The 57671-nt window shown below is 66.3% G+C and carries 48 protein-coding genes and 1 riboswitch (2 of these 49 running past the window's edge); of the genes, 37 read left to right on the plus strand and 11 right to left on the minus strand.

The window, feature by feature from the left end:
* Positions 1-2347, minus strand: the 5' portion of a protein-coding gene (aceE, locus tag IB255_RS17010; RefSeq protein ID WP_081515467.1) for a pyruvate dehydrogenase (acetyl-transferring), homodimeric type. 302 nt of this gene lie to the left of the window's left edge; 2347 of the gene's 2649 nt are visible here — the first part of the coding sequence; its start codon is at positions 2345-2347; its stop codon lies off the left edge, out of view.
* Positions 2348-2591: 244 nt separating this feature from the next.
* On the opposite strand from aceE, the gene glnE reads away from it, so the two are divergent.
* The 15 genes from glnE to IB255_RS17085 all read left to right on the plus strand — a co-directional run bounded on the left by glnE (position 2592) and on the right by IB255_RS17085 (position 20194).
* Positions 2592-5537: a bifunctional [glutamate--ammonia ligase]-adenylyl-L-tyrosine phosphorylase/[glutamate--ammonia-ligase] adenylyltransferase gene (glnE, locus tag IB255_RS17015; RefSeq protein WP_192210595.1), complete on the plus strand. Its 2946-nt coding sequence runs from the start codon at positions 2592-2594 to the stop codon at positions 5535-5537.
* A 275-nt stretch (positions 5538-5812) separates the two neighbouring features.
* Positions 5813-6856 carry a lipopolysaccharide heptosyltransferase II gene (gene waaF / locus IB255_RS17020; protein WP_192210596.1) on the plus strand — a complete coding sequence of 348 codons (1044 nt, stop codon included), beginning with the start codon at positions 5813-5815 and terminating at the stop codon, positions 6854-6856.
* Positions 6853-7926, plus strand: a complete 1074-nt coding sequence (gene waaC / locus IB255_RS17025; RefSeq protein ID WP_192210597.1) for a lipopolysaccharide heptosyltransferase I — start codon at positions 6853-6855, stop codon at positions 7924-7926. Before waaF ends, waaC begins: the two co-directional genes overlap by 4 nt.
* Complete coding sequence (locus IB255_RS17030; RefSeq protein WP_081515471.1) at positions 7923-9044, plus strand: glycosyltransferase family 4 protein; 1122 nt, start codon at positions 7923-7925, stop codon at positions 9042-9044. Before waaC ends, IB255_RS17030 begins: the two co-directional genes overlap by 4 nt.
* On the plus strand, positions 9041-9847 hold the full coding sequence (gene rfaP / locus IB255_RS17035) for a lipopolysaccharide core heptose(I) kinase RfaP (protein ID WP_081515472.1): 807 nt from the start codon (positions 9041-9043) through the stop codon (positions 9845-9847). Before IB255_RS17030 ends, rfaP begins: the two co-directional genes overlap by 4 nt.
* The gene (locus tag IB255_RS17040) at positions 9847-10581 is read left to right on the plus strand and encodes a lipopolysaccharide kinase InaA family protein (RefSeq protein ID WP_081515473.1); all 735 of its coding nucleotides are present in this window, start codon (positions 9847-9849) and stop codon (positions 10579-10581) included. The genes rfaP and IB255_RS17040 overlap by 1 nt, the downstream gene beginning before the upstream one ends.
* Positions 10578-11333 (plus strand): lipopolysaccharide kinase InaA family protein, encoded by a 756-nt coding sequence (locus IB255_RS17045; RefSeq protein WP_081515474.1) that lies wholly within the window; start codon positions 10578-10580, stop codon positions 11331-11333. Before IB255_RS17040 ends, IB255_RS17045 begins: the two co-directional genes overlap by 4 nt.
* The gene (locus IB255_RS17050; protein WP_081515475.1) at positions 11330-12817 is read left to right on the plus strand and encodes a lipopolysaccharide kinase InaA family protein; all 1488 of its coding nucleotides are present in this window, start codon (positions 11330-11332) and stop codon (positions 12815-12817) included. The genes IB255_RS17045 and IB255_RS17050 overlap by 4 nt, the downstream gene beginning before the upstream one ends.
* A 5-nt stretch (positions 12818-12822) precedes the next feature.
* Positions 12823-14580, plus strand: a complete 1758-nt coding sequence (locus IB255_RS17055; RefSeq protein WP_081515476.1) for a carbamoyltransferase — start codon at positions 12823-12825, stop codon at positions 14578-14580.
* Positions 14564-15697, plus strand: coding sequence for a glycosyltransferase (locus IB255_RS17060; protein ID WP_081515477.1), 1134 nt, complete (start codon positions 14564-14566; stop codon positions 15695-15697). Before IB255_RS17055 ends, IB255_RS17060 begins: the two co-directional genes overlap by 17 nt.
* An 85-nt stretch (positions 15698-15782) precedes the next feature.
* Complete coding sequence (locus IB255_RS17065; RefSeq protein WP_139791448.1) at positions 15783-16679, plus strand: lipopolysaccharide core biosynthesis protein; 897 nt, start codon at positions 15783-15785, stop codon at positions 16677-16679.
* 33 nt (positions 16680-16712) lie between these two features.
* Complete coding sequence (locus IB255_RS17070; RefSeq protein ID WP_081515479.1) at positions 16713-16961, plus strand: hypothetical protein; 249 nt, start codon at positions 16713-16715, stop codon at positions 16959-16961.
* A 142-nt stretch (positions 16962-17103) separates the two neighbouring features.
* Positions 17104-18060: a glycosyltransferase gene (locus IB255_RS17075; protein WP_081515480.1), complete on the plus strand. Its 957-nt coding sequence runs from the start codon at positions 17104-17106 to the stop codon at positions 18058-18060.
* A gap of 35 nt (positions 18061-18095) precedes the next feature.
* On the plus strand, positions 18096-18962 hold the full coding sequence (locus IB255_RS17080) for a glycosyltransferase family 2 protein (protein ID WP_081515481.1): 867 nt from the start codon (positions 18096-18098) through the stop codon (positions 18960-18962).
* A 146-nt stretch (positions 18963-19108) separates the two neighbouring features.
* On the plus strand, positions 19109-20194 hold the full coding sequence (locus IB255_RS17085) for an O-antigen ligase family protein (RefSeq protein WP_225594880.1): 1086 nt from the start codon (positions 19109-19111) through the stop codon (positions 20192-20194).
* On the opposite strand, the gene IB255_RS17090 is transcribed toward IB255_RS17085, so the two are convergent.
* Positions 20178-20828, minus strand: a complete 651-nt coding sequence (locus IB255_RS17090; protein WP_081515483.1) for a lipopolysaccharide kinase InaA family protein — start codon at positions 20826-20828, stop codon at positions 20178-20180. The genes IB255_RS17085 and IB255_RS17090 overlap by 17 nt on opposite strands.
* Positions 20829-20928: 100 nt before the next feature.
* On the opposite strand from IB255_RS17090, the gene msbA reads away from it, so the two are divergent.
* From msbA to IB255_RS17120, 6 genes are all read left to right on the plus strand, one after another.
* Positions 20929-22761, plus strand: coding sequence for a lipid A export permease/ATP-binding protein MsbA (msbA, locus tag IB255_RS17095; protein ID WP_081515484.1), 1833 nt, complete (start codon positions 20929-20931; stop codon positions 22759-22761).
* 22 nt (positions 22762-22783) lie between these two features.
* Positions 22784-23680 carry a GNAT family N-acetyltransferase gene (locus tag IB255_RS17100; protein ID WP_081515485.1) on the plus strand — a complete coding sequence of 299 codons (897 nt, stop codon included), beginning with the start codon at positions 22784-22786 and terminating at the stop codon, positions 23678-23680.
* 38 nt (positions 23681-23718) lie between these two features.
* Positions 23719-25131, plus strand: a complete 1413-nt coding sequence (locus IB255_RS17105) for a PIG-L deacetylase family protein (protein WP_081515486.1) — start codon at positions 23719-23721, stop codon at positions 25129-25131.
* Between the two features lie 87 nt (positions 25132-25218).
* A complete protein-coding gene (gene hldE / locus IB255_RS17110) occupies positions 25219-26643 on the plus strand; it encodes a bifunctional D-glycero-beta-D-manno-heptose-7-phosphate kinase/D-glycero-beta-D-manno-heptose 1-phosphate adenylyltransferase HldE (RefSeq protein ID WP_081515487.1) in 1425 nt (474 codons plus the stop codon).
* Positions 26644-26841: 198 nt separating this feature from the next.
* Entirely contained in the window at positions 26842-28125 is a 1284-nt protein-coding gene (locus tag IB255_RS17115; RefSeq protein WP_081515488.1) for an acyl-CoA dehydrogenase family protein, read from the plus strand.
* Positions 28126-28135: 10 nt separating this feature from the next.
* Positions 28136-29341, plus strand: coding sequence for an acyl-CoA dehydrogenase family protein (locus IB255_RS17120; protein ID WP_081515489.1), 1206 nt, complete (start codon positions 28136-28138; stop codon positions 29339-29341).
* Between the two features lie 279 nt (positions 29342-29620).
* Here IB255_RS17120 and IB255_RS17125 read toward each other — a convergent pair whose 3' ends face one another.
* The 4 genes from IB255_RS17125 to IB255_RS17140 form a co-directional block, all read right to left on the minus strand.
* Positions 29621-30532: a metal ABC transporter ATPase gene (locus tag IB255_RS17125; RefSeq protein ID WP_081515490.1), complete on the minus strand. Its 912-nt coding sequence runs from the start codon at positions 30530-30532 to the stop codon at positions 29621-29623.
* Positions 30533-30873: 341 nt separating this feature from the next.
* Positions 30874-31677 carry an aldo/keto reductase gene (locus tag IB255_RS17130; protein ID WP_081515491.1) on the minus strand — a complete coding sequence of 268 codons (804 nt, stop codon included), beginning with the start codon at positions 31675-31677 and terminating at the stop codon, positions 30874-30876.
* Positions 31674-32849, minus strand: a complete 1176-nt coding sequence (locus IB255_RS17135) for an NAD(P)/FAD-dependent oxidoreductase (RefSeq protein ID WP_081515492.1) — start codon at positions 32847-32849, stop codon at positions 31674-31676. Before IB255_RS17135 ends, IB255_RS17130 begins: the two co-directional genes overlap by 4 nt.
* A gap of 185 nt (positions 32850-33034) precedes the next feature.
* On the minus strand, positions 33035-33367 hold the full coding sequence (locus tag IB255_RS17140; protein WP_081515493.1) for a DMT family transporter: 333 nt from the start codon (positions 33365-33367) through the stop codon (positions 33035-33037).
* A gap of 135 nt (positions 33368-33502) precedes the next feature.
* Here IB255_RS17140 and IB255_RS17145 point away from each other — a divergent pair, with 135 nt between their 5' ends.
* Together IB255_RS17145 and waaA are read left to right on the plus strand one after the other, a co-directional pair.
* The gene (locus IB255_RS17145) at positions 33503-34387 is read left to right on the plus strand and encodes a LysR family transcriptional regulator (protein ID WP_081515494.1); all 885 of its coding nucleotides are present in this window, start codon (positions 33503-33505) and stop codon (positions 34385-34387) included.
* Between the two features lie 127 nt (positions 34388-34514).
* Entirely contained in the window at positions 34515-35786 is a 1272-nt protein-coding gene (waaA, locus tag IB255_RS17150) for a lipid IV(A) 3-deoxy-D-manno-octulosonic acid transferase (protein ID WP_192210612.1), read from the plus strand.
* 332 nt (positions 35787-36118) lie between these two features.
* Here the strand turns inward: waaA and IB255_RS17155 are convergent, their stop codons facing one another.
* The 3 genes from IB255_RS17155 to IB255_RS17165 all read right to left on the minus strand — a co-directional run bounded on the left by IB255_RS17155 (position 36119) and on the right by IB255_RS17165 (position 39204).
* A complete protein-coding gene (locus tag IB255_RS17155; protein ID WP_081515496.1) occupies positions 36119-36712 on the minus strand; it encodes a helix-turn-helix domain-containing protein in 594 nt (197 codons plus the stop codon).
* Positions 36713-36820: 108 nt separating this feature from the next.
* Positions 36821-38770 carry an FAD-dependent oxidoreductase gene (locus tag IB255_RS17160; RefSeq protein WP_081515497.1) on the minus strand — a complete coding sequence of 650 codons (1950 nt, stop codon included), beginning with the start codon at positions 38768-38770 and terminating at the stop codon, positions 36821-36823.
* Between the two features lie 83 nt (positions 38771-38853).
* The gene (locus tag IB255_RS17165; protein ID WP_081515498.1) at positions 38854-39204 is read right to left on the minus strand and encodes a cupin domain-containing protein; all 351 of its coding nucleotides are present in this window, start codon (positions 39202-39204) and stop codon (positions 38854-38856) included.
* 349 nt (positions 39205-39553) lie between these two features.
* Here IB255_RS17165 and IB255_RS17170 point away from each other — a divergent pair, with 349 nt between their 5' ends.
* Positions 39554-40627, plus strand: a complete 1074-nt coding sequence (locus tag IB255_RS17170; RefSeq protein ID WP_081515499.1) for an ABC transporter substrate-binding protein — start codon at positions 39554-39556, stop codon at positions 40625-40627.
* Between the two features lie 65 nt (positions 40628-40692).
* Positions 40693-41487: a class II aldolase/adducin family protein gene (locus IB255_RS17175; RefSeq protein WP_081515500.1), complete on the plus strand. Its 795-nt coding sequence runs from the start codon at positions 40693-40695 to the stop codon at positions 41485-41487.
* A gap of 97 nt (positions 41488-41584) precedes the next feature.
* On the opposite strand, the gene IB255_RS17180 is transcribed toward IB255_RS17175, so the two are convergent.
* Positions 41585-43039, minus strand: coding sequence for a TolC family outer membrane protein (locus IB255_RS17180; protein ID WP_081515501.1), 1455 nt, complete (start codon positions 43037-43039; stop codon positions 41585-41587).
* A 172-nt stretch (positions 43040-43211) separates the two neighbouring features.
* A riboswitch (TPP riboswitch) is annotated at positions 43212-43319 on the plus strand.
* A gap of 113 nt (positions 43320-43432) precedes the next feature.
* Here IB255_RS17180 and thiC point away from each other — a divergent pair.
* A complete protein-coding gene (gene thiC, locus IB255_RS17185) occupies positions 43433-45313 on the plus strand; it encodes a phosphomethylpyrimidine synthase ThiC (RefSeq protein WP_081515502.1) in 1881 nt (626 codons plus the stop codon).
* A gap of 89 nt (positions 45314-45402) precedes the next feature.
* Positions 45403-46689, plus strand: coding sequence for a putative hydroxymethylpyrimidine transporter CytX (gene cytX, locus IB255_RS17190; RefSeq protein ID WP_081515503.1), 1287 nt, complete (start codon positions 45403-45405; stop codon positions 46687-46689).
* Between the two features lie 155 nt (positions 46690-46844).
* Here cytX and IB255_RS17195 read toward each other — a convergent pair whose 3' ends face one another.
* On the minus strand, positions 46845-47597 hold the full coding sequence (locus IB255_RS17195; protein WP_081515504.1) for an RsiV family protein: 753 nt from the start codon (positions 47595-47597) through the stop codon (positions 46845-46847).
* Between the two features lie 228 nt (positions 47598-47825).
* Between IB255_RS17195 and IB255_RS17200 the strand changes: the two genes are divergently transcribed.
* The 10 genes from IB255_RS17200 to IB255_RS17245 all read left to right on the plus strand — a co-directional run.
* Positions 47826-48443: an NUDIX domain-containing protein gene (locus IB255_RS17200; protein ID WP_017520423.1), complete on the plus strand. Its 618-nt coding sequence runs from the start codon at positions 47826-47828 to the stop codon at positions 48441-48443.
* The gene (locus tag IB255_RS17205) at positions 48434-48892 is read left to right on the plus strand and encodes a DUF1249 domain-containing protein (protein ID WP_045216166.1); all 459 of its coding nucleotides are present in this window, start codon (positions 48434-48436) and stop codon (positions 48890-48892) included. The genes IB255_RS17200 and IB255_RS17205 overlap by 10 nt, the downstream gene beginning before the upstream one ends.
* A 169-nt stretch (positions 48893-49061) precedes the next feature.
* On the plus strand, positions 49062-49871 hold the full coding sequence (gene cpdA, locus IB255_RS17210) for a 3',5'-cyclic-AMP phosphodiesterase (RefSeq protein ID WP_081515506.1): 810 nt from the start codon (positions 49062-49064) through the stop codon (positions 49869-49871).
* Between the two features lie 75 nt (positions 49872-49946).
* The gene (locus IB255_RS17215) at positions 49947-50576 is read left to right on the plus strand and encodes a YqiA/YcfP family alpha/beta fold hydrolase (RefSeq protein ID WP_081515507.1); all 630 of its coding nucleotides are present in this window, start codon (positions 49947-49949) and stop codon (positions 50574-50576) included.
* Positions 50577-50587: 11 nt separating this feature from the next.
* Positions 50588-52483, plus strand: coding sequence for a DNA topoisomerase IV subunit B (gene parE, locus IB255_RS17220; RefSeq protein ID WP_081515508.1), 1896 nt, complete (start codon positions 50588-50590; stop codon positions 52481-52483).
* Positions 52483-53535: an esterase-like activity of phytase family protein gene (locus tag IB255_RS17225; RefSeq protein WP_081515509.1), complete on the plus strand. Its 1053-nt coding sequence runs from the start codon at positions 52483-52485 to the stop codon at positions 53533-53535. The genes parE and IB255_RS17225 overlap by 1 nt, the downstream gene beginning before the upstream one ends.
* Complete coding sequence (locus IB255_RS17230; protein ID WP_081515510.1) at positions 53532-54056, plus strand: TIGR02281 family clan AA aspartic protease; 525 nt, start codon at positions 53532-53534, stop codon at positions 54054-54056. The genes IB255_RS17225 and IB255_RS17230 overlap by 4 nt, the downstream gene beginning before the upstream one ends.
* A 7-nt stretch (positions 54057-54063) precedes the next feature.
* Positions 54064-56328 (plus strand): DNA topoisomerase IV subunit A, encoded by a 2265-nt coding sequence (parC, locus tag IB255_RS17235; RefSeq protein WP_081515511.1) that lies wholly within the window; start codon positions 54064-54066, stop codon positions 56326-56328.
* Between the two features lie 151 nt (positions 56329-56479).
* Positions 56480-57202, plus strand: a complete 723-nt coding sequence (locus IB255_RS17240; protein WP_081515787.1) for a membrane integrity-associated transporter subunit PqiC — start codon at positions 56480-56482, stop codon at positions 57200-57202.
* Positions 57203-57447: 245 nt separating this feature from the next.
* Positions 57448-57671, plus strand: the 5' portion of a protein-coding gene (locus tag IB255_RS17245; protein ID WP_081515512.1) for an ArnT family glycosyltransferase. The gene runs 1333 nt beyond the window's last position; the window shows 224 of its 1557 coding nt (coding positions 1-224); it begins with the start codon at positions 57448-57450; the stop codon falls past the right edge of the window.

Here is a 57671-nt window from a genome sequence, read left to right on the forward strand (position 1 = left end):
CGACGTAGCTCTGCTTGGGCTTCTGACCCGGGTGCAGGCGGTTCCAGCGCTCGACAGCCAGGCCGTCGCGGCGCAGTTCGTTGAAGCTCGGTACCGACCAGACATCGGCGCCGATGCCGAAGTCTTCGCGCAGGATCTTCGCGGCGGCTTCGACTTCGCGCAGGATGGTGCCCGAGCCCAGCAGCTGCACGTGATGCGCGGCGTCCTTCTTGTCCTCATCGAGCAGGTACATGCCCTTGATGATGCCTTCCTCTGCGCCCTTGGGCATGGCCGGCTGGACGTAGTTCTCGTTCATCACGGTGATGTAATAGAAGATGTCCTGCTGCTCTTCGATCATCTGGCGCGAGCCTTCGCGGATGATCACCGCCAGCTCGTACGCGTAGGTCGGATCGTAGGTGCGGCAGTTCGGGATGGTCGCCGCCAGCAGGTGGCTGTGACCGTCTTCGTGCTGCAGGCCTTCACCGTTGAGGGTGGTACGGCCGGCGGTGCCGCCGATCAGGAAGCCGTGCGCGCGGCTGTCGCCAGCGGCCCAGGCCAGGTCGCCGATACGCTGGAAACCGAACATCGAGTAGAAGATGTAGAACGGCAGCATCGGCTGATTGTGCGTGGAGTACGAGGTACCCGCGGCGATCCAGCTGGACATGGCGCCGGCTTCGTTGATGCCTTCCTCGAGGATCTGACCTTTCTTGTCCTCGCGGTAGAACATCACCTGGTCCTTATCCACCGGCTCGTACAGCTGGCCGACGGAAGAGTAGATACCCAGCTGGCGGAACATGCCTTCCATACCGAAGGTACGGGCTTCGTCCGGCACGATCGGGACGATGCGCGGGCCGAGTTCCTTGTCCTTGACCAGCTGCGAGATGATCCGCACGAAGGCCATGGTGGTGGAGATTTCGCGGTCGCCCGAGCCGTCGAGCATGGCCTTGAGGGTTTCCAGCGGGGGAACCGGGACCTGGAAGCTCTTCTCGCGGCGAACCGGCATCACGCCGCCCAGCGCGGCACGGCGGGAGGCCAGGTACTTGGCCTCGGCGCTGCCTTCCTCGGGGCGGTAGAACGGCAGGTTTTCCAGGTCGGCATCCTTGATCGGGATGTCGAACTTGTCGCGGAACGACTTCAGGGACTCGACGTCGACCTTCTTGACGTTGTGCGCGATGTTCTTCGCTTCGCCCGAACCGGTACCGTAGCCCTTGATGGTCTTGGCCAGGATGACGGTCGGCTGGCCCTTGTGGTTGACCGCCTGGTGGTAGGCCGCATAGACCTTGTAGGGGTCGTGGCCGCCACGGTTGAGTTTCCAGACTTCCTCGTCGGAGAGGTCCTTGACCATCTCCAGCAGCTCCGGACGCGCACCGAAGAAGTGCTCACGCACGTAGGCGCCGTCTTTGGCCTTGTAGTTCTGGTACTCGCCGTCGATGACCTCGTCCATGCGCTGCTGCAGCAGGCCGGCGGTGTCCTTGGCGAACAGCGGGTCCCAGAAGCGACCCCAGACCACCTTGTTGACGTTCCACTCGGCGCCACGGAACACGCCTTCGAGTTCCTGGATGATCTTGCCGTTGCCGCGAACCGGGCCGTCGAGGCGCTGCAGGTTGCAGTTGATGACGAAGATCAGGTTGTCCAGCTTCTCGCGGCCAGCCAGGGAGATCGCGCCCAGGGATTCGGGCTCGTCGCACTCGCCATCGCCCATGAAGCACCAGACCTTCTGCTTGCCGGCGGGGATGAAGCCGCGGCTTTCCAGGTACTTCATGAAGCGCGCCTGGTAGATCGCCTGGATCGGGCCCAGACCCATGGAAACGGTCGGGAACTGCCAGAAGTCCGGCATCAGCCAGGGGTGCGGGTAGGAAGACAGGCCGTTGCCGTCCACTTCCTGGCGGAAGTTGTTCAGCTGGTCTTCGCTGATGCGGCCTTCGAGGAAGGCGCGGGCGTAGACGCCGGGGGAGGCGTGGCCCTGGAAGAACACCAGGTCGCCGCCGTGTTCGTCGGTCGGGGCCTGGAAGAAGTAGTTGAAGCCAACGTCATACAGGGTCGCCGAGGAGGCGAAGGAGGAGATGTGACCACCCAGATCCGGGTCGGCCTTGTTGGCCTTCATCACCATCGCCAGGGCGTTCCAGCGCACCAGAGAGCGGATGCGGCGTTCCATGAACAGGTCGCCGGGCATGCGGGCTTCGTGGGTGACCGGGATGCTGTTGCGGTACGGCGTGGTGATCGCGTAGGGCAGTTGGGTGCCGGACCGGCTGGCCAGCTCGCCCATACGGGTCATCAGGTAATGGGCGCGGTCTTCACCTTCACGGTCCAGGACCGATTCCAGGGCGTCCAGCCATTCCTGGGTTTCGACGGGATCGAGGTCTTGCATGGCTTGCTCCAGGGCGGAAAGGCTTCCAGAATCGGAAGCCAGTAGATCGTTGCCGACAGCTGCGCCAACCTCGTGGGCGACGCGGCGAATTCTTGGAAGTGCTCCGGGGGTACGCCCGGCGGGTTGTAGTTTTACTACAAATCGCCAGCGGATACATCCCTCCCCCTGAAAAAGTTAGTAGTAAAACTACAGGGGCGCGAAAAGACAGGAATGCCGGCGCCTCGCCGACCACTCAGGATAGACCATGAGCCTGCCGTCCCTGGCCGCTTTGCCGGCTACTCTCAAGCCTCTCGCCGAGCGCGCTGAGCAGAATTTCCGCACCGCCATCGCCGCGCTTTCCGCCGAGCAGATCGCCAGTTTCGACAGCTGGTCCGACGAGCGGCATGCCGATTTCGCCCGCGTCACCGCCGGCAGCGATTTCGTCGCCGAGCAGGTCCAGCGCGATCCTGCCTTTCTATTGGCGCTGGCCGCGACCGGCGAGCTGGAGCGTGCCCTGCAGCCCGGCGAGATGGGCGCGCAGCTGGAAGCGCTGCTGGCCGACTGTGCCGATGAGGACGAGCTGGGCCGCCGCCTGCGCCGCTTCCGTCGGCGCCAGCAGATGCGCATCATCTGGCGCGACCTGACCCGCCGCAGCGACCTGGCCGGCACCTGTCGCGACCTGTCGGACCTCGCCGACGCCAGCATCGACCAGTCCCTGGCGTGGCTCTACCAGCGCCACTGCCAGCAGTTCGGCGTGCCCATCGGCAACCGTTCGGGCCTGCCGCAGAAGATGATCGTGCTGGGCATGGGCAAGCTGGGCGCGGGCGAGCTGAACCTGTCCTCCGACATCGACCTGATCTTCGGCTACCCCGAGGGCGGCGAGACCCAGGGCGCCAAGCGCGCGCTGGATAACCAGGAGTTCTTCACCCGCCTGGGGCAGAAGCTGATCAAGTCGCTGGATGCCATCACTGTCGAAGGCTTCGCCTTCCGCGTCGACATGCGCCTGCGACCCTACGGCTCCAGCGGCCCGCTGGTGCACAGCTTCGCCGCGCTGGAGCAGTACTACCAGGACCAGGGGCGCGACTGGGAACGCTACGCGATGATCAAGGCCCGCGTCGTCGGCGGCGATCAGGAGGCCGGCCAGCGCCTGCTGGAGTTGCTGCGTCCGTTCGTCTACCGGCGCTACCTGGACTTCTCCGCCATCGAGGCGCTGCGCACCATGAAGCAGCTGATCCAGCAGGAAGTCCGGCGCAAGGGCATGAGCGAGAACATCAAGCTGGGCGCCGGCGGCATCCGCGAAGTGGAGTTCATCGCCCAGGCCTTCCAGCTGATCCATGGCGGCCGTGACCTCAGCCTGCAGCAGCGACCGCTGCTGCGCGTGCTGGCGATCCTTGAAGGGCAGGGCTACCTGCCGCCGCAGGTGGTCAGCGAGCTGCGCGAGGGCTACGAGTTCCTGCGCTACGCCGAGCACGCCCTGCAAGCCATCGCCGACCGCCAGACGCAGATGCTGCCGGAAGACGAATTCGAGCGTATCCGCGTTGCCTTCATCATGGGCTTCGCCAACTGGTCGGCGTTCCACCAGGCCACCAACCAGTGGCGCGAGCGCATCGACTGGCATTTCCGCCAGGTCATCGCCGACCCGGATGAAGATGAAGAAGGCCAGGTGGATACCACCATTGGCGGCGAGTGGATTCCGCTGTGGGAAGAGGCGGTGGATGAAGAGTCCGCCTGCCGGCAGTTCGCCGACGCCGGGTTCGCCCAGTCGGCGGCGGCCTGGAAGCGCCTGACCGACCTGCGCAATGGTCCGCAGGTGCGCGCCATGCAGCGCCTGGGCCGTGAGCGGCTGGATGCCTTCATGCCGCGCCTGCTGAACATGATCGCCGAGCGCGGCCCGGCGGACGTGTTGCTGGAGCGCGTATTGCCGTTGATCGAGGCGGTGGCGCGGCGCTCGGCTTACCTGGTGCTGCTCACCGAGAACCCCGGTGCACTGGAGCGTCTGCTGACGCTCTGCGCGGCCAGCCCGATGGTGGCCGAGCAGATCGCCCGCTTCCCGATCCTGCTCGACGAGCTATTGAATGAAGGGCGGCTGTTCCGTCCGCCGCAGGCTGCCGAGCTGGGCGCGGAGCTGCGCGAGCGGCTGATGCGCATTCCCGAGGATGACCTTGAGCAGCAGATGGAAACCCTGCGCCACTTCAAGCTGGCCCACGCCCTGCGCGTGGTGGCTTCGGAAATCGCCGGGACCCTGCCGCTGATGAAGGTCAGCGACTACCTGACCTGGCTGGCCGAAGCCATCCTCGAGCAGGTGCTGAGCCTGACCTGGGACCAACTGGTGCAGCGCCACGGCCGGCCCACCCGCGTGGACGGCACGCCCTGCGACCCGGACTTCATCATCATCGGCTACGGAAAGTCCGGCGGCCTGGAGCTGGGCCACGGCTCGGACCTGGACCTGGTGTTCATCCACGACGGCGACCCGCAGAGCGAGACCGACGGCGCCAAGCCCATCGACGGGGCGCAGTTCTATACGCGCCTGGGGCAGAAGATCATCCACTTCCTCACCGCGCAGACGCCCTCAGGCATGCTCTACGAAGTGGACATGCGCCTGCGCCCGAGCGGCGCTTCCGGCCTGCTGGTCAGCTCGCTGCGCGCCTTCGAGGCCTACCAGTTGGGCGAGGCCTGGACCTGGGAACACCAGGCGCTGGTGCGCGCCCGTGTGCTGGCCGGCTGCAAGCGGGTAGCCGTGGCGTTCGAAGCGATCCGCGCGAAAGTGCTGGGCCAGCAGCGCGACCTGGCCGAGCTGCGCAAGGAAGTCAGCGAGATGCGCGCGAAGATGCGCGACAACCTCGGCACCCCGAGCACGGCCGCCGGCACCGCGACGAATGCCTTCGAGGCCGCGGCCCCGTTCGATCTCAAGCAGGATGCCGGTGGTATCGTCGATATCGAATTTATGGTGCAATACGCGGCCCTGGCCTGGTCGTGGCAACACCCGGAGCTGGTGGAGTTCACCGACAATATCCGCATTCTGGAAGCCCTGGAGCGGGTCGGGTTGATGTCCGGCGAGGATGTCCTGAAGCTGCAGGATGCCTACAAGGCCTACCGGGCGGCGGCGCACCGATTGTCCCTGCAGAAGCAGCCGGGCGTGGTGAGCGGCGATCACTTCCATGCGGAACGTCGCATGGTGATGCAGATGTGGAAGGCCTTCGAGCTGACCTGATTCGCTGCGATTTCCCATGAAACAGATAGCATCCGGCGAGATGATGCTCGCCGGAACGGATCGCGCTGTCAGTGCTGGGCTGGCAGCAGGAACAAGGCGCGTAATGCCATTGCGCCAGGTCACAGGGAGTGACGAAAACCGCCCGGCCCGAAGAGTGGCTGGGCTAGACTGCCGGCATTCGCTGCTCGGCACCCGACCGTAGAGGCCCGCGCCTTGCGGCTGGATGAATGGAGTACGGGGAGGCGAGAGCCTCCCCGCTTGTTTTCGGAAAAGGCATGAGAATTCTGATCGTAGGCCCCTCCTGGGTGGGCGACATGGTGATGGCGCAGACGCTCTTCCAGTGTCTGAAGCGGCAGCATCCGGACTGCGTGATCGACGTGCTGGCGCCCGACTGGAGCCGGCCGATCCTCGAGCGCATGCCCGAAGTGCGCCAGGCCCTGAGCTTCCCGCTTGGCCACGGCGTGCTGGATATCGCCTCGCGCCGGCGCATCGGCAAGACCCTCAAGGGTCAGTACGACCAGGCGATCCTCCTGCCCAACTCGCTCAAGTCGGCGCTGGTGCCGTATTTCGCCGGCATCCCCAAGCGCACTGGCTGGAAGGGCGAGATGCGCTACGGCCTGCTCAACGACATCCGCGCGCTGGATAAAGAGCGCTACCCGCTGATGATCGATCGCTTCATGGCCCTGGCCTATGCGCCCGGCGCCGAGCTGCCGCAACCTTATCCGCAGCCGCGCCTGTCCATCGACCCGCAGAGCCGCGAGGCCGCGCTGGCCAAGTTCGGCCTGAGCCTGGATCGCCCGGTGCTGGCGCTGTGCCCCGGTGCCGAGTTCGGCGAGGCCAAGCGCTGGCCGGCCGAGTACTACGCCAAGGTCGCCGAGGTGAAGATTCGCGCCGGCTGGCAGGTGTGGATCTTCGGCTCGAAGAACGACCATCCTGGCGGCGAAGACATTCGCATGCGCCTGATTCCCGGCCTGCGCGAAGAGTCGGTGAATCTGGCCGGCGAGACCGCCCTGGCCGAGGCCATCGACCTGATGTCCTGCGCTGGCGCCGTGGTCACCAACGATTCCGGCCTGATGCACGTGGCGGCCGCGCTGAACCGCCCGCTGGTGGCGGTCTACGGCTCCACGTCGCCGCAGTTCACCCCGCCGCTGGCCGATGCCGTGGAGATCGTCCGCCTCGGCCTGGAATGCAGCCCCTGCTTCGATCGCGTGTGCCGTTTCGGCCACTACAACTGCCTGCGCGAGCTGAAGCCGCGCCCGGTGATCGAAGCGCTGGACCGACTGGTCGCCGACCCGGTGGATGTGGAAAGCGCTGAATGAGGGTCCTGTTGATCAAGACCTCGTCCCTGGGCGACGTCATCCACACCCTGCCGGCGTTGACCGACGCTGCCCGCGCCATTCCCGGCATCCAGTTCGACTGGGTGGTGGAGGAGGGCTTCGCCGAGATTCCCGCCTGGCATCCCGCCGTGGCCCAGGTGATCCCGGTGGCGATCCGCCGCTGGCGCAAGAACCTCTGGCAGACGCTCAGGAGTGGCGAATGGGGTCGCTTCAAGCGCCGCCTGAAGGAAGTCGACTACGACCTGGTGATCGACGCCCAGGGCCTGCTGAAAAGCGCCTGGCTGACCCGCTACGCGCGCCGCCGCACGCCGGTCGCGGGGTTGGACAAGGAGTCGGCCCGCGAGCCGGCCGCCAGCCGCTTCTATAACCGTACCTACCCCGTTGCCTGGGGCCAGCACGCCGTCGAACGCGTGCGCGAGTTGTTCGCCCAGGCGCTGGACTACCCGCTGCCCACTGGCACCGGCGATTACGGCCTGGACCGCAATCGCCTGCTGGATTCGGTGGAGACCGAGCCCTACCTAGTATTCCTCCACGGCACCACCTGGGTGACCAAGCACTGGCCCGAGGTCTACTGGCGCGAACTGGCCCAGCGCATGGGCGAGCGCGGCTGGCAAGTCCGCCTGCCGTGGGGCAACGACGCCGAGCGGCAACGCGCCGAACGGCTCGCCGAAGGCTTGGAAAACGCCTCGGTACTCCCCAAGTTAAGCCTCGCGGGCATGGCCAAGGTCCTGGCCGGCGCTTCCGCCTGCGTGGCGGTCGACACCGGGCTCGGACACCTGGCCGCCGCCCTGGACGTGCCGACGCTGTCGCTGTTCGGCCCGACCAACCCCGGTCTGACCGGCGCCTACGGGCGCTCGCAGGTGCACCTGGCCGCCGACTGGCCCTCGTGCGCGCCCTGCCTGCAGAAGACCTGCACCTACCAGCCGACGGCCGAAGACAAGCGCCAGTTCGACCTGCGGCATGAACAGCCTCTGTGCTTCACGCGCCTGAATCCCCAGCGCGTGGCGAACCAGCTGGAGGCACTGCTGCTGGCCCCGGAGACGCTTCGATGACCCTGGCTTTCGTTCTCTACAAATACTTCCCGTTCGGCGGGCTGCAGCGCGATTTCATGCGCATCGCCCTGGAATGCCAGCAGCGCGGCCATTCGATCCGCGTCTACACGCCGATCTGGGAAGGCGAAGTGCCGCCAGGCTTCGACGTGCGCGTGGCGCCGGTGAAGTCGCTGTTCAACCATCGCCGCAACGAGAAATTCAGCGCCTGGCTGGCCGCTGACCTCGCGCGTTCGCCGGTGGACCGGGTGATCGGCTTCAACAAGATGCCGGGCCTGGATGTCTACTACGCCGCCGACGGCTGCTTCGAAGACAAGGCGCAGACCCTGCGCAACTCCTTCTACCGTCGCTGGGGTCGCTACAAGCACTTCGCCGACTACGAGCGCGCGGTGTTCGCGCCGGAATCGAAGACCGAGATCCTGATGATCTCCGAGGTCCAGCAGCCGCTGTTCATCAAGCATTACCGCACCCCCGAGGCACGCTTCCACCTGCTGCCGCCGGGCATCGCCCAGGACCGTCGCGCACCGGCCAATGCCGGGGAAATCCGCGCGGAGTTCCGCCGCGAGTTCAAGCTGGGCGACGACGACCTGCTGCTGGTGCAGATCGGCTCCGGCTTCAAGACCAAGGGCCTGGACCGCAGCCTCAAGGCGCTGGCCGCGCTGCCGCGTTCGCTGCGCAAGCGCACCCGCCTGATCGCCATCGGCCAGGACGATCCCAAGCCGTTCCTGCTGCAGGTGAAGGCGCTGGGCCTATCGGACAATGTGCAGATTCTCAAGGGGCGCAGCGACATTCCGCGCTTCCTGCTCGGCGCCGACCTGCTGATCCACCCAGCCTACAACGAGAACACCGGCACCGTGCTGCTGGAGGCGCTGGTTGCGGGACTGCCGGTGCTGGTCACCGACGTCTGCGGCTATGCGCACTACATCGACGAGGCGAAAGCCGGCCGTGTGGTGCCGTCGCCGTTCGAGCAGGACCGTTTGAACACGATGCTTCAGCAGATGCTGGAGGACGATGCAGCGCGGGCGGAGTGGGGGCGCAACGGCCTGGCCTTCGCCGACAGCGCCGATCTCTACAGCATGCCGCAGCACGCCGCCGACCTGATCCTGCGGGAGCGCGCATGAAGCTCGAACTGCACGAGCCATTCAAGCGCCTGTGGGCCGGCAAGGACCCGTTCGCCGAAGTCGAGCGCCTGCAGGGCAAGGTCTACCGCGAGCTGGAAGGCCGCCGCACGCTGCGCACCGAAGTCGAAGGTCGCGGCTATTTCGTGAAGATCCACCGCGGCATCGGCTGGGGCGAGATCGTCAAGAACCTGTTCAGTGCCAAGCTTCCGGTGCTCGGTGCGGGCCAGGAGCAGCGCGCGCTGGAGCGCCTGCACCAGGCCGGCGTGGCGACCATGACCTCGGTGGCCTATGGCGAGCGCGGCGGTAATCCGGCCGCGCAGCATTCCTTCATCATCACCGAGGAACTGGCGCCGACCACCGACCTGGAAGTGCTCTCGCTGGACTGGCTGCAGACACCGCCCGAGCCGCGCCTGAAGCGCGCGCTGATCGCCGAAGTGGCGAAGATGGTCGGCACCATGCACCGCGCCGGGGTCAATCATCGCGACTGCTACATCTGCCATTTCCTGCTGCATACCGACCGCCCGATCAGCGCCGATGACCTGCGCCTGTCGGTGATCGACCTGCACCGCGCCCAGACCCGGGCCGCCACCCCGCGCCGCTGGCGCGACAAGGACCTGGCGGCGCTGTACTTCTCCGCGCTGGACATCGGCCTTACGCGCCGTGACAAATTGCGCTTCCTGCGCGGTTACTTCCTGCGCCCGCTGCGTGACATCCTCCGCGAGGAAGCTGCGCTGCTGGCGTGGATGGAGCGCAAGGCGGCCAAGCTCTACGACCGCAAACAACGATACGGAGACCTGCTCTGATGGCCGGCTGGGTACTCGAAGCCGACTACCAGCATCTCGCCGCCGATTTCGGCAGCCTGGATGCCGTGTTCGCCCTCGAAGGCGAGCGCATCACCAAGGATGCGATGTCCGACGTCGTGCGCATCGAGCGCGACGGCGTGCGCTACTACGTTAAGCGCTACCGCAAGCCGGGCAAGGGCTTTCGCCGCTACCTGCCGCGCCCGCGGGTGAAGGCCGAGTGGCAGAACCTCAAGCAGTTCGCCAAGTGGGGCATACCGACCGCGAAGGTGGTGGCCTACGGCCTGGAGCGCGTCAACGGCGCCTTTGCCCGTGGCGCGATCATCACCCGCGAGCTGGTCGGCACCGAAGACCTGCACGCCCTGGCCAAGCAGGACGATCCGCGTCTGAAGGATCGCGCCTGGGTCGAGCACGTCATGCGCCAGTTGGCCGGCTACACGCGGACCATGCACGACCACCACTTCACCCACAACGACCTGAAGTGGCGCAACATCCTGGTGGACGGCGAGGGTACGGTGTACTTCATCGACTGCCCGATCGGTGATTTCTGGGTCAGCTTCATGCTGCGCTACCGCATCACCAAGGACCTGGCCACCCTCGACAAGGTCGCCAAGTACCACCTCTCCTACACGCAGCGCCTGCAGTTCTACCTGCTGTACCGTCGCCGCGAGCGACTGAACGCGTCGGACAAGAAGCGTGTCCGGCAGATCGTCCATTTCTTCGAGGGACGCGAGTGAAGGATTTCATTGCCGAGGGCGACCAGGCCCTGCTGGAAAACAACGCCCTGGCCGATTTCGACGCCCTCTGGGCCCTGCAGCTGGAAGCCGTGGACGAGCCCAACACCGAGCGTGGCGGCTGGAGCAGCGTGTACCGCCTGGAGCTGGACGGCACCGCCTACTACCTCAAGCGCCAGAGCAACCACCTGACCCGCAGCCTGAAGCGTCCACTCGGCGAGCCGACCTTCAGTCGCGAGTTCCGCAACATCCAGCGCTACCACCAGCTCGGCATTCCGTCGATGCAGGCGGCCTTCTTCGGCGCGCGGCAGGTCGGCGGCGAGCGCCGGGCGATCCTGATGACCCGCGCCCTGGACGGCTGGCGTGACCTCGACAGCCTGCTGCAGGGCTGGTCGAACCTGCCCGCCGAGCGCCGCCAGGCCATCCTGCGCGCGTGCGGCATGCTCGCCCGTCGCCTGCACGAGGCCGGGCAGATGCATGGCTGCTTCTATCCCAAGCACATCTTCCTGCGCGAAACCGACGACGCCTTCGAGGCGACCCTGATCGACCTGGAGAAGACCCGCCCGCTGTGGTTCGGCCAGCGCGACCGCGTGCGCGACCTGGAGCCGCTGCTGCGCCGCGCGCCGGACTGGAACGAAACCGACGTGCGCAACCTGCTGGCGGCCTACCTGGGCACCGCTTCCGGCGGCCCGGAGGTCGACGACTGGTATCGCCGCCTGGGTGCGCGCCGCAAGAAGAAGGAAAACCGCGCATGAGGCTGTCTGCCCTGCGCGATGCCGGCCGCGCTCCGGCGCTGCCCCTGCGCATCGAGCTGGAAGACGGCGCCGGCCCGGCCGAGCTGCGTCTGGACAGTCTGCTGCGCGTTCTGCCCGGCCAGCGCTACGTCGGTGCGGCCAATTGGCGCGGCCGCCCGGTGCTGGCCAAGCTGCTGGTTGGCGGTCGTGCGGCAAAGCAGTTCCAGCGCGAACGCGACGGTGTGCGACTGCTCGCCGAACAGGGCCTGACCACGCCGCAGCTGCTGGCCGACGGCCTGAAGGACGGCGAGGGTGGCTGGCTGCTCTTCGAGTTCCTCGACGACGCCGAGAGCCTCTGGGATGCCTGGCGCGCCGTGGAGGGCGAGCCGCTGCTCTCCGACGGCCAGGCCGCTGTCATCGCCGAGGCGCTGACGGCCATCGCCCGGATGCACGCCAAGGGCCTGTGGCAGGAAGACCTGCACCTGGACAACCTGCTGCGCCGCGCCGGCCAGCTGTACCTGATCGACGGCGCCGGCATCCGTGCGGAAACCGCCGGTCAGCCGCTGTCGCGCAAGCACGTGCTGGAAAACCTCGGGGTGTTCTTCGCTCAGTTGCCAGCGAGCCTCGATCCGTATCTGGAAGAACTGCTGATCCACTACCTGCTGGCCAACGGCGAGCACGCACTGCCGCTGGAGGCCCTGCAGAAGGAAATCGCCAGGGTTCGACGCTGGCGGGTCGGCGACCTGATGAAGAAGATCGCTCGCGACTGCAGCCTGTTCAGCGTGTTCAAGGGCCCGTTCGGCCTGCGCGCGGTGCGCCGTGAGGAAGAGGAGGGCCTGCAGCCACTGCTGGCCGATCCGGATTCCTACATAAATCGCGGACACCTCTACAAGACCGGCGGCGCCGCGACTGTCGCCCGCGTGGAGCTGAATGGCCGGCCTCTGGTGGTCAAGCGCTACAACATCAAGAACCTGCTGCACTGGTTCAAGCGCTTCTGGCGCCCCAGTCGCGCCTGGGCTTCCTGGCGCGAAGGCAACCGCCTGGACTTCCTCGGCATCGCCACGCCCAAGCCGCTGGCGGTGATCGAGCGGCGCTGGCTGTGGCTGCGCGGCCCGGCCTTCCTGATTACCGATTACCTGGCGGGTCAGGATATAATCGCCCGTTTCAAACCCTACCTGGACCATCCGGAGGGGGGCGGCCTGCCGCCGGAATCGGATCTTGTGGCCCTGGACAGACTGTTCGCGGCGCTGGTGCGCGAGCGCATCAGCCACGGCGACCTGAAAGGGCACAACCTGTTCTGGCAGGAGCAGGGCGAAGGCGGGCAGTGGTCGTTGATCGACCTGGATGCCATGCAGCGCCACTCGCGAGAAGCGAGCTTCGCCCGCGCCTATGCCCGCGACCGTGCGCGCTTCCTGCGCAACTGGCCAGAGGGCAGCGCACTGCACCGGCTGCTCGACGAACGTTTACCGCGGGTGCCTGGCACCCGCCCAGATGAAAGAGGCTAGACCCTGTGGCATTGACCATCCTCGGCCTGTCCGGCGCCGTAAGCCATGACCCTTCCGCCGCCCTGTACATCGACGGCAAGCTGGTCGCGGCCGTCGAAGAAGAGCGCTTCGTCCGCGACAAGCACGCGAAGAACCGCATGCCCTACGAGTCGGCCAAGTTCTGCCTGGAGCAGGCCGGGATCAAGCCGTCGGACGTTGACGTGGTGGCCATTCCCTTTGCCCCCATCAGCATCTTCGACAAGGCCCGCTGGCACTACGCCAAGCGCTACGCCTACGCTCCGGACCGCGCGCTGGACGCCATCCTGCTCGGCAACCGCCGCTACAAGCGCTACTACAAGCGCATCGAGTGGTGCCTGCAGCAGTTGGGCTTCGACCTGAAGAAGACCAAGATCCAGCCGGTCGAGCACCACCTGGCCCACGCCTCCAGCGCCTACCACTGCTCGGGCTTCAAGGAGAAGACGGCGATCCTCGGGATCGACGGCAAGGGCGAGTACGCCACCACCTTCTTCGGCTACGGTGAGAACGGCAAGATCCACAAGATCAAGGAGTTCTACGATCCGGACTCCCTGGGCGGCCTGTACGGGGCGCTGACCGAGTACCTCGGCTTCGACATGCTCGACGGCGAGTTCAAGGTCATGGGCATGGCGCCTTACGGCGATGCCAGCAAGTACGATTTCTCCCGTCTGGCCAAGTTCGAGAACGGCGAGCTGATCATCAACACCGAGTACGCCAACGTCATCGGCTTCCGTCGCTACAAGGAAAAGGGCAAGGGCTACTACTTCTCGCCCAAGCTGATCGAGTGGCTCGGTCCGAAGCGTGAAGGCGACATCGCCGACGATCCGTATATCCACTACGCCGCCAGCATCCAGGCCCTGTTCGAGAAGCTGTCGCTGGAGATGATGGATTACTACCTGGGCGACATCATCCGCGAGACCGGCAAGATCGCCTTCGCCGGCGGCTGCGCGCTGAACGTCAAGCTCAACCAGAAGATCATCGCTCGCCCCGAGGTCAAGGAGCTGTACGTGCAGCCCGCGGCCAGCGACGCCGGCACCGCTGTTGGCGCCGCCGCGTACGTGTCCTGGGAACGTGGCGTGCCGGTCGAGAAGATGGAACACGTCTACCTCGGCCCGGAATACAGCAACGAAGACGTCATCGCCGCCTGCGCCCGCCACGAGGCCAAGCCGACCTGGCGCAAGATCGACAACCTGTCCGAGCTGATCGCCAAGGTGCTGGTGGACGGCAACCCGGTGGCCTGGTTCCAGGGGCGCCTGGAGTTCGGTCCGCGCGCACTCGGTGGCCGCTCGATCATCGGCTGCCCGAGCGTTCCCGGCGTGGCTGACCGCATCAACGCGCAGATCAAGTTCCGCGAGCGCTGGAGGCCCTTCTGCCCGTCGATGCTCGATACCGTCGGCCCGCAGATGTTCAAGATCGACCATCCGGCGCCTTTCATGACCTTCACCTTCGAGGTCAACGAAGAGTGGAAGACCCGCGTGCCGGAAGTCGTCCATGAAGACGGTACCTCCCGCGCCCAGGTGCTCAAGCGCGAATTCAACCCGCGCTACTACGACATGATGAAGGAGCTGGAGCGGCTCACCGGCAACGGCGTGGCGCTCAACACCTCGCTGAACCGCCGTGGCGAGCCGATGGTCTGCTCGCCGACCGATGCCCTGAACATGTTCTTCGGCTCGGACCTGCAGTACCTGATCATGCAGGACATCCTGGTGGTCAAGGATGGCGCGGAGCCCTATGACTCGCTCGGCTGAACCGCGCGTCCTGCAGTTCTGCCACGGCTATGACGGGCCGTTCCTCGACTGTGCCCGTCAGTACGCCAGCCTGTTCGCCGGCACCGGTTACCGGGTCACCACGGTGTTCCTCACCGGGGCGCCCGATCCGGAAGTCTTGGCCGGTTGCGCCAGCGACGAGGTGCTTTTCCTCGACTACAGCTCGCGGGACATCCGCGGGCTGAAGCTCAAGGCAATCCGCGACCTGCGCGAGATCGCGCGTTCCCGCGACTTCCGCTTCTGCATCGCGCACCGTTTCAAGCCGACCTGGATCGCCATGCTCGGCACCAGGCTGCCGATCATCGGTGTGCACCATGGCTTCGGTGACTTCCAGCGCCTGGGGCGCAAGCTGTTCGCGCGCTTCTTCGCCGAACGCCTGAGCCTGCTGGGCGTTTCCAACGCGGTGCGCGACGAAATCCGTGCCTGCCTGCCGGCCTGGCCGCAGGATCGCATCGAGACGCTGTACAACCGGGTCGACGTCGACGCCCTCAGGGACCAGCAGGTCGAGCGCTATCCGGCCCGCCAGCACCTGGGGCTGGCGGACAACGCCTGGGTGGTCGGCAACGTCGGTCGCCTGCATCCGGACAAGGACCAGGCCACCCTGCTGCGCGGCTTCGCCCGCGCTCTGCCGCGTCTGCCGCACAACAGCCTGCTGGCGATCCTCGGCAAGGGGCGGCTGGAGGAGGACCTCAAGGACCTCGCGCGCGAACTGGGCATCGCCGACCGCGTGCTGTTCCTCGGCCAGGTCCCGGACGCCAGGCGCTACTTCAAGGCCTTCGACGTATTCGCCCTGACTTCCGACCACGAGCCATTCGGCATGGTCCTGCTGGAAGCGATGGTGGCGGGTGTGCCGCTGATCTCGACTTCTGGCGGTGGTGCCGGGGAAATCGTCGAGGGGTTGGGCATTCTCTTCCCGCTGGGCGACGATGCCGCGCTGGCCGAAGGGCTGCGCCATCTGTCGGTGCTGGACCGCGAGCAGCGGGTGATGTGCGCGCAGCAGATGGAGCAGCGTCTGCAGACGCGCTTCTGCGATGAGGCGGTGCGCCGGGAGTTCTGGAGTCTGCCGCTGGTGAAGGCGTTACTCGCCCCATCCCGCTGACGGCCCTGCGTTTCTCCCTTCATTTTTACTGGCCTGGACGCTGGATGCGCCCTTGGGCGATTCATTGACGAGCGCGCGATTGCAAATGCTGGAACTCAAACAGGAAGGTGGTCGACGCTGGCTGGGTGATGGGAGCATGCAGCTTCCCCTGGCCGAGTTCGGGGAGTGCCGTGGGCGATACCAGGGGAGTGTGTTCCTGCTCGCTTCCGGACCTTCCGCCGGGGAGTTCCCGCTGGCGCGCTATGCGGACTGGCCGGTCATCGCGATGAACGGCTCCATCGTTCGCTGCGTCGACCAGAAGATCACGCCGTTCTTCTATATCTGTGATGACCCCGGGTTCGTGCGTGATCGCCCTGACCTTGCCTGTCTCGGCGCGCGCAGCGCCACGCACCTGGCAATGAGCCTGAACTGCTTCCAGGCGCTGCATCGTCATGACCCGACCTTGCTGCCGGGCAGGGCGAATGTCTTTCTGCTGGAGAGGGTCAACCGCCGGCATGGCATGGCGGTGCTGTCGGATCGTTCCTATGCCTGGTCCGTCCGCCGTGATCCCGACCTGATCTGCGGGTTCTCCCTGTTGCGCAGGAAGACCAATCGGATCGGCTTCAGTCGCAACATGAGCAAGGGCTATTTCGGTGGGCGCACCATCCCCTACGCCGCGACGCAACTGGCCTGTCACCTGGGCTTCAGCCAGGTGTTCATCATCGGGATGGACCTGAACAAGAGTATCGGGCGCTTCTACGAAACAGGGACGGCTGCTCTGCCCAGCAGCCTCGACGAAGATTTCGAGGATTACATCCTGCCCAGCTTCCGGATCGTCGCCGAGAAGGTTTCGCCGCGTTTCCCGCTGAGGCTGTTCAATCTGTCGCCAGACAGTCGGTTGCCGGCCAGTGTGGTGCCAAAGGTCGAACCTACCCAACTCGATGCATTGCTCGAAGCAGAAATGGCAGCGACGGGTGGCAAACACCTGCGAGTGAGCTCGTGATGGCTCTGCCGCAACATCCGGCAGAGCTCCACGGTGGGTATCAAGACATTGGGGCTGTCGCGTTATTCGCTGGTGATCGGTGACGATTTGAGCCTTGGTGCGCACAGCTGCAACATCGCCGATGAACTCGAGATTGGCAGTGGTGTCACCATTGGGGCGATGCCGTTGGTCATCAAGGACCTCCCCGCGGGTTGCACCTATTACAACGTCCGTCAGAGCCAACTCCTGCTTCTGCATCCTGAGACGGCCATCGTCTTGACCGGGTTGTTCAGCGTCCCCTAATCTTCGCGGCGCATTGTCCTTGTCGCCGCTTTCCTTGTGGAGGGTGACGGGGCGGGGCGCATGGAAGCTGGGCGATTGCCGTATCCGGCCCAGGATGCACGTTAATTCGATTGCCCGCACTCTGCGATGCAAAAGGTGAGTCTTGAAAGTTCTGTTCCTGGTCCAGAAAGAACAACGCGCCATCCTCGATCGCCTGTACGACGGAATCGCCGAGCATTGCGAGTGTGACCTGCGCTGGCTGTCCAGTGACAAGCAGGCCAACCTGCGCCGTTACTTCCGTGAGCACGTGGATGTGTCGAAGTACGATCGCATCCTGTTCTTCCTGCGCTTCAAGAAGGAAATGCGCCAGGCAGCCTTCATCCGCAGCGTGCCCAACCTGGTCATTCTCGAGCACGACGCCTACCAGAACTATATTTCCTGCAAGTACACCGGGAAGTTCAGCGCGCATTATCGTCGCCTGCCCTGGGCGCGGGTGATCAGCTCGGGCTACATGGTCAGCGAGCGCCTGCGCCAGGAAGGCTTCGATGCGGTCTTCGTGCCCAAGGGCTATGACCAGAACCTGCTGCATGACCTGGGGCGGGGGCGGGATATCGAACTGGCCTTCGTCGGCAGCACCGGTAGCGTGGCCTACAGCGGCCGCAAGGCACTGCTGGATGAACTGGGACAGGTGGAAAACCTGCTGGTGACCAAGACCAACTCCGGCGAGGACTACCTGAATACGCTCAACCGTATCCGCTTCTTCGTCAGTGCCGATGTCGGCATGGGCGAGTACATGATCAAGAATTTCGAGGCCATGGCCTGCGGCTGCGTGCTGCTGGCCTATGACCAGGGTGAGGCGGAGAATCGCGCACTGGGGTTGCAGGACATGCACAACGTGGTGCTGTACCGCGATGTCACCCAACTGCGCAGCAAACTGCAGCAGTTGCGGGATGACCCGCAGCGCGCGTCCCGCATTGCCGAGGCCGGCCGAATGCTGGCCGTGGAAGGTTTCGGGTTCAGCCAGATCGGGGCACGGATTGTCCAGGCCATGGCTGTCCCGCTGCGTGAGAGGCCGCAGCCCGGTATGCTGGAGCGCTGGCGACTGGCTTTGGGGTTCTGACCTGTGGCCACTATCTGCCGGTTATTGAGGTGTCTGTGGAAAACCCGCTGATTTCCGTGCTGGTGCCTTGCTATAACCGCGAGCGTTATATCGAAGAGACACTGCTGAGCATTCTTGGGCAGGACTATCCCAACTTCGAGTTGATCGTGGTGGATGACGGGTCCCAGGATCGCAGTGCGGAGAAGATCCAGGCGCTCCAGCAGGAGCATGGCTTCCAGTTCTACCGCCAGGCCAATCAGGGCGTCAGTGCCGCGCTCAACATGGCGTTGAGCCATGCGCGGGGCGAACTGGTGGCCACGCCGGACTCCGACGACATCATGATGCCGGGGCGCCTGAGCCGGCAGGCGAACTACCTGCGTGAGCACCCTGAGGTCGGTTGCCTGGGGGGGCGTGCCGTCTACATCGACGCTGACGGCAAGCACCTGAAGGGCGGGCCTGGCAACGCCGTGCGCCAGTACAGCTTCGATGAGCTGCTGGGGCAGGCCATCGCCATCGGTGCAACGGTTGCCATGTATCGGCGCGAAGCCATGGATCGGGCCGGCGGCTACGATCCGCAGATTCGCATCCAGGACTTCCAGATGACTCTGAAGATCGCCCACCTGGGCTACAGGGTCGAGGTCCTGCCCGAGGTGGTCAGTGGCTATCGTCGCCATGAGGGCAATCTGTCGAGGACGGCCTTCAAGAGCCAGCTCGACTACGACCGCATGGCGGTCGCTCCTTACTGGGACCACCCGGCCTACCCGGCCGCTATCACCTGCATTTTCAACAAGGCGCTCAAGCAGTCCGTCGTCTGCGAAAAAGGCTACGCGTGGTCGCTGTTGCTGCAGCTTCCGCCGTGGCGCTGGAACCGCATCACCCTGCGGCGGATTCGCCATCTGCTGTTCAAGTTCGCGCGGGAATAAGACGTTTGCCGATGAAAGAAGTTATAGCTCCTGTCTGGAAGGCCTGGTGCCCTGCCGTGACTCCCACTGGCGTGATACAGCGCCGGGGAAGCCGGATAGCCGAGGCGATGCTGGGGTTCGGGGTGCTGTGGAGTATCGCGGGTGTGATGCTGACACCCAGCATGAAGTTCTATTTCCAGATGGTTGCGCTGTTCATCTACCTGCCGTCGCTATGGCTGTGCATCGCCCGCCGGCAGGAACTCGGCCATCTGTTACGGGCTCATCGGGAGTTGTGGCTGCTGCTGGCCCTGTTCGGCTGGGCAGTGCTTTCGCTGTTGTGGTCCAAGACGGGCAAGCCGGCGGGCAACCTCAAGAGTATTTCGCTGTTCATGCTGTTCATCTTCGGTTGGGTGCTCTGGGCTCGCGCGGACGAGCGTCGGCTGCGCCTGACGATGCTATCGCTGGCTCTGGTGATCGGCGTCTACAGCGTGGCCGCGCTGCTGTTTGCCCCAGCCTTCGGGATGGGGCGCCTGAGTGGGTTTGGCGGCTTTCTGGACAACCCCAATGCGACGGCCTACTCGATCGCCTTCGTCACGGTGCTGTGCGTGCCGTTGCTGCCGCGCCGTGGCTGGTGGCAGCTGCCTTGGGTGCTCCTGCTGGCTGCCTCGCTGGTCTACGTGGTGCTCTGCGGAAGTCGTGGGGCATTGCTGGCGCTGATGGTCACCGCCATTTTCAGCCTGGTCCTGGTGCCTGGGCGGATCGCAAAACTGCTGCCGCTGCTGCTGTTGGTGGGCGGGGCGGCGCTGGTCATCGTTGAGCCGGGGCTGATGGAGCGTGGCGATGCCGAGCGCTTCGAGCTGCTGCGCAATGCCTGGCCGCAGATCCAGCAGCATTTCTGGCTCGGAGTTGGGCTGGGCGCCGATTATTCGGTGACCAGCGGGAATTCCGTGTACGAGAACGGGGCGCATAACTTCCCTGTGCACACGGCGATCCAGTACGGCGTGCCAGCCTTGCTGGCGTTCCTGGTGCTGTGGGGCACGATTGGCTACAACGCCTGGCGAAGCCGCTCGCGGGCGCTGGGCCTGTCGGTGATGCTGCTGTGGGTGTTCTCCAGCGTCGCCATGCAGTTCGATGTGTTCAGCCTGTGGGAGCGCACGCGCGCAATGTGGCTGATGCCCTGGGTGGTGATCCTGCTGGGGCTCAGCCTGGAGCGCTGGCCTCAGGTGCGGCCGGCGGTCATGGAGCCGAACTGAGGAACTGTCTCAGCTCGGCCAGCGGCCAGCGTACCGGGCTGTGGGAAAGGTAGGCTTGTGAAAGGCTGTCGGTATTGCCGGCCAGCAGCCACTGGCGATCCTGGGTATAGCGCAGCATGTGGGCGAAGTTGCGTTTGCGCTGCTGGCGCGACAGTGCCCGGCGCTGCTTCTTCATGTCCGCGAGGTCGATCAGGCCCAGGGTGCCTTCGGGGGTCTTCACCACGTTGCCCAGGTGCAGTGAGCGGAAGTACACGCCCTGGTCATGCAGCCCGGCGATCAGTTCGCCCAGTTGCGCCGCCAGTTGCGTGTCCGCCTCGCCGGCTTCGATCACCTGGCGCAGCGTGTCGCCCGGCAGGGGGCGGTAGTGCACCGCGTCGCGGGCGATATCGGCAATGCGGTACACCGCGATGATCTGCGGGCAGGGCACCGCCAGGCGCTGCAGCGTCTGGGTGTTGTCGGCGAAACGCTGCGCATAGGGATAGAGCGCCGCCGAGGAAATCAGCCGCTTGCGTCGGAACAGTTTCAGGAAGTTGCCATCGGCCAGGCGCAGGACCTTGTCGCCATGCTTGTCGGCTTCCAGCACCTGGGCGCCGGCGCGCAGCGCTTCGTAGGCGGAGAGAGCGAGGTCTTGCATAACGGGTCCCTGAATCGATAGCCGGCTATAGTAGCCCAGCCGCCGGGCAAACGAGAGCGCTGTGTTATAATCGCCGACCTTTTAAGCGTGCGATTCCTACATGTCCGGTAAAGAACCCCAGGCTCCTTCGAGCCTGAAGATCTACTTCCGACTGCTGTCCTATGTGCGTCCGTACATCGGGATGTTCCTGCTCAGCATCATCGGCTTCCTGATCTTCGCCGCGACCCAGCCGATGCTGGCGGGCATCCTCAAGTATTTCGTCGATGGCTTGGCCCATCCGGATGCCAAGCTGTTCCCCAACTCCTCCGTGGCCTGGCTCCGTGACCTGTCGCTGCTCTACGCAGTGCCGCTGCTGGTGGTGCTGATCGCCGTCTGGCAAGGCGTCGGCTCCTTCCTTGGCAACTACTTCATCGCCAAGGTTTCCCTGGGGTTGGTGCAGGACCTGCGTATCGCGTTGTTCAACAACCTGCTGACCCTGCCCAACCGCTATTTCGACAGCAACAACTCCGGCCACCTGATCTCGCGCATCACCTTCAACGTGACCATGGTCACTGGCGCCGCCACCGACGCCATCAAGGTGGTGATCCGCGAAGGCATGACCGTGGTTTTCCTGTTCCTCTCGCTGCTGTGGATGAACTGGAAACTGACCCTGGTGATGCTGGCGATCCTGCCGATCATCGCGGTGATGGTGACGACCGCCAGCCGCAAGTTCCGCAAGCAGAGCAAGAAGATCCAGGTCGCCATGGGCGATGTGACCCATGTGTCGTCCGAGACCATCCAGGGCTATCGCGTGGTTCGCAGCTTCGGCGGCGAGCCCTATGAGCGCGCACGCTTCCGCCACGTGACCAACGAGAACACCAGCAAGAACCTGCGCATGAACAAGACCTCGGCGATCTACACGCCGATGCTGCAACTGGTGATCTACAGCGCCATGGCGGTGCTGCTGTACCTCGTGCTGCTGCTGCGTGGCGATGCCACCGTAGGCGACCTGGTGGCCTACATCTCCATGGCCGGCCTGCTGCCCAAGCCGATCCGCCAGCTGTCCGAAGTCAGCTCGACCATCCAGAAGGGCGTGGCCGGCGCGGAAAGCATCTTCGAGCAGCTCGACGAGCAGCCCGAGGTGGACAACGGCACAGTCGAGCGTGAACGCGTACAGGGCCGCCTCGAAGTGAAGAACCTCAGCTTCACCTACCCGGGCACCCAGAAGACGGTCCTCAACGATCTGAACTTCAGCGTCGAGCCAGGCCAGATGGTGGCGCTGGTCGGCCGCTCCGGCAGCGGCAAGTCGACCCTGGCCAACCTGATCCCGCGCTTCTACGACCACAGCGACGGGCAGATCCTGCTCGACGGTACCGATGTCGAAGACTACAAACTGAGCAACCTGCGCCGGCACATCGCGCTGGTGACCCAGCAGGTCAACCTCTTCAACGACAGCGTGCTCAACAACATCGCCTACGGCGACCTCGCCAGCAAACCGCGCGAGGCCGTTGAGAAGGCTGCCGACGACGCCTTCGCCCGCGAGTTCATCGACCGCCTGCCCGAAGGTTTCGAGACCGAGGTCGGCGAGAACGGCGTGATGCTTTCCGGTGGCCAGCGCCAGCGCCTGGCGATTGCCCGCGCGCTGCTCAAGGACGCTCCGGTGCTGATCCTCGACGAGGCCACCTCGGCGCTGGACACCGAGTCCGAGCGGCACATCCAGGCCGCCCTGGAGAAGGTCATGGAAGGCCGCACCACCCTGGTCATCGCCCACCGCCTGAGCACCATCGAGGCGGCGGACCTGATCCTGGTGATGGACCAGGGCCACATCGTCGAGCGTGGCACCCACGACCAGCTGATCGCCCAGAACGGCTACTACGCCCGCCTGCACGCCCGCCAGTTCGCCGACGACCCGGTCGGTGGCAGCGAAGAAGCGCCCGTCGAGCAGCCGGTATGATGCAGGTGCGGAATCCCCTGGCATGCTGAACCGTCTGCGAGTCTTCCGCGAACGCGGCTGGACGCCCATCGCGGCGGCCGACTATGCCGCCGCCTGGCAGCGCTTCGGCGGCAGCGTCGCCACCCATCCGGATGTGGTTGAGCGTCTCGCCCATCTGGCCGGCATTCCGGTGCGTTACCTGGGCTGGTTCGAGGGCGATGAACTGCGCGCCGCCGTGCCAACCTGGGGGCGCAACCTGGCGTTGTCCAAGGATGTGCTCAAGCGCGAGGGCAAGAAGGCGCTGTTCGACCTGGGCAACGCCGAGATCATCCTGCCCATCGCCGAAGGTGCGCGCATCGAGCTGCGCCATCAGGTGCGCTACCTCTCCGAGCTCAACCGCGAGCAGGTCAGCGACGCCCGCGAGCAGCCCGAGCAACTGGCGATGAACCGCGCGCCGGCCGACTTCTCGAAGAAATTCCGCTACAACCAGCGCCGCGAACAGCGCCTGCTGGAAGAGGCGGGCGGCGTGCTGCAGCCGATGAGCGAGCTGAGCTCCGAGGAGCAGGCGAGCATCTATGCCGACCTGTTCCAGCGTCGCTGGGAGTTCGAAGTGCCGGGCAAGGCACGGCTGGCCGAAGTCTTCGGCCTGATGCGCGACTTCATGCGGGGTTCGCTGGTGCGCCTGGACGGCGAGCCGGTGGCGATCCAGATTCTCTACCGGGTCGAAGCGCCCAAATGGGTCAGCGTCGAGTACATCAACGGCGGCGTCGCTCCGGAGAACCGCGAGTTCAGCCCCGGTAGCGTGCTCAGCTTCGTCAATACGCAAGAGGCCTGGGCCGAGGCCGAGGCGCTGGGCAAGCCGCTGCGCTATTCCTTCGGCCGCGCCGACCGCGAGTACAAGGACCGCTGGTGCCACCGCGTGCCGGTGTTCCAGGTCTGACGCCCCGCCCGCGACAGCGGGCTTGATGGAGAGTCGCCATGAGCGCCCGCAAGCAGCACCTGCTCAAACAGCACCGCCGCAAGAAGCGCGCGGTCCTGCTCGTCGCCCTGCTGGCGCTGATCCTGCTGGGCATCTTCGCGCCCTGGTGGAGCGTGCCGCTGGCCGTGTTGCTCGGCTGGGTCGCCCATGAAGCGTGGTTCGCCGATCACCTGTTCTATTCGCCGCGCGACGACTACCGCTACGACTTCCCCGAGGGCTCCATCGCCCTGCCGGTATCCCTCGGCCCGCACGGCCTGCACGTCGCCACCGGTGCGCTGCCGGCGGGCGAGGAGACGCTGGTGCTGGAGATCGAGGTCAAAGCCTCGCTGCTCGGCCGCTGGCTCGACCCGCAGGTGCTGATCGAAGGCGTCGAGCCCGATCGCCAGGACTTCGAGCGTGGCGTCAGCGGCAAGCGCTACATCAACCTCTCCGGCCAGGGCGAAGCACTGCGTTCCGGGCATCTGCGCATCCGCAGCCGCCATTGCCGACTGGCGCAGCAGGGCGTGCTGCACGCCTTCGACAATCCGGACTACGCCCGGCAGCGCCTGCTGATCATCGCGCCCCACGCGGACGATGCCGAGCTGGCCGCCTTCGGCCAGTACAGCCGTTGCCCGGAAGCCTGGATCGTCACCCTGACGCAAGGCGAGATCGAGGCTGAACACTACCAGCGTCTCGGGCTGGGCAAGGTCGAGGCTGCCCGGCTCAAGGGCCGCCTGCGCACCTGGGACAGCATTGCCGCACCGCTCTGGGGTGGCGTGCCGGCCGAGCGCTGCGTGCAACTGGGCTACTACTGCCTGCAATTGCCGGCCATGGCCGCCGAGCCGAGCCAGGCGTTCGGCTCGCGGGAGTCCGGCGAGATCGACATCCGCAGCGTGCGCGGCTTCAACCCCTTCGCGTTGCCGGGTGACAGCGACGGCGCACCGACCTGGCTCAACCTGGTGGCCGACCTAACCGCGCTGATCGAGCACATCCGCCCGGAAGTGATCCTCACCGCGCACCCGGAACTGGACCCCCACGCCGACCACGTTCACGCCACCTGGGCGACGCTGGAGGCGAATTCGCGCAGCAGCTGGAAACCGCAGACGCTGCTGCTCTACGCCAACCACCTGCACGACAACGACCGCTGGCCCATGGGCCCGGCCGACGGTGGCATTGCCCTGCCGCCTTGTATCGAGGCATTGCCGGCCGACCCGCTGTGGAGCCCGGTGCTGGACGCCGCGACCCGCATCGACAAGGCCCAGGCCCTGGCCCTGCAGCACGACCTGCAGACTCCGCTCACTGGCAAGAAACGCCTGCGCCGGCTGATCCAGCGCGTGCTCGCCGGCCGTCGGTGGCCGGCCACTGGCGACGACGAGTTCTTCCGCAAGGCGGTGCGTCGCCACGAGCTGTTCTGGGTTCGCAAAGTCCCCTAGGCATTGCCGTGACCGCCCGGTGTTCGGCGCAAGTCGTACTGGGCGGCTATGGTATTATCCGCGGCGATTTCGACCTGCGGAGTTCCCATGAAATTGACCATGCCCCGATTCGATCAGGCCCCCGTGCTGGTGGTAGGCGACGTGATGCTCGACCGCTACTGGCACGGCGCGACCTCGCGCATCTCGCCCGAGGCGCCGGTGCCCGTGGTGCGGGTCGAGCAGCATGAGGACCGCCCCGGCGGCGCCGCCAACGTCGCGCTGAACCTTGCCGCCCTCGGTGCCCCGGCTTTCCTGGTCGGCGTCACCGGCGTCGACGAAGCGGCCGACAGCCTGAGCGACAGCCTGCAGGCAGTGGGCGTGACCACCCGCTTCCAGCGCATCGCCGGCCAGCCGACCATCGTCAAGCTGCGGGTCATGAGCCGCCACCAGCAACTGCTGCGCGTGGACTTCGAGGAAGCCTTCCGTACCGACGCCGTGGCCCTGTCCGCCGACGTCGAGGCGCTGCTGGACCAGGTTCGCGTGCTGGTGCTCTCCGACTACGGCAAGGGTGCGCTGAAGAACCACCAGCAACTGATCCAGGCTGCCCGCCAGCGCGGCATCCCGGTGCTGGCCGATCCCAAGGGCAAGGATTTCGCCATCTACCGTGGCGCCAGCCTGATCACTCCGAACCTCTCCGAATTCGAAGCCATCGTCGGTCGCTGCACGGATGAGGCCGATCTGGTCGCCAAGGGTCAGAAACTGATGACCGAGCTGGAGCTCGGCGCGCTGCTGGTCACCCGCGGCGAACACGGCATGACCCTGCTGCGCCCGGGCCACAGCGCCCTGCACCTGCCGGCCCGTGCCCGCGAAGTATTCGACGTCACTGGCGCCGGCGACACGGTGATTTCCACGCTGGCCGGCGCCATCGCCGCCGGTGAAGACCTGCCGCAGGCCGTGGCCCTGGCCAACCTCGCGGCCGGTATCGTCGTCGGCAAGCTCGGCACCGCCGCCATCAGCGCCCCGGAACTGCGCCGCGCCGTGCAGCGCGAGCAGGGCTCCGAGCGTGGCGTACTGAGCCTCGAGCAACTGCTGCTGGCCATCGAGGACGCCCGCGCCCATGGCGAGAAGATCGTCTTCACCAATGGCTGCTTCGACATCCTCCATGCCGGCCACGTGACCTACCTGGAGCAGGCGCGCGCGCAGGGCGACCGCCTGATCGTTGCCACCAACGACGACGCCTCGGTGACCCGCCTGAAAGGCCCGGGCCGCCCGATCAACAGCGTCGACCGTCGCATGGCCGTGCTTGCGGGCCTCGGCGCCGTAGATTGGGTTGTCAGCTTTGCCGAGGACACCCCCGAGCGCCTGCTCACCGAAGTCCGCCCGGACGTGCTGGTGAAGGGCGGCGACTACGGCGTCGAGCAGGTGGTCGGTGCCGACATCGTCAAGGCCTACGGCGGCGAAGTGCGCGTGCTGGGTCTGGTGGAGAACAGCTCCACCACCGCCATCGTCGAGAAGATTCGCCACCAGGGCTGATCTCCTTCACGACTGCGTGGGGCGCCGGCCTTGCCGGCGTTCGCGGGCATGGCCCGCTCCTACAGGTGTGCACCAACCGGTCGTCAGGCCGGTTTTTCTTTGACCGCTCTGCCAGTCACCGGCGGCAAAGCGGTCATGGTCCCTGCGGCATTTTGCAGCGCATGATCGGGGCATCCACCCTCCGCGGAGCGAGATGCCATGACCACCGACGTGCAGGGCCGCGCCCTGGCCGTGCTGAACCGTGTCGCCCAGGCCGACTGGCCGGACCGACTGAAGCTGCGCAAGCCCTTCGAAAGACTCCTCTACAGCGGTAGCCGCACCGGTTTCCGGCTGGCCAGCGAGCGTGCCGCCAAACAGCCCAAGACCCCACGCAAGGTTGACCCGGACGGGCTGTTCGACCTGTCCCTGTCCGACGAGCAGCAGATGCTTGTGGAGATGCTCGAAGGCTTCGCCGCCGAAGTGCTGCGCCCGGCCGCCCATGAGGCCGACGCCAAGGCCAGCCTGAGCCTGGAGTTGCTTGCCCAGGCGCAGGAACTGGGCCTGACCCATTACGGCGTCAGCGAGGTGCACGGCGGCATGGCCGGCGAGCGCACCGTGGTGACCAACGCGCTGATCGCCGAGTCCCTTGCCCGTGGCGACCTGAGCCTGGCTGCTGCGCTGCTGGTGCCGCTGTCGGCGGCCAACTGCATTCGCCGCTGGGCTTCGCCGCAACAACAGGCGCGCTGGCTGCCGGCGTTCGTTGGCGAAGAGGCCGCGCCGCTGATCGCCATCGCGGTGAACGAACCGCAGTTGCTGGCCGATCCGCTGCGCTTGTCCACCAAGGCGCGCAAGCGGGGTTCGAGCTACACGCTGACCGGCGAAAAATGCCTGGTCGTGCGCGGCGTGGATGCGCAGAAGCTGATCGTGGCGGCGGATGCCGGCGACGGCCCGGCGCTGTTCCTCATCGACACCCGCGCCAAGGGCGTCGAAGTGCGTGCCGAACCGGCCATGGGCCTGAAGGCCACCGGCACCGCGCGAGTTCGCTTGAAGGGCGTGAAGGTCCCGGCCGAGCAGCGGCTGGCGGCGGAGCGCTTCGACTACCAGGCCTTCCTCGATCACACCGCGCTGGCCTGGTGCGCGCTGGCCGTGGGTACCGGGCAGGCGGCGCTGGACTACGTGATCACCTACTGCAACGAGCGTGAGGCTTTCGGTGAGCCGATCAGCCATCGCCAGGGCGTGGCCTTCATGGTCGCCGACATCGCTGTCGAGCTGGATGCCATGCGCCTGATGGTCTGGCGCGCTTGCGCGCTGGCCGAGCGTGGTCAGGCGTTCCACCGCGAGGCTTACCTCGCGAAGCTGCTCTGCGCCGAGAAGGCGATGAAGATCGGCACCGACGCGGTGCAACTGCTCGGTGGCCACGGTTTCACCCAGGAACACCCGGCCGAGCGCTGGTACCGCGACCTGCGCGCCGTCAGCCTGATGGCTGGCGGCCTGCACCTGTAAGGAGCTTTGCATGTACCTCGAGACGCCGAAGAAATTCCGCACCTTGCAGAACCAGGCCCGCCAGGTGGCAGAGAACTATCTGCGACCGATCTCACGCAAGTATGACAAGGCCGAGCACGCCTACCCCAAGGAGCTGGACCTGCTGGCCGCGCTGCTGGACGGCATGAACGCCGGCTCGCCGGACGCCGTCGGCGCCACCTCGGCCAGCAAGCGCAAGGCCGGGGCGGAGGAGGGCGTGAAGAACGGCGGCAACCTGTCCGCCTGCCTGGGCGTGATGGAGATGTGCTGGGGCGACACCGGCCTGCTGCTGGCCATGCCGCGTCAGGGGCTGGGCAACGCCGCCATCGCTGCGGTGGCCAACGAGGAGCAGCTCAAGCGCTTCTCCGGGACCTGGGCGGCCATGGCCATCACCGAGCCGGGCTGCGGCTCGGACTCGGCTGCGATCCGCACCACCGCCACCCGCGATGGTGATGACTACCTGCTCAACGGCGAGAAGATCTTCGTCACTTCCGGTGCCCGCGCCGACGCGGTGGTGGTCTGGGCGACCCTGGACAAGAGCCTCGGCCGCGCGGCGATCAAGTCCTTCGTGGTGGAGAAGGGCACGCCGGGCATGACCGTCACCCGCCTGGAGAAGAAGCTCGGCATCAAGGCATCGGACACCGCGTCCATCAGCTTCAGCGACTGCCGGGTGCCGGCCGCCAACCTGCTGGGTAACGCCGAGATCGACGTGCAGAAAGGTTTTGCCGGGGTGATGGAAACCTTCGACAACACCCGTCCGCTGGTGGCTGCCATGGCCATCGGCGTGGCCAAGGCCTCGCTGGATCGCACCCGCGAGCTGCTGAAGAAGGCCGGTTGCCGCTTCGACTATCGCCAGCCGCTGCTCAGCGCCAGCCACGCCGAGGCCACGCTGTATCGCCTGGAAGCAGAATGGGAGGCCGCACGCCTGTTGACCCTGAAGGCCGCCTGGATGGCTGACAACCGCCTGCCCAACTCCAGGGAGGCTTCCATCGCCAAGGCCAAGGCCGGGCGAGTGGCCAACGAGGTGACGCTGAAATGCGTCGAGCTGGCCGGCGCGCTGGGCTACGGGGAAGAGGAGTTGCTGGAGAAGTGGGCGCGGGATTCGAAGATCCTCGACATCTTCGAGGGCACCCAGCAGATCCAGTTGCTGATCGTGGCGCGGCGGCTGCTGGGCAAGAGTTCCAGTCAGTTGAAGTGAACGGTCTTCGACCGCTGCCATTGGATATCTCTGCGCTCGGATCGGCCCTCACCCTAACCCTCTCCCAGGGGGAGAGGGGACCGTTCGGTGCAGGATCAAACCGTGGCGTCAGCCGGTATGGACAGCGCCCTCTCCCTCTGGGAGAGGGCTGGGGTGAGGGAATACCCAGGCACACTATTTCCTGAATCAGACAGTTGCTCCTACAAAAGCGACTTCTCCTGTAGGAGCGGGTCATGCCCGCGAACCGGCCGTCAGGTCGGAGTGATCATGTCGGCGGAATCAGGCCGTGCGCCGCCCGCTGCCGGCATTGCCGGCAGCGGGCGGCCACTGCTCCATCCATTCGCGGAAGCGGATGCGTTCCTCGCGCACCAGCCAGCCATCCTGCTCGGCGAAACTCTCCGACAGCCAAAGGCCGCGAGTGCTGGCCTTGCACAGCTCGCCCTTGCTCAGGGTAAGCAGCTCGCCGGTCGGCTGCCCATGCTCCAGCGGCAGCAGGTAGATGTCCGGGCGACGGCGGTCCAGCCGCGCCACCAGCGGGCCGCTTTCGAGTTTCTCGTCGACGTGGAACAGGCTCACCTCGCGGGCATCCTTGGGCAGCTCCATGCGCAGGTCATAGACCAACTGCAGCGAGGCCGTCGGCAGGTGCACATAGGCCTGCGGGCGCTCCAGCAAGCGCAGCGCACCGGCCTGAACCGGGCGCGAGGCGCCGGATAGCGGGGTCAGGGAGAAGTGGCTGGTTTCGCGATAGCGCAGGATGCCCTCGTAGGGCGTCGGCAGCCAGGTGTCGCCGAAGCGCCCGCCCAGCCAGCCGTCGGCGGTTTCCACCAGGCATTCCTCGGCGACTTCCTGGATCGCGGTGAGCAGCGGCAGGTTCAATTCGTGGGCCGGCACGTAGCCGGAAATCAGCTTGAGCACCGTGTCACCACGGTCCAGGCGGCGCTGGCGCACCAGGATCCAGTGGTCGCGTCCCTGGTAGTTCAGGGTCAGGCGCACCGAAACGCCGAGGTTGGCCAGTTCAGTGACGAAGCGCTCGGTCTCGTTGATCTCGATGGGGCGGCGCTTTTCCAGGACCTGGGCGAAGTTCAGGGGCTTGCCGAGGGTCTGGTAGATGAGACCTTCCGGGCTGGCTTCCACCAGCAGCGGCAGGGTCTTGAAGGCGGTCGGGTCCTTGCGGGCGAGCGTACGGGGCATAGGGTCTTCCTTCTCGTACAGGGCGTCGTACAGGGCGCCGGGTTGCGCTGACGCATCCTCTTCCAGTGATAACTGGCAGGCGACGCCGACGCGAACGCTGACCGTCTGCTGGGGACGGTCCGGCCGATCGTTCAATTACGGGGTCGCTACAACCTAGACAGCCTGACACCGCTCCTGGTGTCATCGAAAATCCAAAGGATTTCCGGATTTTTCCCTGAAAGACTTGGTGATTCCGAGGCTTTTGCGTGGGAATCGCTGGTTGGCGACAGTTTCTGTGCCCGCGGTTTTCGCCGGGGGAGTTGGAGCATGGCACAGGAATGCGTAATCCACATGACCGCCGATCAGCGGTCGAGGACCTCGGCGGCAATGTCCACGTTGTGCGCGAGATGCAGTGGATTGATGGTGCCGACGATGGCGCTGGCGACGCCGGGATGGCCCAGCACCAGTTCGAAGCTGGCGCGCACCGGGTCGACGCCGGGGGCGAGGGTGGCGTGGCCGCTGGCCAGGGCCTTCTTGATCAGGATGCCGTGGCCATGGGCCTGGGCGTGGTCGATCACCGGCTTTTCCGCCTGCTCGTTGAGGTTGTAGGTGACCATCGCGCAGTCACCGCGCTCCAGGGCCAGCAGGCCGCCGTCGGCAGTCTTGCCGGAGAAGCCGAAGCCGCGGATCAGCCCTTCGTCCTTCAGGCGCTCAAGGGTCGCGTAGACCTCGGTGCCGCGCAGGATGTCCAGGTCATTGCCGTCGGAATGCACCAGCACCAGGTCAATGTAGTCGGTCTCCAGACGCTGCAGGCTGCGTTCCACCGAGCGGCGCGTGTGGGCGGCGCTGAAGTCGAACTGCGACTGGCCGCCGACGAATTCCTCGCCGGTCTTGCTGACGATCACCCACTGGTGGCGCTGGCCGCGCAGCAGCGGGCCGAGGCGCTCTTCGCTGCGGCCATAGGCCGGCGCGGTGTCGATCAGGTTGATGCCCAGTTCGCGGGCCAGTGCGATCAGGTCGGCGGCCTCGCGGTCATCGGGGATGCGGAAGCCTTCGGGGTACTTCACGCCCTGGTCGCGACCGAGCTTCACGGTACCCAGGCCCAGTGGCGAGACGTTCAGGCCGGTGCTGCCCAGCGGGCGATGCAGGTGATGCAGGGTCTTCATCCGAGCAGTTCCTCCCATACCGGGCGGGCCATGGCCGGGCGCGGCAGGTCCGGCAGGGCGGCGTTGGCCTGCGGGCGGATGCCGCTTTTCTCCAGCGACTCCAGCACGCGGTCGGCGAAGTTCGGCGCCAGGGCCAGCTTGGTCGGCCAGCCCACCAGCAGGGCGCCGTCCTCGGCGAGGAAGGCGCTGTCCGGGCGCAGCAGGTTGTTCTGCGAGGGTTCGGCGCGGTCCACGCGCAGGGTCGCCCAGCGAGCGGCGGAGAGGTCGATCCACGGCACCAGCTTGTGCAGCTCGCGCTGCGCCTCGGCGATCTGCTCGGCCTCGTTGCGCGCCACGCCGCCGGCTTCGGCAATGTCGCCGCCCAGGTACCAGACCCAGTCGCCATTGCTCAGCGGGTGGGTGGTGACAGTGACGCGCGGTTTTGGCCCGCCGCCGAGGCAGTGGGCGTACAGCGGCTTCAGGGTGGGTGCGGTGACCAGCACCATGTGCAGCGGGCGACGCTGCATCTCCGGGCGCTCCAGGCCCAGCTCGCGCAGCAGCGCCTCGTTGCCGGCGCCGGCGCTGAGCACCACGCGCTGGGCACGGATTTCGCGGCCGTCCACACGCAGGCCTGCCAGCTTGTCGCCGTCGCGCAGGGCTTCGATGCGTTCGCCGGCCAGCAGGCTGTCACCGGCCAGTTCGGCGAGGCGGGCGACCAGGCTGGGTACGTCCAGCACCAGTTCGGTGAGGCGGTAGGCCTTGCCCTTGAAGGCCTTGTCCTGCAGGGCTGGCGGCAGGTCGCTGCCCTTCACCTGGGCTACGCGGCTGCGCACTGCCTTGCTGGCGAAGAAGCTGGTGAGGTTGCCGGCCAGGCCGCCGGGCGACCACAGGTAATGGGCGTCGGAGAGCAGGCGCACGCCGCGCAGGTCTACCTCGCCGGTGCCGGCCAGGCAATCTCGCCATAGCGCCGGCATGTCGGCGATGGCTTCGGAGGCGCCAGTCAGCGCGCCGTGCAGGGCGTACTTGGTGCCGCCATGGATGATCCCCTGCGAGCGCATGCTCTGCACGCCGCCCAGCGCAGTGTTCTCCACCAGTACGCTGGAGAAGCCGGCGCGCCGTAGGCGGGCATTGAGCCAGAGACCGGCGATGCCGCCGCCGACGATGAGGATGTCGGTGCTCAGGGATTCGGACATGAAAGCGCCTCGAGGGAAAAACGAAGCGCGCAGTATAACGCTTGAGAGCAGCTGCAAGCGTCAGGCTACAAGCTGCAAGCGGGAGCCGACTGAGGCGATAGAGTCGCAGTTGAATGTGGCAGGGGGCGCGGTAGGCTCCCTCTCCCTTCAGGGAGAGGGCTGGGGAGAGGGGCTCTTCAAGGGGCTCAATGGCCGGCGTTGCCGGAGAACAGCTGGATCACCACCACGCCGCTGACGATCAGGCCCATGCCGAACAGGGCGGCGGTATCGAGCTTCTGCTGGTAGAGCACCAGCGCCGCGATGCTGACCAGCACGATGCCCAGGCCCGCCCAGATGGCGTAGGCGATGCCGACCGGAATGCTGCGCACCACCAGGGTGAGCATCCAGAAGGAAATGGCGTAGCCGACGATCACCAGCACCAGCGGCAGGGGCGTGGAGAAGCCCTTCACTGATTTCAGCGAAGCGGTGGCGATGACTTCGGCGACGATGGCGATGGCGAGGTAGAGATAGCCGGGCATGGTGGGTGCTCCCCGGAACGACACGCCGCTCGGTATGAGCGACACGCAGCTGACGTTCGAATCTGCCGGGCATTCTAGTCCCCCTGATGATGGGATAAAGTCATTACCTATCTGGATTGGAGATAGGTGGCGGCGATGCAGTGGAACCTGGACCAGTTGCGACTCTTCGTCAGCGTCGCCGATCAGTCGTCCTTCTCGGCGGCGGCGCGGCAGCTGCAGCGTGTGCAGTCGGCGGTGAGTTCGTCCATCGCGCTGCTGGAGAGCGACCTGGGCGTCACCCTGTTCGAACGCAGCAGCGGCCGCCAGCCGGTGCTGACCGGCGAGGGCAGGGCGCTGCTGGATGAAGCCCGTGAGGTGCTGCGCCAGTGCGAGCGCCTGGAAAGCCGGGCGCTGGCGCTGGTGCGCGGCACCGAGCCGTTGCTGCGGCTCGCGCAGGATGAGGCGATGCCCTACCAGCCGGTGCTTTCCGGGCTGCAGGCGCTGGCGCAGGAATTCCCCACCCTGGAGGTGCAGCTGGCCAGCGGCGCCCAGGGCGACGTGGCGCGCAAGCTGCTGGAGCGCCGCGCCGACCTCGGCCTGCTGTTCCACCACGAGGGCATGCCCGAGCAACTGGAGCGGCAGCGGCTGGGCACCATCGAAATGGTCACCGTGTGCGGCGCCGGGCATGAGCTGGCCAGGCTGGACTACGCCGACCGCCGTGAGCTGGCGCGGCATCGCCAGTTGCTGATGGCCCCGCAGGACAGCCACTACCCCGGCGGCGAGCAGATCAGCCCGCTGGTCTGGCGCGCCGACAGCTTCTACGCCATGGCCGAACTGCTGATGCGCGACCTCGGCTGGGCCTGGCTGCCGACCCACGTGGCGCAGTACCCGGCTTACCAGCCGCTGCTGGTGGAACTGGCCAGCGACTGGACGCCACCACCGCTGGTGGTGGAGCTGGTCTGGCGCCGCGACGAGCCGCTGGGGCCGGCGGCGCAGTGGTTGGGCGAGTGCTTTGCCGAGCACCTCGCTTCGCCGGTCTGAAGAGCTTTTCGTAGGGGCAATAACCTGGGACAGGTTATCCGCCGGCTCTTGCTCGGCGGATAACGCTGGCGCGGCTCTGACGGATTCTGCGGCGGGGGATGAGGGGAATTTGCTACTCTCCGCCGCCATGAACCGGACCCTCTATACCCTGCTGTTCCACCTGGGCCTGCCGCTGGTCGCGCTGCGCCTGTTCCTGCGCTCGCGCAAGGCGCCGGCCTATGCCCAGCGCGTCGGCGAGCGCTTCGCCCTCGGCCTGCCGGCGCTCAAGCCCGGCGGCATCTGGGTGCATGCGGTGTCGGTGGGCGAGAGCATCGCCGCTGCGCCGATGATCCGCGCGCTGATGCAGCGCCACCCCGGCCTGCCGATCACCGTCACCTGCATGACGCCCACCGGCTCCGAGCGCATCCGCGCGCTGTTCGGCGACCAGGTGCAGCACTGCTACCTGCCCTACGATTTGCCCTGGGCGGCGGCGCGCTTCCTCGACCGTGCGCAGCCGGTGCTGGGCGTGATCATGGAAACCGAGCTGTGGCCAAACCATATCCACCAGTGCGCCAAGCGCGGCATTCCGGTGGCTCTGGCCAATGCGCGGCTGTCTGAGCGCTCGGCGCGCGGTTATGCGCGCTTCGCCGGGCTGACCCGGCCGATGCTGGAAGAGATGAGCTGGATCGCCGTGCAGACCGAGACCGAAGCCGAACGCTTCCGCCAGCTTGGTGCGCGCCCGGACTGCGTGAGCGTGACCGGTTCGATCAAGTTCGACCTGACCATCGATCCCGAGCTGCTGGCGCGCGCCAGTGACCTGCGCGGCCAGTGGCGGGCGCAGCAGCGGCCGGTCTGGATTGCCGCCAGCACCCATGCCGGGGAAGACGAAATCATCCTCGCTGCGCACCGCCAGCTGCTGGAGAAACACCCGGACGCATTGCTGATCCTGGTGCCGCGTCACCCGGAACGCTTCAACCCGATGTTCGAGCTGTGCAGCCGCGAAGGCTTGCGCACCCTGCGCCGCTCCACCGGTGAGCAGGTCACGGCGGACACCCAGGTGCTGCTGGGCGACACCATGGGCGAGCTGCTGTTCCTCTATGCGCTGGCCGATGTCGCCTTCGTCGGCGGCAGCCTGGTGCCCAACGGCGGACATAACCTGCTGGAGCCGGCGGCGCTGGGCAAGCCGGTGCTGTCCGGCCCGCACCTGTTCAACTTCCTGGAAATCGCCGCGCAATTGCGTGAGGTCGGCGCGCTGCGCGAAGTGGTCGATGCGCCTTCGCTGGCTGTGTCGGTGGCCGCCCTGTGGGACGAGCCGGCCTCTGCTGAGCGCATGGCCGAAGCGGGATTGGGCGTGATGAAGGCCAACCAGGGGGCGCTGGGGCGGTTGCTGGATGGGCTTGGGCGGTTGATTAAGGGCTGATCGGCTTCGGCACGGGGGATTTCCCTCTCCCTAACCCTCTCCCTGAAGGGAGAGGGTTAGGGAGAGGGGCAGTCTTTTCGGAGTCACTCAAACTAGGCACAGGCACCAGACAATAAACAACGATGCGTAAACAGCTCCAATGAGCAAATTCCCCATCGCCGAATCGAACCCAAATGCGCTGCCTCCAGCAAATGCTCCTGCAGCTATTGCCAGGAAAAAGTTTCGGAAGCGAATTTTTGCCGGGACAAAACCACAGGTCGGGCAGCTATTCGCTTTTGTAGATAATTTTCCAGAACACTCCGGACAAGCCATAAGTCCCAAAACCATCTTCCTCAGAAAGTCGGCGGCGTAATCACCCAGAGCACCACGGCATCCACCTCGCCGGGGTTGCCGTAGCGGTGTGGCTCCTGGCTGGAATAGCTGAAGCTGTCGCCTTCGTTGAGCACGAAATGCCGCTCGCCCACCCAGAGCTCGAAGGTGCCGCTGAGCAGGTAGCCGGCTTCCTCGCCGTCGTGGCTGTAGCTCTGCTGGCTGTAGGTGCCGGGCGGAAACTTCGAGTGGAGGATTTCCAGCTGGCGGCTGGGCTGCGGGCTGAGCAGTTCGTCGACGATGCCGTCTTCGTAATGCACGCTGGTGCGGGCGTTGCGCCGTACCACGTAGCCGGCGTCGGCCGGGTCGACCTGCACTTCGCTGGCGAAGAACCACTGGATGGTCACCCCCAGGCTGCGGGCGATGTTGAACAGCGCCGGGATCGATGGGTAGGCCAGGTTGCGTTCCAGCTGGCTGATGTAGCCGGCGGTCAGCCCGCTCTGCTCGGCCAGCTCCGCCAGGGTCATGCCGCGCCGCTTGCGCAGGCCGCGGATGCGGGTGCCGAGGAACTGCGCTTCGGCGTTGGCGGGGGCTTCCTGCGGGGCTTTGCGGCTCATGCGAAGGGGGTCCGGGAAAGAAAGGCTACAGGCTACAGGCTTAAGGCGGCAGGCTGAAGCGGCTCTTGCTCTCACCTGCCGCCTTCAGCCTGCCGCTTGCCGCCGCTGTTAAATCGCCCACCCCGCCTTGAGCCCCTCGTAGATGGCTTCCTCCGCCGTGCGCGGTGCCAGGCAGTCGCCGATGCGGCGAACCTCGGCGAGGTCGGCGATTGCGTCGGCCAGTTCGTCCACCGGCTGGTGGCCCTGGCAGAGCACCAGGGTGTCGATGTTTTCCACCAGCATCGGCTCGCCGCTGGCGGTGTGTTGCAGGTACACGGTGCTGTCGTCGACGCCGTACAGGCGCGCATAAGGGGTGATGGTGATGCCCAGGCGGTGCAGCTCGCCGGCCATGTGGTCGCGCACGTAGAGCGGCAGGCTTTCGCCGGCGTGGGTGCCGTTCACCGCCAGGTGCACCTGGTGGCCGTCGCGCACCAGGCGCTCGGCGATGCCGGGAGCGATCCAGTCGGCGCGCCAGTCGGTGACCAGCACCGATCGGCCCAGCTTCACTTCGCCACGCAGTACCTGCCAGGCGTCCACCACCTGCAGTTCGCCGGCTTCCTCGTAGGGCGGGCGATAGGGTGTGGCGCCGGTGGCGACGATGACCACGTCGGGGCGTTCCTGTTCGACCAATGCACGGTCGACGCGGGTGTTGCGGCGCACTTCGACGCCGGCCAACTGCATCTCGCGTTGCAGGTTGGTGGAGGCGCCGCCGAACTCCGCCCGGCGTGGCAGCAACTGGGCGAGATTGACCTGCCCGCCGAGCTGGCCGGTGGCTTCGCAGAGGGTGACCTGATGGCCGCGCTGTGCCGCGACGGCGGCGGCCTTCATGCCGGCCGGCCCGCCGCCGACCACCAGCACGCGCTTGCGCTGGGCGGCCATCTTGCGTTCGGCGTAGATCAGCTCGCGGCCGGTTTCCGGGTGCTGGATGCAGGAGATCGGGTAGCCGCGGTGGAAGTGGCCGATGCACGCCTGGTTGCAGGCGATGCAGGCGCGCACGTCCTCGACGTGGCCGCTTTCGGTCTTGCCCGGCATCTGCGGGTCGCAGATCAGCGCGCGGGTCATGCCGCAGACGTCGGCCTGGCCGCGGGCGAGGATCAGCTCGGCTTCCTGCGGCTGGTTGATGCGCCCGGTGACGAACAGCGGGATCTCCAGGTTGCGCTTGAAGGTGCCGGCTTCGTTCGCCAGGTAAGCCGCTTCGACGGCCATCGGCGGAACGATATGGATGGCACCGCCCAGCGAGGCGGAGGTGCCAGCGACTATGTGCACGTAGTCCAGCGAGTCCTGCAGGCCCTTCACGCCCTGCAGCGATTCGTCTTCGGTGAGGCCTTCCGGGTCGCGCTCGTCGGCGGAGATGCGCAGGCCGATGATGAACTCCGGGTCGGTGGCGGCGCGCACGGCGGCGATCACTTCGCGGGTGAAGCGCAGGCGTGCGTCGAGGTCGCCGTTGTAGCCGTCGGTGCGGCGGTTCACCCGTGGGTTGAGGAACTGCGCCGGCAGGTAGCCGTGGCTGGCGACCACTTCCACGCCGTCGATGCCGGCGGCATGCAGGCGGCGAGCGGCGTCGGCGTAGCCCTGGACGATCTCGTCGATCATCGCCTGGCTCAGCTCGCGGGGCATCACCCGGAAGCGTTCGTTGGGCGAGGCGGACGGCGCGTAGGCCACGGCCAGCAGGCCGTCGCTGGATTCCATGATCTCGCGGCCAGGGTGGAACACCTGCGACAGCACGACGGTGCCTTCTGCGTGACAGGCCTCGGCGATGCGCCGGTAGCCGGGAATGCACTCGTCATCGGTGGCCATCAGCACGTGGGAGGTGTAGCGGGCGCTGTCGTGCACGCCGGCGACCTGCAGCACGATCAGGCCGACGCCGCCCTTGGCGCGGGCGGTGTGGTAGGCCACCAACTGGTCATTGACCAGGTTGTCGGTGGGCATCGAGGTGTCGTGCCCGGTGGACATGATGCGGTTCTTCAGCTCCTTGCCGCGGATGCGCAGCGGGCTGAACAGGTGGGGAAACTGGCTCATCGGGCAACTCCGGATTCTTGTTGTGGTGCAGCTTGGGGGGCAGCGTTGAAACGCCGGCCGCGTCGGGCGGCCGGTGAGCGGGCTCAGGCGTTGCGCGCCTGCCAGTCAACCGGATAGAGCGCGTAGAACACGCAGGCTTTCTCGCCTTCGTAGGCCAGCGGCGTGCGTTCGGGGACCCAGATCACGTCGCCCGGTTTGGCGTCGATCACCTGGTCGGCCAGGCGCAGGCGGAAATTGCCTTCCAGCACCACGATCAGCTCGTCGTAGAGCACCGTCCACTCGATGGACACGCCGTCGAAACGCGCCAGGCCCGCGCCCATGGTTTCGCTGTCCGCCGGGCCGATCAGCCGGCAGATGGCGGCGCGTTCGATGTCTTGCCCACCGTAGGGTTGGAATTGCAGGGCGGACTGCTGGAAGTGACGGACCTGGGACACGGCGGCTTCTCCTCGAACGGACAATGTTGTCTAGGCAAGTGTTATTTAAGTTGTATCTATGGAAATTTACCGTCAGTAAAAAATCAACTTGTTTTTTTAAAAGTGACTGGGTAGTTTCAATCTCGCCCCGGACGCCTCCGGGGTCACCGCGACGTGCTCCACAACAACTACAAGAGGAGAGGCGCATGAACCGTCCCGTACGGTCCCCCCTCGCATGGCGGGCCCACCCGCTGGCAATCGATTTCTCACTGCCCTGCCTTTCCTGCAACGTTGTTTCGGCGCGCCCGTCCAGCGTGTGCGCGGCCATCCCGGCTGCGCCCATTGCCACCTACGACTGGGGGTATGCTCGATGACTTTCCACCGCAACACCTGCCACAAGCGCTCCTTCCTCAAGACCGCCGTCTCGCCGCTGCTGCTTGCACTCGGGCTCTGCTGCGGCGCCGCCCAGGCCGCCGAGAACATGGTGATAGTGGGCTACGGCGGCGCCGGCCAGAAGGCCCAGGACGCAGCCTTCTTCCAGCCCTTCAGCAAGCAGTCCGGGGTCGGCGTGACCCAGACCGAGTACAACGGCGAGATGGCGCGCATCAAGGTGATGGCCGACACCGGCCATGCCGACTGGGATGTGGTGCAGATCGAAGGGCCGGACCTGGCCCGGGGCTGCGACGAAGGCCTGTTCGTGCCGCTGGACTGGCAGCAGATCGGCGGCAAGGACCAGCTGATTTCCAATGCCGCGAAGGACTGTGGTTCCGCTGCGCTGGTCTGGGGCGTGGCCATCGCCTACGACGCCGACAAGCTCAAGCCGGCGCCGCAGTCCTGGGCGGATTTCTGGGACGTGAAGAAATTCCCCGGCAAGCGCGGCCTGCGCAAGCGTGCCATCTACAACCTGGAGTTCGCCCTGATGGCCGACGGCGTGAAGCCCGCGGACGTCTACAAGGAACTGGGCACCAAGGCCGGCGTCGACCGTGCCTTCGCCAGGCTCGACCAGATCAAGCCCTACGTGCAGTGGTGGGAGGCTGGCGCGCAACCGCCGCAGTGGCTGGCCGCCGGTGATGTGGTGATGACCACCACCTACACCGGGCGTATCGCCGATGCCTTCAAGGCCGGACGCAACCTGCAACTGGTCTGGCCGGGCAGCCTGTACGGCATGGACTACTGGGCGATCATCAAGGGCTCCACGCACGTCGATGCGGCCAAGCGCTTCATCGCCTTCGCCAACGGCGCCGATGCGCAAGTCGACTACGTGAAGCACATTGCGTATGGTCCGACCAACACGCAGGCCGCCGAACGCCTGCCGGCCGACCTCGCTGGCTGGGTGCCGACCTCGAAGCAGAACCTGCCCGTGGGCCTGGCGATGGACGACGAGTTCTGGGTTGACCACGGCGAGGAGCTGGAAGAACGCTTCAACGCCTGGGCCGCGCAATGACCAGATCGTGACCGTGACGCCGGGGCAATCGCCCCGGCGCCTTTTGCCTTGAGGAGGAGAGCACCATGACGTCGCTGCAGGCGCCGGCCCCGAGCCGCGCCACCTGTTCGCCCGAAGAATGGACACTGCGTGAGGAGCTGGCGGCCTGCTACCGCCTGATCGCGCACTACCGCATGACCGACCTGATCTTCACCCACATCTCGGTGCGCATCCCCGGTCCCGAACACCATTTCCTGATCAACCCCTATGGCCTGATGTTCGACGAGATCACCGCCTCCAGCCTGGTGAAGATCGACCTGTCCGGCCATGCGGTGGAGCCGTCGCCATACAAGGTCAACCCGGCCGGCTTCGTGATCCACAGCGCCATCCACGGCGCCCGCGAAGACGCGCAGTGCGTGCTGCATACCCACACCCGCGCCGGCTGCGCGGTGGCGGCACAGGCCTGCGGTTTGCTGCCGCTGAACCAGATATCCCTGGAGTTCTACGGACGCCTCGGCTACCACGACTACGAGGGCATCGCCTTGTCGATGGACGAGCAGGAGCGCCTGGTGCGCGACCTGGGCGACCACTACGGCCTGATGCTGCGCAACCACGGCCTGCTGACCGTAGGGCAGACGGTGCAGCAGGCGTTCCTGCGCATGTACTACCTGGAGAAAGCCTGCGACATCCAGCTGGCGGCCCAGGCGGGCGGTGAGCTGGTGATCCCGCCGGAGGAGGTGTGCCGTCACACCGAGCAGCAATTCAACGCCCCGGCGCGGCCGCTGGCGGAAGGGGAGTTGAGCGACCCGGATGGTTACGACCTGGCGTGGTCGGCATTGCTGCGCATGCTGGACCGGGTGTCGCCGGGGTATCGCGACTGACCGGCGCCGTCGTTTCAGTCCGCTTCTGCGATCAATGCCAGGGCGATTGTCCGGCAAGAAAAAGCCCCGCGATGCGGGGCTTTTTCTTGGGGCTGGGTCAGTACTTCGCGCCAGCCTTGAGTTGCGCCTCGGCGGCCTTGGCCAGGTCCGGCGGGAGGAAGTCCTTGTCCGGGTTGTAGTCCGGCTTCAGGTATGCCCCCAGTGCCTCCAGGTCGCTCGGCGCGAGGGTGCCGGCGGTCTGCTTGAGGCTCAGGTTGTCGAGGATGTAGTCGTAGCGGGTGTTGTTGTAGTCGCGCACCGAGTTGTACAGCGAACGCTGGGCGTCCAGTACGTCGACGATGTTGCGGGTACCGACCTGGTAACCGATCTCGGTGGCTTCCAGCGAGCTCTGGTTGGAGATGATCGCCTGGCGACGCGCCTTTACCTGCTCCACGTCGGTGTTCACCGCGCGGTGCTGGTTGCGGGCGTCCTGAACCACCTGGCGGCGCTGGCTTTCGCGCAGCTGTTCGCTCTGGTTCAGGCGCTGGTAGGCCTCGCGGACCTGGGAGCTGGTCAGGCCGCCGCTGTAGATCGGCACGTTGAGCTGCAGGCCGATGCTGCTCTGGTCGACATACTTGCCGTAGTGCGGCTCACCCGGCAAACCGGAGTTGGAGAAGCCCAGGGCATCGTTGTCGCCCTTCTGGTACTGGGCCACGGCGTCCACGGTCGGCAGGTGGCCGGCCTTGCGCTGGCGCAGGGTCTCTTCGGCGGCGTCGACCGCGTAGTTGCTGGCCTGCAGGCGCAGGTTCTGCTGGACCGAGGTGTCCACCCAGGCCTTGGCATCGTTGGGGATCGGCGCGACGACCGGCAGCGAGTGGAGGATGCCCTCGATGGAGCTGTACTCGCGGTTGGTCAGGGTCACCAAGGCCTGGAAGGCGTCATCCACCTGCTGCTCGGCCACCAGGCGGTTGGCCCGGGCAGTGTCGTAGCTGGCCTGGGATTCGAGCACGTCGGTCTTGTCGGAGAGGCCGACGTCGAAGCGTTCGTTGGACTGGTCGAGCTGGCGCTTGAACGCCGCTTCCTCGGCCTTGCTGGCGGCCAGGTTGTCCTGGGCGCGGAGTACGCCGAAGTAGGTCTGGGCGGTCTGCAGGATCAGTTGCTGCTGGGTCGCGGAGAATTCCAGCTGGGCCTGTTCGGTGGTGTTTTCCGCGGCCTTGAGCTGGAACCAGCGGTCCGCGCGGAACAGCGGCTGGCTCAGGCTCGCCTGGACCAGCTGGGTGTTGCGGTTCAGCGTAGCGCTGGGGGTGTCCAGCGAAGTGCGGGTGCTGCCCGTGCTGGCGCCGGCATTGATCTGTGGCAGCAGGCCGGAGCGTGCCTGGGGCACGGCTTCCTTGCGCGCCAGGTAGTCGGCCTGGGCGGCGGCGAGATCGGCGTTGTTGTCGACGGCATCCTTGTAGACGTTGATCAGGTCCGTCTTGGTGGGCAGCGAGGGAGCGGCCGGAGCGGGCTGTGCAGCCCAGGCAAAGCCTGTCGTTGCGGCTACAGCGACAGCCAGAGAGAGTCTGCGCAGCATTCGTTCATCCTGGAAAGTGATGCGAGGTGGGGCAAGGCTACGGTCGCCGCCGGTGGCGGTCAAGGCACGTTCGTACGAGCCTTCCGAGGCAGGAGTGTAGCCGCGTGTAGGCAATCGCGCGTTTTCGGCCGGGCGGCGTTGGCTTATCCGTGCGCACTTGATTAGACTGCGGGCGTTCTTGTCGGGGTGCCCCATTGCGAGGGGCTGAGATCGGATAGTTCCGGATCCCGTTGAACCTGATCGGGTTAGCACCCGCGTAGGGAACAAGAAGTACGCATCCCGCGGCGCATTCCGCCCCGGCCCCAGCCCTCTCCGGGATGCGTCCCTTCGCTGCAGCTAGCAGCTCCTCTCGTCCCAGGTTCTCCCCCGGCAATCAACCCCAGGAGAGCCAGGATGAGCACCCAGAAAAACAACGTCACCCGCCTTGAACAGCTGGACCGCCAGTCGACCCAGCCCTTTCCGAATTCGAAGAAGGTCTACCTGACCGGCTCGCGCCCGGACATCCGCGTCCCGGTGCGGGAAATCTCCCTCGCCGACACTCCGACCGCCTTCGGTGGCGAGAAGAACGCCCCGGTGATGGTCTACGACACCTCCGGTCCCTACACCGACCCGGACGTACGCATCGACCTGCGCAAGGGCCTGCCGGATGTGCGCTCGCGCTGGATCGACGAGCGCGGCGACACTGAAATCCTTCCCGGCCTGACCTCCGAGTTCGGCCAGTCGCGCCTGGCCGATGCCAGCCTCGACGCCCTGCGCTTCGCCCACGTGCGCACCCCGCGCCGCGCCAAGGCCGGCGGCAACGTCACGCAGATGCACTACGCGCGCCAGGGCATCATCACGCCGGAGATGGAATACATCGCCATCCGCGAGAACATGAAGCTGCAGGAAGCCCGCGCCGCCGGCCTGCTGGACGCCCAGCATCCGGGGCAGAGCTTCGGGGCGAGCATTCCCAAGGAAATCACCCCCGAGTTCGTCCGCGAGGAAGTGGCCCGTGGCCGCGCGATCATTCCGGCGAACATCAACCACATCGAACTGGAACCGATGATCATCGGCCGCAACTTCCTGGTGAAGATCAACGGCAACATCGGCAACAGCGCGCTGGGTTCCTCCATCGAGGAAGAAGTGGAGAAGCTCACCTGGGGTATCCGCTGGGGCGCCGACACGGTGATGGACCTGTCCACCGGCAAGCACATCCACGAGACCCGCGAGTGGATCCTGCGCAACAGCCCGGTACCCATCGGCACCGTGCCGATCTACCAGGCGCTGGAGAAGGTCAACGGCGTCGCCGAGGACCTGACCTGGGAAATATTCCGTGACACCCTGATCGAACAGGCCGAGCAGGGCGTGGACTATTTCACCATTCACGCCGGCGTGCTGCTGCGCTACGTGCCGCTGACCGCCAAGCGCGTCACCGGCATCGTCTCCCGTGGCGGCTCGATCATGGCCAAGTGGTGCCTGGCCCATCACCAGGAGAATTTCCTCTACACCCACTTCGAGGAAATCTGCCAGATCATGAAGGCCTACGACGTCAGCTTCTCGCTGGGCGACGGCCTGCGTCCGGGCTCGGTGGCCGATGCCAACGACGCCGCGCAGTTCGGCGAGCTGGAGACCTTGGGCGAGCTGACCCGCATCGCCTGGAAGCATGACGTCCAGGTGCTGATCGAGGGCCCCGGCCACGTGCCGATGCACCTGATCAAGGAGAACATGGACAAGCAGCTGGAGTGCTGCGACGAGGCGCCGTTCTACACCCTCGGCCCGCTGACCACCGACATCGCGCCGGGCTACGACCACATCACCTCGGGCATCGGTGCGGCGATGATCGGCTGGTTCGGCTGCGCCATGCTCTGCTACGTCACGCCCAAGGAGCACCTGGGCCTGCCGAACAAGGATGACGTGAAGACCGGCATCATCACCTACAAGATCGCCGCGCACGCCGCGGACCTTGCCAAGGGCCATCCGGGCGCGCAGATCCGCGACAACGCGCTGTCCAAGGCGCGCTTCGAGTTCCGCTGGGAGGACCAGTTCAACCTCGGCCTGGACCCGGACACTGCCCGCGCCTTCCACGACGAGACCCTGCCCAAGGACTCGGCCAAGGTGGCGCACTTCTGCTCCATGTGCGGGCCGAAGTTCTGCTCCATGAAGATCACCCAGGAAGTCCGCGACTACGCCAAGGAAAACGGCCTCACCGATGAGCAGAAAGCCATCGAGGCCGGCTTCCAGGAACAGGCCGCACGCTTCAAGGACGAAGGCTCGGTGATCTACAAGCAGGTGTGACACCCGCGCCCGGCTCTTCGCGGAGCCGGGCGTTTTCGCTCCATCCCAAGAACAAGACCCACTCAACCACACTGAGCCCTGCACGCATCGTGACCACTACCGCCATCGACTATTCACCGACCTCCGCCGTGGGCAGCGCCCAGCGCGTGCTCGGCCTGCGCGACCTGTTTTCCCTCTGGTTCTCCCTGGGCATCGGCCTGATGGTGCTGCAGACCGGCGCCCTGCTGGCACCGGGCCTGGGCCTGGCCGGCGCGCTCGGCGCAATCCTGCTCGGCACCCTGGTCGGCGTGCTGCTGCTGGCCAGCGCCGGGGTGATCGGCACCGACACCGGCCTGTCCGCCATGGCGTCGCTCAAGCTCAGTCTGGGCAGCCACGGCGCCGCGCTGCCAGCGCTGCTGAACCTGATGCAGCTGATCGGCTGGGGCGCCTTCGAGATCATCGTCATGCGCGACGCCGCCAGCCTGCTGGCGACCCGTGCCTTCGGCGAAGGCAGCCTGTGGACCAATCCGGCCCTCTGGACGCTGGTGTTCGGTGCGCTGGCGACCCTGCTGGCGGTTGTTGGCCCGCTCGCCTTCGTGCGCAAGGTGCTGCGCCGCTGGGGCATCTGGCTGCTGCTCGCGGCGTGCGTCTGGCTGACCTTCGACCTGTTCCAGCGTGCTGACCTGGCCGCACTCTGGGCCAAGGCCGGCGATGGCTCGCTGTCCTTCGCCGTGGGTTTCGACATCGCCATCGCCATGCCGCTGTCGTGGCTACCGCTGATCGCCGACTACTCGCGCTTCGGCAAGCGCGCCGGGCAGACCTTCACCGGCGCTGCGTTGGGCTTCTTCATCGGCTGCTTCTGGCTGATGGGGCTGGGCGTGGCCTACACCCTGGCATTCGCCCAGGGCAGCGACGCCAATGCGCTGCTGCTGGCGCTGGCCGGCGCCGGCATGGGCATCCCGCTGCTGCTGATCCTGCTGGACGAGTCGGAGAAGGCTTTCGCCGACATCCACTCGGCGGCGGTTTCCAGCGGCATCCTGCTGCCGCTCAAGGTCGAGCTGCTGGCCCTGGCCATCGGCGTGATCTGCACCCTGATCGCCTGGTTCGCACCGCTTGCGCAATACCAGAACTTCCTGCTGCTGATCGGCTCGGTGTTCGCCCCGCTGTTCGGCGTAGTGCTGATCGACCACTTCGTCCTGCGCCGCCGCGCGCCGGCCGCGATTCCCCATGGCCTGCGCTGGGGTTCGCTGGTCGCCTGGGGCGGTGGCGTGGTGGTGTATCACCTGCTGGCGAACTACCAGCCGGACCTGGGCGCGACCCTGCCGGCGCTGGTGGTGGCCGGTGTGCTGCAACTGCTGCTGGGGCGCGTTGGTGCCAGGGTGCCGGCTTCGGCGTGATGCTGTTCGCGGGCATGCCCCGCCCCTACAAAAGCTGAGCCATTGCTCCGCGGCCAACTGTAGGAGCGGGCCATGCCCGCGACCTGGAACGCTCCTGAGCAGCCGGTGAATCGCGGGCGAATCCGCGATGGCTCTCAGGCTACTCTGATCGAGAGTTACTGCGCCCCGCGCCCCGGGAAGTAGTAGGTCTTCACGATGCCATTCAGGCGCGGATACGGAATCTTCAGCTCCGGGTGCCCGACCGAATGCGGGGCGATGCGGTCGATGTCGTACTTGAGCGTCATCGCGCCGAAGGTCAGGGCGAAGTGCTCGGTCGGCTGGAACGGCCAGTCCTTCGAGAAGTTCGGGTCCTGCTCGTCCAGCTTGTTCTGCAGGATCCACGCCTGGTGCGCCATGCGCGCCACCTTCCAGAAGTTGTCCTCCTGGCCGGGCAGAAGAATGTCCTGCAGGGTGAGCACCTTGTGGATGCGTCGATCATAATTGATGAATGCGCGGCCGGGCTGGCCGTACTCGCCGCCGGTGAAGCGATAGCTGGACAGCTCGATGATCACCAGACCGTCATGCTGTTCGCGGATCTTCGCTTGAAGGTAGGAACTCCAGCCGGGCTGGGCCGAATCGAGGAAGCGCTTCTCGTAGACGTCCAGGCTGGCGGGCGCCGCGCCGTCGCCTTCGCGGGCCAGTTGCAGCAGTTGCGCGTTGATCGCCTCGTTGAGCGCCGGCTCGTCGTCGAAGCTGAGGGTGTCGAGGTTGAACAGCGGGCACTGCTCGCCCTGGCAACCGGGTTTGGGGTGTTCGAAGGCGGTGTGCTGCGCGGCCAGCGGTTCGTCGAGCGCGGGCTTGAACAGACCCTGGCATGCCCCCAATAACAGGCTGATGCCGCACAGGGCTGCTAGTTTCAGAAGTCGCATGGGATTCCTTGTCGTGGACGTTCGCCGGCAATGGAGTGGTTCGACCGCCATCGGCGCTGCCGGTTCGGCGGTTGATTATGAACCACTTTGCGAACCCCGGCTGCGTGCGGCGGTCACAGCCAATCTGGCCGTCCGGCCGCCCGCGAAAGAGGCTGCGTCGCCTTCGGCGGCGCGATAGGATGGCGCGAAGTTCAATGCACTGTCAGTAGGAACGGGAGTAGGAACGGGATGTCGGAAACGTTCAAACCAGGCCCCCAGGACATCGAGATCCAGAAGCGCGAGCAGTGCTTCAAGGGCTTCTACAAGGTCGACCGCCTGCACCTGCGGCACCGCCAGTTCGCTGGCGGCATGGGCCCGGTGCTCAAGCGCGAGTTGTTCGTGCGCCACGATGCCGTGTGCGTGCTGCCCTACGATCCGCAGCGCGATGAAGTGGTGCTGATCGAGCAGTTCCGCGTCGGCGCCATGGACGCCGGGGTCAATCCCTGGCTGATGGAGCTGGTGGCCGGGCTGATCGACAAGGACGAGGAGCCCGAGGAAGTCGCCCGCCGCGAAGCGGTGGAAGAGGCTGGTCTGACCCTCGGCGCGCTCTGGCCGATTGCCCAGTACCTGCCGTCGCCCGGTGGCAGCAACGAGCTGGTGCACCTGTTCGTCGGCCGCTGCGACAGCAGCAACGCCTCGGGCATCCACGGGCTGGAGGAGGAGGGCGAGGATATCCGCGTCCATGTCATGCCGTTCGAGGAAGCACTGCAGGCCGTACGTGACGGCCGCATCAACAACGCGGCGAGCATGCTCGCCCTGCAATGGCTGGCGCTCAATCGCGCCGAGGTAAGGGGGTTATGGGTGTGAATCTGTTGCGCGAGCGCTATCGCGTCGACCTGGCGGGTCTGCAGGCGACCTGCGAGGCGAACTACTTGCGCCTGATGCGCCTGTTGCCGGAAATGCGCGAGGCCCAGGTCTCGCGCCGCGTGGCGCTCAGCGAAGGCGAGCGCCTGCTCGGCGTGCTGGCGCTGGACGTGATCGAAGCCTGCCCCTACACCACCGTGCTGCAGGTGCGCCAGGAGCTGGGCCTGCCCTGGCTGCCGGCGCCCAAGCTGGAAGTGCGGGTGTACCACGATGCACGCATGGCCGAAGTGGTCGGCGCCGAGCAGGCGCGCCGCCTGCTGGCGATCTACCCCTACCCGAACCAGGCGATGCACCAGCCGGACGAGAAGAACCAGCTCAACCAGTTCCTCGGCGAATGGCTGAGCCACTGCCTGTCCTGCGGCCACGAGCTGGAACCGGTGCTGCAACGCTGAAATCACGATGATGGCCATGTGATATGGCTGTGCGTGATATCCTGCCCGCCCATCGCAGACTCGTGTCCCTAACTGTGATCTGTGACGCTTTCCCGGTTTGCTCAGGGGGGCGCCTGTCACCATACTTCGTCACGAATTCCCGCACGCCCGCCTCACAGGAGAAGGCGTTTTGCCCACCCAGCCCACCGCTTCCGATTCCGTCCTGGTCGTCCAGCTTTCCGACAGCCACCTGTTCGCGCAGGAGAATGGCCGGCTGCTGGGCATGGATACCGCCGACAGCCTGACCCAGGTGGTTCGCCTGGTGGGCGAGGAGCAACCGGTAATCGACCTGGTGCTGGCCACGGGTGATCTCTCCCAGGATGGCTCGGTCGAATCCTACCAGCGCTTCCGCGACATCACCGCGCCGATCGACGCAGCGACCCGCTGGTTCCCCGGCAATCACGACGAAATGGAGCCGATGCGCGAAGCCGCCGCCGGCACCGACCTGCTCGACCCGGTGATCGACCTGGGCGCCTGGCGTGTGATCCTGCTGGACTCCACCATTCCCGGCGCGGTGCCGGGGCAGATGACCGTCGAGCAGATCCAGCTGCTGGAGTGCGCCATCCAGGCCGCGCCGGACAAGCACCTGCTGATCAGCTTCCACCACCACCCGGTGTCCATCGGCAGCCAGTGGATGGACCGCATCGGCATCTACAACCCGGAACGGTTGTTCGCCGTCATCGACCGCTATCCGAACGTGCGCTGCCTGCTCTGGGGGCATGTGCACCAGGAGATCGATCGCATGCGCGGCGACGTGCGCCTGCTGGCCTCGCCGTCGACCTGTGTGCAGTTCACCCCGGGCAGCGAGGACTTCTGCGTCGACAGCCCGGCGCCGGGCTACCGCTGGTTGCGGCTGATGTCGGATGGCGAAGTGCAGACCGGCGTTTCGCGAGTGACCGACATCGAGTTCGAAGTCGACTACAGCATCAAGGGCTATTGATCGGTCACGCTTCGAACGCCTTGCGACGCTGACCCACTTGCGGCATGCCACTTGCAGCTTGTAGCCTCCCGGCCCATGACCGCATTCCTCTATATCCACGGCTTTAACAGTTCGCCCGGCTCGCAGAAGGCGCGCCAGTTCACGGCCGCCATGGAGCGCCTGGGCCTGGCCGAGCAACTGCGCGTGCCCGCGCTGCATCACCATCCGCGCAAGGCTTTGGCGCAACTGGAAGCCGCCATCGCCGAACTGGGCCAGCCGCTGCTGATCGGCAGCTCCCTGGGCGGTTACTACGCGACGTACCTGGCCGAGCGCCATGGACTGAAGGCCGTGCTGATCAACCCAGCGGTGGCACCGCACCGGCTGTTCGACGGCCAGCTCGGCCCGCAGACCAACTATTACAGCGGCGAGACCTGGGAACTGACCCTCGATCACGTTGCCGCGCTGGCGGAACTTGAAGTCCCCGCGCCCGCCGACGGCTCGCGCTACCAGGTGTGGCTGCAGACCGCCGACGAAACCCTCGACTACCGCGCCGCCGAGCGCTACTACCGGGCCGGCGCGTTGCGCATCGAGTCCGGCGGCGACCACGGCTTCCAGCGCTTCGTCAGCCATCTGCCGGCGCTCCTGGCCTTTGCCGGTGTGCCGTCCAGCCAGTGGCGCGACGTGGATTTCTCCGACTTTGAAGCCATCACCTCTTCGACTGATTAAGCAGGAACCCCATGGCCCAGCAGAACGCCTATAACGCAGACGCCATCGAGGTTCTCTCCGGCCTCGACCCGGTGCGCAAGCGCCCGGGCATGTATACCGACACCTCGCGGCCCAACCACCTGGCCCAGGAAGTCATCGACAACAGCGTCGACGAAGCCCTCGCCGGCCACGCCAAGAGCGTGCAGGTGATCCTCCACGAGGACAACTCGCTGGAAGTGATCGACGACGGCCGCGGCATGCCCGTGGATATCCACCCTGAAGAGGGCGTGCCCGGCGTCGAGCTGATCCTCACCAAGCTGCACGCCGGCGGCAAGTTCTCCAACAAGAACTACCAGTTCTCCGGCGGCCTGCACGGCGTGGGCATCTCGGTGGTGAACGCGCTGTCGACCCTGGTCGAGGTGCGGGTCAAGCGTGACGGCAACGAATACCGCATGACCTTCGCCGACGGCTTCAAGTCCAGCGACCTCGAGGTCGTCGGCACCGTCGGCAAGCGCAACACCGGCACCAGCGTGCATTTCTGGCCGGACGCCAAGTACTTCGACTCGCACAAGTTCTCCGTCAGCCGCCTCAAGCACGTGCTCAAGGCCAAGGCCGTGCTGTGCCCGGGCCTGCTGGTCAGCTTCGAGGACAAGTCCACCGGCGAACGCATCGAGTGGCACTACGAGGACGGCCTGCGCTCCTACCTGGTCGACTCGGTTTCCGAGAACCTGCGCCTGCCCGACGAGCCGTTCTGCGGCTCGCTGGCCGGCAACAAGGAAGCGGTGGACTGGGCCCTGCTGTGGCTGCCCGAGGGCGGCGAATCTCTGCAGGAAAGCTACGTCAACCTGATCCCCACTGCCCAGGGCGGCACCCACGTCAACGGTCTGCGCCAGGGCCTGCTGGACGCGATGCGCGAGTTCTGCGAGTTCCGCAACCTGCTGCCGCGCGGCGTGAAGCTGGCCCCGGAAGACGTCTGGGAGCGTATCGCCTTCGTCCTCTCGATGAAGATGCAGGAGCCTCAGTTCTCCGGCCAGACCAAGGAGCGCCTGTCCTCCCGCGAGGCCGCCGCGTTCGTCTCCGGAGTGGTCAAGGATGCCTTCAGCCTGTGGCTCAACGCCCACCCCGAGCTGGGTCTGCAGCTGGCCGAACTGGCCATCAGCAACGCCGGCCGTCGCCTCAAGGCGGGCAAGAAGGTCGAGCGCAAGAAGATCACCCAGGGCCCGGCGCTGCCCGGCAAGCTGGCGGATTGCGCGGGGCAGGACCCGATGCGTTCCGAGCTGTTCCTGGTGGAGGGCGACTCCGCCGGTGGTTCGGCCAAGCAGGCGCGGGACAAGGAATTCCAGGCGATCATGCCGCTGCGCGGGAAGATCCTGAACACCTGGGAAGTGGACGGCGGCGAAGTGCTCGCCAGCCAGGAAGTCCACGACATCGCCGTGGCCATCGGCGTCGATCCGGGTGCGGCCGACCTGAGCCAGCTGCGCTACGGCAAGATCTGCATCCTCGCCGACGCCGACTCCGACGGCCTGCACATCGCCACCCTGCTGTGCGCGCTGTTCGTCCGTCACTTCCGCCCGCTGGTGGAAGCCGGCCACGTCTACGTCGCCATGCCGCCGCTGTTCCGTATCGACCTGGGCAAGGAAGTCTTCTACGCCCTGGACGAAGCCGAGCGCGATGGCATCCTCGACCGCCTGGCCGCCGAGAAGCGCCGTGGCAAGCCGCAGGTCACCCGATTCAAGGGCCTGGGCGAGATGAACCCGCCGCAGCTGCGCGAAACCACCATGGACCCGAACACCCGTCGCCTGGTCCAGCTGACCCTGGAAGACACCGAGGGCACCGTGGAAATGATGGACATGCTGCTGGCCAAGAAACGCGCCGGAGACCGCAAGTCCTGGCTGGAAACCAAGGGCAACCTGGCGGACATCGCCTGATGCGCTGGTTGTTGGCCTGCTCCTGTCTGATCGCGGGCCTTTGCGCCGGCCCCGCCGTGGCCGCCCAGGCACCCGAACAGGCTGCCAAGGCTGCCGCGCCGCTCGCCACGCCCATGGCGCCGGCGTCGCTGCAGTTCGTCGCGGAACATCCGGTGGAAGGCATGCCCAGCGGCAACCTCTCCGGGCTCGCGCTGTGCGGCAACGAGATGTGGACGGTGTCCGACCGCGATGACGACCGCATCTATCGCCTGTTGATCGACGAAACGCCGGGCAAGGCCTGGCAGGCCACCGCCGAACCCTTCGTGGTGCCGGGCACACCGGAAAGCGGCCTGTCCTGGGGCACCCGCGCGCGGGTCAGCATTGGCGGCCTGTTGCGCGGCGGCGCCATGGACTTCGAAGGCATCAGCTGCGACCAGGCGGGCAACCGCTATGTGGTCAGCGAGGGCTATGCCGCCGTCCTGCTGCTGCCCGCCGTTGGCGAGCCGAGCTGGCTGCCGTTGCCGCAGAACCTGCTGCGCCAGGCTCGCGCCAGTGGCCTGCTGATGGAATTCAATGCGCTCTACGAAGGCATCGCCATCAGCGCCGACGGCAAGCAGCTGTGGCTGGCCGCCGAGCGTCAGCGTCGCGGCCTGCTCAAGGTGCATAACGAGAACGGCACCTGGAAGTGCGATGGCAACTGCGTGATGCTCAGCGAAGGCGGCACCGCGCTGCCGCCGCCGGAGCTGGGCGCCGAGCGCGCGCTGCCGATCGATTTCTCCGATCTCGCGCTGTACAAGGACAAGCTGTTCACCCTGGAGCGCCTGGCGCACCAGATCTGCCGCCGCGATGCCAAGACCGGCGCGCAGGAGCTTTGCTGGTCCTTCGCCGCCGGTGCGCTGGCCCCGGAACGGCGCTACGACCTGCCTTACGGCGTGGCTGAAGCGCTGATCCTCGACGACCAGGGTGCCTGGATCGGCCTGGACAACGGCGAGCACGCCCGCGCCGACGGTGACGGACGCCCCTACGTGCTGCGCTTCGCGGCGCCGGCCGGCGGCTGGCTCGGTGGCAAATGAACGACGCGGCGCCGGGCAAGCGGATCGGCAAGATCATGATGTTCCTCGCCTGGGGCGCGGGCATCCTGCTGGCCACCCGCTATTTCGGTGCCTGGGAAACCCGTCAGCACAACCCCAACCCGCAACCGCAGTCGACCCGCGGCGACGGCTACGTGGAAGTGCGGCTGATCGGCAATCGCGCCGGCCACTATGTGGTGGACGGCAGGATCGGCAGCGAGACGGTGACCTTCATGCTCGACACCGGCGCCACCCAGGTGGCCCTGCCGCAGCGCCTGGCCGATCGCCTCGGCCTGCCGCGCGGCCTGCCGGTGACCCTGGACACCGCCAACGGCCGCAGTCAGGGCTGGCGCACGCGCCTACCCAGCCTGCAGCTTGGCGACATCCGCCTGACCGATGTGCCGGCGCTGATCGCGCCGGGCATGGAAGGCGACGAGGTGCTGCTCGGCATGAGCGCACTCAGACAACTGGATTTCACCCAGCAGGACGGCACCCTGGTGCTGCGCCAGCGATCTACACCGTGAGGCACGCATGAGCGAAACCCTCGATCTGAGTCTGGAGGGCGTGGAGCGCCGGTCACTGGCCGACTTCACCGAACAGGCTTACCTGAACTACTCCATGTACGTGATCATGGACCGCGCCCTGCCGCACATCGGCGACGGTCTCAAGCCCGTGCAGCGGCGCATCGTCTACGCCATGAGCGAACTGGGCCTGGACGCCGACTCCAAGCACAAGAAGTCGGCGCGTACCGTCGGTGACGTGCTGGGTAAATACCACCCCCACGGCGACTCGGCGTGCTACGAAGCCATGGTGCTGATGGCGCAGCCGTTCTCCTACCGCTACCCGCTGGTGGACGGCCAGGGCAACTGGGGTGCGCCGGACGATCCGAAGTCCTTCGCCGCCATGCGTTACACCGAGGCCCGGCTGTCGCGCTACGCCGAGACCCTGCTGTCCGAACTGGGCCAGGGCACCGCGGACTGGGTGCCGAACTTCGACGGCACCCTGGACGAGCCGGCCGTGCTGCCGGCGCGCCTGCCGAACCTGCTGCTCAACGGCACCACCGGCATCGCCGTGGGCATGGCCACCGACATTCCGCCGCACAACCTGCGCGAAGTGGCCGCTGCCTGCATCCGCCTGCTGGATGAGCCGCAGGCGACCATCGTCGACCTGATGGAACATGTGCAGGGCCCGGATTTCCCCACCGAAGCGGAAATCATCACCCCGCGCGCCGACCTGCAGAAGATCTACGAAACCGGCCGTGGCTCGGTGCGCATGCGCGCCGTATACCGCGTCGAGGACGGCGATATCGTGGTCACCGCGCTGCCGCACCAGGTCTCCGGGGCCAAGGTGCTGGAGCAGATCGCAGGGCAGATGCAGGCCAAGAAGCTGCCGATGGTGGCCGACCTGCGCGACGAGTCGGACCACGAGAACCCGACCCGCATCGTCATCATCCCGCGCTCCAATCGCGTGGACGCCGAAGAGCTGATGACCCACCTGTTCGCCACCACCGACCTGGAAAGCTCGTACCGGGTGAACATGAACGTCATCGGCCTGGACGGCAAACCCCAGGTCAAGGACCTGCGCCAGGTGCTGAGCGAGTGGCTGACCTACCGCACCGACACCGTGCGCCGCCGCCTGCAGTTCCGCCTGGACAAGGTCGAGAAGCGCCTGCACCTGTTGGAAGGCTTGCTGGTCGCCTTCCTCAACCTCGACGAAGTCATCCACATCATCCGTACCGAGGACCAGCCCAAGCCGGTCCTGATGCAGCGCTTCGAGCTCTCCGAGCTGCAGGCCGACTACATCCTCGACACTCGCCTGCGTCAGCTGGCGCGCCTGGAAGAGATGAAGATCCGCGGCGAGCAGGACGAGCTGGCCAAGGAGCGCGCCAAGCTGCTGGCCATCCTGGGTTCCAACGCCAAGCTGCGCAAACTGGTGCGCGACGAACTGCTGGCCGACGCCGAGACCTACGGTGACAACCGCCGTTCGCCCATTGTCGCCCGCGCCGAAGCCCGCGCCCTGTCGGAAACCGAGCTGATGCCGACCGAGCCGGTGACCGTGGTGCTGTCCGAGAAAGGCTGGGTGCGTTGCGCCAAGGGCCACGACATCGACGCCACCGGCCTGTCCTACAAGGCCGGCGACGGCTTCAAGGTGGCCGCGCCGGGCCGCTCGAACCAGTACGCGGTGTTCATCGACTCCACGGGACGCAGCTACTCGCTGGCGGCCCACAGCCTGCCGTCCGCCCGTGGCCAGGGTGAGCCGCTCACCGGTCGCCTGACGCCGCCGCCGGGTGCCAGCTTCGACCGTGTGCTGCTGCCAGAGGACAGCGCGCTGTACGTGCTGGCGTCGGATGCTGGCTACGGCTTCGTCGCCAAGGGCGAGGACATGCAGGCCAAGAACAAGGCCGGCAAGGCGCTGCTCAGCCTGCCCAACGGCGCGCAGGTCATGGCGCCGCGCCCGGTAAATGACCTGGAACAGGACTGGATCGCCGCGGTCACCACTGAAGGCCGCCTGTTGCTGTTCAAGGTCTCCGACCTGCCGCAGCTGGCCAAGGGCAAGGGCAACAAGATCATCAGCGTGCCGGGCGACCGCGTGGCCAGCCGCGAGGAGTACCTTACCGACCTCGCCGTTCTTCCGACGGGCGCGACTCTGGTGCTGCAGGCCGGCAAGCGGACGCTCTCGCTCAAGGGTGACGACCTGGAGCACTACAAGGGCGAAAGGGGCCGTCGGGGCAACAAACTGCCGCGCGGTTTCCAGCGAGTGGACGCCTTGCTGGTAGAATCGCTGTCTCAGGACTGAAACGCGGCTCGATACATTCTGCCTCTGGAGCTGAGGCGCCGGTTAAGGGATGATACGTCCCTTTGGGTAACCGGCGCCGCGGCGCGTTGCCTGAAGTAATATTGGTTTTGTTGGAAGTAGCGCCGATATTCGGCGAATGACGGTGATCCAGATGAGCGCTTTGCGCGCCTTGGCCTATCTTTCCCTCGTCAGCCTCCTCGGGCTGGCGGGTTGTACGGTGAATCGACCGACCCAGCTGTACCAGCTGGATGCGGGTGCCGTTCCGGTTCCGGAGCGGGACAACGGTGTCGCCGTGCTCCTCGGTCCGGTGTCCCTGGCCGATTACCTGAAGCGCGAGACCATGGTCCAGCGTCAGGCCGACGGTATCCTCAACCTGTCTACCGAAGCCCGCTGGGCCGGCAGTCTCGAGACCAACGTCAGCCAGCAGCTGATGCGCCTGCTCTCGGGCGAGCTGGACAGCACCCGCCTGGCGCTGTTCCCGGAGAAGCCCGGCTTCACCCCGCAGGTCCAGGTCATGCTGACCATCAGCCGCCTGGACTCCGGCCCCAAGGAGCCGGCGGTGCTGGAGGCGCGCTGGCGTCTGCTCGACCCGAAGGGTGAACTGCGCGACAGCCGTGTCTTCCGCGAGGAAGAGGCGCATTCGGGTAGCGTGCAGGACCAGGTGCGCGCGCAGGGCGACCTGCTGCGCAAGCTGTCCGTGCAACTGGCCCGAGACGTGCGTCCGGTCGCCGCGGCGGTTGCCGAGCAGCAGGCCGCGCCGCCGCGCAAGCCGGCAGTGGCTAATACCGAACAGGCGGCCAAGCCCAAGGAAGAAGGTCCGAAGATCCCGCTGGTGGTGCCGATCCGCACCGATGTCGAGGTCTACCGCTTCTAAGCCGACTCTCGCGATCGCAGCCTTCACGGCCCGCCGAGCATAGCTTTGCGGGCCGTTTTGCTTCTGCCGTGGCCGGTTTTGACATCTTCTTGACGGCCCCTGTGGTATCTACGGGCGCTTGTGCAGGTTAATGGCGCCCGGACGTTTTCCGCGCGGAACCTGCGAGAGACTCGCGCGTGTCGTCACTCCCTCAACTTTCCGGTGTTCAGGCGGAATCCGCCCTGAGTCGTCAGACGCTTTGCGTGATGCTGGCGGCGCTGGTGCTGTTCCTGCTCGGTGTGCAGGGCGATGCCTTCGTCGGCTTCGACTCGCGCTTCGTGCTGTTTGCGCGCGAAATGCTGCGCCACGGGCCGGGCTGGTTTCCGACCACCTACGGCGCGCCCTATCCGGACTATCCGGCCACCTCGACCTTCCTGACCTACCTGCTCTCGCTGCCACTGGGGCGGGTCACCGAATTCACCGCCTGGCT

Source organism: Pseudomonas sp. PDM22 (genome assembly GCF_014851965.1).
Classification (GTDB): domain Bacteria; phylum Pseudomonadota; class Gammaproteobacteria; order Pseudomonadales; family Pseudomonadaceae; genus Pseudomonas.

Coding starts and splice junctions, on each gene's coding strand:
- IB255_RS17085 (WP_225594880.1), top strand. CDS start 19,109: ATGCTGACACCCAGCATGAAGTTCTATTTCCAGATGGTTGCGCTGTTC.
- IB255_RS17120 (WP_081515489.1), top strand. CDS start 28,136: ATGTACCTCGAGACGCCGAAGAAATTCCGCACCTTGCAGAACCAGGCC.
- hldE (WP_081515487.1), top strand. CDS start 25,219: ATGAAATTGACCATGCCCCGATTCGATCAGGCCCCCGTGCTGGTGGTA.
- IB255_RS17175 (WP_081515500.1), top strand. CDS start 40,693: ATGACGTCGCTGCAGGCGCCGGCCCCGAGCCGCGCCACCTGTTCGCCC.
- glnE (WP_192210595.1), top strand. CDS start 2,592: ATGAGCCTGCCGTCCCTGGCCGCTTTGCCGGCTACTCTCAAGCCTCTC.
- IB255_RS17195 (WP_081515504.1), bottom strand. CDS start 47,597: ATGCGACTTCTGAAACTAGCAGCCCTGTGCGGCATCAGCCTGTTATTG.
- IB255_RS17065 (WP_139791448.1), top strand. CDS start 15,783: ATGCTGGAACTCAAACAGGAAGGTGGTCGACGCTGGCTGGGTGATGGG.
- IB255_RS17160 (WP_081515497.1), bottom strand. CDS start 38,770: ATGAGCCAGTTTCCCCACCTGTTCAGCCCGCTGCGCATCCGCGGCAAG.
- IB255_RS17090 (WP_081515483.1), bottom strand. CDS start 20,828: ATGCAAGACCTCGCTCTCTCCGCCTACGAAGCGCTGCGCGCCGGCGCC.
- IB255_RS17140 (WP_081515493.1), bottom strand. CDS start 33,367: ATGCCCGGCTATCTCTACCTCGCCATCGCCATCGTCGCCGAAGTCATC.
- IB255_RS17230 (WP_081515510.1), top strand. CDS start 53,532: ATGAACGACGCGGCGCCGGGCAAGCGGATCGGCAAGATCATGATGTTC.
- IB255_RS17040 (WP_081515473.1), top strand. CDS start 9,847: ATGGCCGGCTGGGTACTCGAAGCCGACTACCAGCATCTCGCCGCCGAT.
- IB255_RS17115 (WP_081515488.1), top strand. CDS start 26,842: ATGACCACCGACGTGCAGGGCCGCGCCCTGGCCGTGCTGAACCGTGTC.
- msbA (WP_081515484.1), top strand. CDS start 20,929: ATGTCCGGTAAAGAACCCCAGGCTCCTTCGAGCCTGAAGATCTACTTC.
- waaA (WP_192210612.1), top strand. CDS start 34,515: ATGAACCGGACCCTCTATACCCTGCTGTTCCACCTGGGCCTGCCGCTG.
- IB255_RS17105 (WP_081515486.1), top strand. CDS start 23,719: ATGAGCGCCCGCAAGCAGCACCTGCTCAAACAGCACCGCCGCAAGAAG.
- IB255_RS17050 (WP_081515475.1), top strand. CDS start 11,330: ATGAGGCTGTCTGCCCTGCGCGATGCCGGCCGCGCTCCGGCGCTGCCC.
- IB255_RS17155 (WP_081515496.1), bottom strand. CDS start 36,712: ATGAGCCGCAAAGCCCCGCAGGAAGCCCCCGCCAACGCCGAAGCGCAG.
- IB255_RS17145 (WP_081515494.1), top strand. CDS start 33,503: ATGCAGTGGAACCTGGACCAGTTGCGACTCTTCGTCAGCGTCGCCGAT.
- parC (WP_081515511.1), top strand. CDS start 54,064: ATGAGCGAAACCCTCGATCTGAGTCTGGAGGGCGTGGAGCGCCGGTCA.
- IB255_RS17060 (WP_081515477.1), top strand. CDS start 14,564: ATGACTCGCTCGGCTGAACCGCGCGTCCTGCAGTTCTGCCACGGCTAT.
- rfaP (WP_081515472.1), top strand. CDS start 9,041: ATGAAGCTCGAACTGCACGAGCCATTCAAGCGCCTGTGGGCCGGCAAG.
- IB255_RS17130 (WP_081515491.1), bottom strand. CDS start 31,677: ATGAAGACCCTGCATCACCTGCATCGCCCGCTGGGCAGCACCGGCCTG.
- IB255_RS17215 (WP_081515507.1), top strand. CDS start 49,947: ATGACCGCATTCCTCTATATCCACGGCTTTAACAGTTCGCCCGGCTCG.
- IB255_RS17135 (WP_081515492.1), bottom strand. CDS start 32,849: ATGTCCGAATCCCTGAGCACCGACATCCTCATCGTCGGCGGCGGCATC.
- IB255_RS17100 (WP_081515485.1), top strand. CDS start 22,784: ATGCTGAACCGTCTGCGAGTCTTCCGCGAACGCGGCTGGACGCCCATC.
- parE (WP_081515508.1), top strand. CDS start 50,588: ATGGCCCAGCAGAACGCCTATAACGCAGACGCCATCGAGGTTCTCTCC.
- IB255_RS17125 (WP_081515490.1), bottom strand. CDS start 30,532: ATGCCCCGTACGCTCGCCCGCAAGGACCCGACCGCCTTCAAGACCCTG.
- IB255_RS17225 (WP_081515509.1), top strand. CDS start 52,483: ATGCGCTGGTTGTTGGCCTGCTCCTGTCTGATCGCGGGCCTTTGCGCC.
- IB255_RS17030 (WP_081515471.1), top strand. CDS start 7,923: ATGACCCTGGCTTTCGTTCTCTACAAATACTTCCCGTTCGGCGGGCTG.
- waaF (WP_192210596.1), top strand. CDS start 5,813: ATGAGAATTCTGATCGTAGGCCCCTCCTGGGTGGGCGACATGGTGATG.
- IB255_RS17200 (WP_017520423.1), top strand. CDS start 47,826: ATGTCGGAAACGTTCAAACCAGGCCCCCAGGACATCGAGATCCAGAAG.
- waaC (WP_192210597.1), top strand. CDS start 6,853: ATGAGGGTCCTGTTGATCAAGACCTCGTCCCTGGGCGACGTCATCCAC.
- IB255_RS17170 (WP_081515499.1), top strand. CDS start 39,554: ATGACTTTCCACCGCAACACCTGCCACAAGCGCTCCTTCCTCAAGACC.
- IB255_RS17180 (WP_081515501.1), bottom strand. CDS start 43,039: ATGCTGCGCAGACTCTCTCTGGCTGTCGCTGTAGCCGCAACGACAGGC.
- thiC (WP_081515502.1), top strand. CDS start 43,433: ATGAGCACCCAGAAAAACAACGTCACCCGCCTTGAACAGCTGGACCGC.
- IB255_RS17240 (WP_081515787.1), top strand. CDS start 56,480: ATGAGCGCTTTGCGCGCCTTGGCCTATCTTTCCCTCGTCAGCCTCCTC.
- IB255_RS17205 (WP_045216166.1), top strand. CDS start 48,434: ATGGGTGTGAATCTGTTGCGCGAGCGCTATCGCGTCGACCTGGCGGGT.